Below are 56343 nucleotides of genomic sequence, written 5' to 3'. Positions count from 1 at the left end.
TCCGTCGCCGCCACCCGTCGCCAGCAGCAGCTCACTGCCTTTGCGCTTGTCGAGCCTTGCCGACCCCCAGAACGGGTGCATGCCCCAGTTGGCGGCAGCCGTCGAGGTGATGGTTTTGCTGGCCGTTCGGCCCTTCGCCGTCTTCACGGTGACCTTGTACTTCGAGGAGCCGGTCTTGGCGACCTTCACTCTGTCTTTGCGGCCGTCGCCGTCGACATCCACCTTCGCGGTGACGGTCGTCGGCACGGCGGTAAGCGCTGCAGCGTGCGCGACCGGTGCGGCGGTGGCGGCCGGTGACAGCAGTGCCCCGACCAGAGCGAATGCCGCAGCCGCGGCGGACGCAGCGAGCGTCTTGTTCATGAGATCTCCCCCTCGACGTGCGGGAAGCAAGCTCCCCCGAAAAGCCACCTTACGGTAGGGCTCGTTGCGGGGGCGTCACGAAGTCATGATGCGTTGATGCGAACAACGCTCGACCTTGACCCCGCGGTGCTCAGCGCTGCCAGGGCGAAGGCGAGCGCCGAGGGCATGTCGCTGGGCAAGGCCGTCTCGGAACTCGCTCTCGCCGGTATTCGGAGACCTCGCTCTGACCGGCCGTCGCCCTCGGGCTTCCCGGTGCTGGCGGGCGTTGTCGGGCACCCCGTGACCGACGAGCTGGTGGCCGCGCGGTTCGCCGAACTGGAGAGCTGGAGCACGTGTTCGGCCACCGAGACGGGCCTGCTCCGCCTGCTGATGACCGAGCAGGTCGTCGGTCGCAAGGTGACAGGCAGCGAAGCGCTGGCGCACGTGGACGCGATGCGCCAGGCGCCCGGGTGGGGCTTTCTGCCAGACACGGTCTCGCTCGCCGCGCCCCACATCGACACTCGTGTGCTGATGGGCCGCAGACAGGCGACCTTCGACGCCGCGCTCGTGCCGGACGACCAGCGCTGGGTCAGCGTCTGGAGCGGTTAGCGCAATCGATCAGTCCGCCCACAGCAGCTCGATCGGCACTTCGCGGCCCGACACGTTCTCCGCCGCGCGGTGGCCCGAGCACAGCGCCGCCGTGACGGTGGCGGGGTCGTCGGTCCACGTCGCCTCGCCCGCGAGGTGCAGCACGCCGCCGATGGGCGTGGCCAAGTCGTCGTGGTCGGAGGTCGCCGAGCCCACCGTCATGAACGCGTACGAGCCGCGCGCGAACGGGTCGTCCTGCCACGCGGTGATGTCGACGCGGCTCGGCTGCTCCACCCGGTCGCCGTACAGGCGCCGCAATTGTGCGAGCACCGAGTCGACCACCGCGCTCTCGTCCCACGACCGCGTCTCGACCGCCGCCGGGCCGGCCGCGAACGTCAGCAGCGTGGGCGTGCCGTGCAGCGCGGTGAGGTCGTACCACGAGTGCCACCAGCGGCCCTCGGGGCCCTGCTGGCGGACGGCATAGACGCTGTCGTCCCAGAACTTCGTCCGGAACCGCAGGAACACCTTCTCGAACGCGTTCATCCGCAGCCGGCTCAGCGCGCCGGCGACCGGCTCGGGCAGCGGCGGGTCGATGGCGAACTCGCTCGACTGCAGCACGCCGACCGGCACGGTGACCACGGCCGTGTCCGCCGCATAGTCCCCCCGGTTGGTGGCCACCACGACGCCGTCGCTAGACCACGCAACGCGCGAGACGACGTGCGCGAGACGGATGTCGAGCCCCTCCGCGAGGCGCTCGGGCAGCCTGTCGTACCCGTCGGGGAACACCACTTCGTCGCCGTCGATCGAGTCGTCGTCGAGGCCGTGCGCCGCGAGGTCGTCGATCCACGCGCCGTACTGCTCCTCCGAGCGGTGCTCGAAGTACTCGCGCACGCGCTGCGCGCGCTGGTCGTCCCACCCCTGCCGGCTCAGCGCCGCCTCGGTCACGTCGCGGTACGAGGCATACGGCTCCGAGGAGGCCACCACCTCGACGAGGGTGGCGTCGGCGGTGTGGATGTCGTCGGCGAACTGCTGCGCCGCGGCGCCGGCCAGCCGCTTCCCGTCGGGGCCGTAGTAGGCGATCGGGCGGCTGTCAGGCTGGTAGCCGCCCACGGTGAACTCGACCATCGGCATCCCGAACGCGGCGGCGGCAGCCGCGACCGGGCTGTCGGTGATGCCGTGGATCCACGACGCCCCGAGGTCGGTGGCCTCGCCGCCGGTGCGATCCGTCCACACTCTCCCGCCGACGCGGTCGCGCGCCTCGAGCACGGCCACTCTGCGGCCGACCCGCGCGAGCAGGCGCGCGGCGGTCAGCCCCGCGACCCCGGCGCCGACGACGATCGTGTCGAAGCGGTCGATCGCGGGGGCCTCGGCAGTCATGGCACCACTCTTGCGCATTCGTCGCCGGCGCATCAATGCCGCTCGCACCGGTACGGTGAACAGCATGACGAGCGAAGCCTCCGCGTGGGAGCGGATGACCACGGGCCGCACCTACCAGTCGACCGACCCCGAGCTGGCGGCGGCGCGAGCGGCCACCAAGCGCGTGCTGCACGAGTACAACACGCTGCCCCCCGACGCCGAGGAGCGGCGGCTCGAGCTGCTGCGGGGCCTTCTCGGCTCGGTCGGCGAGCACTTGTGGGTCGAGCCGCCGTTCCGCTGCGACTACGGTCAGCAGATCTCGCTCGGCAACGGCGTCTTCGCCAACTACGACCTCTCGATCCTCGACGTCGCGCCGGTCACGATCGGCAACATGGTGCTGTTCGGCCCGCGCGTCACCCTCTCGACCGCGAGCCATCCCATCGACTTCCAGCAGCGCACCGGCGACGTGTACGAGTACGCCGAGCCGATCACGATCGAGGATGGCGCGTGGCTCGGCGCGCACGTCGTGGTCGGCCCCGGCGTCACGATCGGCGCGCGCTCGGTCATCGGCGCGGGCAGCGTGGTCACCAGCGACATCCCGCCCGACGTCGTCGCCGCCGGCGTGCCGTGCCGTGTGCTGCGCCCGATCACCGATGCCGACCGCCAGGCCTACCTCGACGCGCACGGCACGCTGGACGACTAACCGTCAGTCCTGGCTCGACCGGGTGCGTATCCGCGCGCTCGCGATTCCGACCGACCCCTCGGTCGCGAACACTCCGACGCGGCCGGCCACGTGATCGTAAATCCGGTTGCTCAGAGTGACCGAGCGGTCGAGGTTCGCGATGCAGACGTCTCCGTCGACGACGACGTCGAGCACGTGGTGGCCCGGTGACAGGTCGCAGGGCCGTTCGAGCTCGATGACATAGGGGACATCGCCGGACACCTGCCACTGCGCGTCGCCCGTGCGCGCGCGCGGCCATCGGTCGAAGACCATGCGGCCTCGCTCGGGCTCGAGCCGGATGGCGTACCCGTGGTCGCCGTCCGCGCTCGCGCGGACGAGGAGGCCGAACTCGCGTGAGTCCTCGCCGACCTCGAAGCGCACCGACGCGTGGAAAGCGCCTGTCAGCTCTCGGTCGTCCATCACCACTTCGTGCCGCCCCCCGGCGTCCAGAGCGGCCGGGAACGCCGGCGTGCGCTCGTCCCCCTCGAAGCTCGCGAGCAGTTCGCCGGTGAGCTGGAAGGCGAGCGTGCCGTCGGGCTCTTGCCGCGCCTCCAGCACCGCGAGGGTTCCCGCCCACTCCCACGGCCCGTCGTCGCGGGCGCCCTCCCGCGTGGCGATCCAGCCGAAGAACAGCCGGCGGCCATCGCGCTCGGCAGACTTCGCGGCGTAGAACGCCCGACCGTCGAGAGTGTCTCGCGGCGGGGCGATCCAGGGCCCGTCCACGCTGCGCGACATGCGGTACCTCGTCGCGAAGGCGTCGGAGAACTCCGAGTACACGAGGTACCACCACTCGCCCCACGTGAACACCTCGGGGCACTCGTGCGCGATGTAGCGCCGCGGATCCCAGAACGGCTCGGCCGCCTCCCACCGCTCGAGGTCTGTCGACACGCACTGGGCGATGACGCCGCGCCGCCGCTCGGGCCCCGACGAGTGGCGCGCCGCCACCAGCATCCGCCACACGCGGCGATCGTCGTCCCAAAAGACGAACGGATCGCGCCAGTCCGCGGACTCGTATCCCGCGGTGGCGCCGAACGCGTGCTCGGGATGCCGCTGCCACGACGCCATCGCGTCGTGGCTCGTCGCGTGCATCACGATCTGGAGGGGAAGCCCGTCGTCTCCGAGGCGACGCGGGTTCTGCCCCGTGTAGAACAGGTGGTGCACGCCGTGCGCGTCCTTCACGACGCTGCCGGTGTACGCGTTGAAGTCGGGCGCGTCGTCCGCGCCCGCCGCGAGCGCGACGCCGCCCTCCTCGAAGCGCACAAGGTCGGTCGTTCGCAGCACGTGCCACCCAGTGCCCGGCTTCGGGGTCGACCGCACCTCGTGCAGGTAGAAGAGGTGGAACACTCCGTCTTCTTGCCACGGGATGACATCGCCGACCCATCCGCCGGCCGGTTTCACGGAGGTCTGCTGTCGCATCGGCGTGGACTCCTCACGATCGCGGTTGCTTAAACGATTTACCATATCGTCTGCTCGTGCCCCCGCGGACGAGGCCGCCTTAGAGGAGAGCGCGCACGGACGCGCGGCGGATGACGGGCATCGGCACGAGGTCGTGCGCGAGATCCCTGCCACCCAGCAGCATGCCCACCCCGCGGCGGGCCATCTCCTCGTATGGCAGGCGGGCGGTGGTGAGCCCTGGCCGCAGATAGGTGCCCAGCTCCTCGTCGTCGAACGAGACGACCGAGACGTCGTCGGGCACGCGCAGGCCGAGCTCGGCGAGCGCCTGGTAGATGCCGAACGCCATACTGTCGTTTCCCGCGATGAGGGCGGTGAGCTCGGGGTGGGCCGACATCATGGCCTTGGCCTCCCGATACCCGGTCGACGGGTCCCAGTCGTCCACGACGGCGGTGACCGGCGTGATGCCGGCCTCGCGCAGCGCGTGGTGGATGCCTTCGAAACGGATGCCGATGGAGACGCTCTGGCGGGGGTCGGCCGCGATCGTCGGCAACTCCCCGAGAATGCCGATGCGGCGGTGCCCAGCCTCGATGAGCACGGAGGGCATCGCGTGCCCCGCGGTGCGCTCGTCGGGGAGCACGCTGGGCAGGTCGCTCGGCGTGCGACCGTTGACGATCACGACCGGCACCTTGTGCGGAGCGGCGGGCACGTCCACGAGCCGGGCGGCCATGAGGCCGACGACGATGCCGTCGACGCGCCGGTCGAGCAGGGTCGTCATCGCGTCGCCGAGGGCTCCCTCGCGGCCCGTTGTCTCGGCGATCAGCACCGTGTGGTCGTGTTCGCGGGCGATGCCCAGCACGCCGCGGATCATCGCCGACGCGTGGCGGGTGATCGTGACCTCGTCGGAGATGAAGCCGATCGAGCGCGTCTTGCCCAGGCGCAGGCTCTGGGCGGCCGGGTTGGGCCGATAGTCGAGCTCCGCTGCCGCGGCGCGCACGCGCGCGATCGCGTCTTGCGACAGGCGAGACCCCGGCCGGTCGTTGAGGATGAGGCTCACCGCGGTTTTCGACAGCCCGGCCAGACGCGCCACGTCGGCCAGTGTCGGCCGGCGGGCCGCGGGATCCTGGGCGGACGCATCGCTCATCCGAGTCCCCCTCAAGCTCCGTCGTGCTGAAACATTTTATCCGGGGGTCTTGCCGAGTCGTCCAGTGTGCTGCTAACGTCCTGCTAAATCCATTCAGCATGGTCTGGAGCAACAACGTGGTTGAACTCAGTCGCAGAGCCATGATCGCTCTGCTCGGTCTCGGTGCGATCGGCACCGCCGTCTCGTGGCCCCGCCTCACGGGAGGTGACATCCCCGGCCGAGGCGAGGACGCGCTGACCATCACGGTCTTCGGCACCGCCCAAGACGCGGCGCAACGCCAGAACCTGGTCAACGCGTTCCAGAAGCAGCATCCCGACATCCCGGTGCGCATCGTCGCCATCCAGGGGCAGGACTGGGCGGCCTATTTCGCCAAGATCCTGACGATGGTCGCGGCGGGCAACCCGCCGGACGTCGTGACGACAGCGACCGAGGGCACGCAGTTGTTCGCGTCGCGCATGGCCTACCCCATCGACGAGTTCGTGCAGCGCGACGCCGCCGACATGAAGGAGTTCTTCGACGACGTGCATCCGGCGCTCATCGAAGCGTTCCTGTACAAGGGGAACCTCTTCCAGTTGCCCGACGGATTCAACGCGGCGAACGTGTTCTACAACACGAGCGCGCTGCAACGGGCGGGGCTTGAGCGGCCCTCCGACAACTGGACGCTCGACGACTTCTTCGACGTCGCCCGCAAGATGAAGGCGTCGGCCGAGGGCACCTTCCTCCCGTACTTCTGGAACAACCGGCTGTGGGGGGGCGTTGTGCCGTGGCTGTACATCAACCAGACGAGCTTCCTCACCGAGGAGAAGGCGCCCGGCGGCGAGTGGCTGTGGGAGAAGTTCTACCCGAACGAGACCCCGCGCGGCGGCGGCTACCTGTGGGAGAACGCCGACGCCCTCAACGACCGCACGGTCGAGAGCTTCGAGGTGCTGCAGCGCATGGTCGGCGAGGGCCTTGCCGCCAACCCGGCTCAGGGCGGCGGCAACGAGCTCGTCGCGCTGTTCTCGACCGGGGCGGTCGGGATGACGCCCGCAGGCGGGTTCTGGGTGCAGGGCCTGAGCGAGGCCGGCGTCGCCAACGACGAGTACGACGTCACCTACTTCCCGAAGATGCGCGGACAGCGCCACCAGTTCGGGGTGGGCGGCTACGCGATCATGGAGACGTCGCCGCGCAAAGAGGAGGCGTGGCAGTGGCTCAAGTTCTGCGCCTCGGCCGAGGGTCTGCGCCTCGCCCACACGAAGCCCGACTCCTCGATCCCGCGGAAGACGCTCAACGACGAGCTGTACGGCGCCGGCGTGGGGCCGGCGCACTGGAACGTCTTCTACGACACGCTGGAGAAGTTCCCCGACACGGGCCCGATGCCTGCTCCGCCGCAGCAGGCCGCCGTCGAATCGGCGTTGATCAAGAACGTCGTCACCACCATCACAAACGGACCGAACGGGGTCAGGCGAGGTCTTGAGACCATGCAGCGCGACCTCGAGCTTGCACTGAGGGAGCGCTGATGTCCACGACCACGGCCCCGCCGACCACCCGCACGATCGTGACCGCGGGCAAGAAGGACGACCGGGATGGCAAGAAGGGCAACCGCCTGCTCATCTGGGTGTTCCTCGCCCCGACCGTCATCGGTCTCGGCCTGTTCGCATTCCTGCCGATCCTCGCCTCGCTCGCGCTGGCGTTCTTCCGCTGGGACATCATCACCGCACCCGAGTTCGTCGGCGTCGACAACTTCGTCGAGATGGCGGCGAACCCGACCGTCCGCGTGTCGTTCCTGAACACGATCGGGTTCGTGATCGCCGCGGTGGTCATCCAGCTCGCCGTGGCTCTGGGCCTGGCGATCCTGGTGCAGTCCAAGATGCCCGACTGGCTGCGCACGTTCTTCCGCTCGTCGCTGTTCTTCCCGCTGATCCTGTCGGCCGCGTCGGTCTCGCTGATCATGGCGTACCTGTTCAACCAGGAGTTCGGGCTGGTCAACCAGTTCCTGAACTGGTTCGGGATCGGCGACGTCGGCTGGCTCACCACCGGCTTCGGGGCGAAGGTCGTCGTGCTGCTCGTCTACGTGTGGCAGAACTTCGGCTTCACGTTCCTGCTGTTCATCGGCGGCGTATCGGCCATCCCGAGGGAGGTCTACGAGGCCTCGTCGATCGACGGCGCGACCGGGTGGACGCAGTTCCGCAACATCACGCTGCCGCTGGTCAGCCCGACGATGCTCGTCGCCTCCGTGATGGCGATCATCAGCGCGCTGCAGATCTTCGACCAGCCGTACGTGCTCACTCGCGGTGGGCCGGGGGACGAGACCCGCACGGCGGTGATGGTGATCTACGAGGCCGCGTTCCAGCAGCTCGAGTTCGGGCTCGCGTCGGCGGTCGGCATCGTGCTCACGATCCTGATCATGGTGGTCACCGCCATCCAATTCCAGCTCAGCAAGCGTTACGTGTTCTACGGGTGAGGTCGAGCAGATGACTATCGAAGCAGTGGAAAAGCGCTCGAGCGCGAAGGTCTGGGCCTCTGTCGGCAAGTACGCCGTGCTCGGCCTCGGCGTGTTCCTCACGCTCGGGCCCGTCGTGTGGACCCTCATCACGGCACTGACGCCGACCGATCCCGAGACCAACATCACGTCGTTCGGCCTGGCCGCCTTCGCCGACGTGTTCACGAAGATCCCGGTGTGGCTCTACACGTGGAACAGCGCGCTGGTGACGCTGCTGGCCGCCGCCGGCCAGATGCTGACGGCCGCGATGGCAGGATACGTGTTCGCCCGGTTCGAGTTCCGCGCCAAGAAGATGCTGTTCGTCATGATCCTGGCGACGATGATGGTGCCGATGCAGGTCACGATCGTGCCGGTGTTCATGCTCATCCGCGGCATGGGCCTGGCCGACACGCTGCTGGCGCTGATCCTGCCGGCGATCCCCACCGCGTTCGGCACCTTCCTCATGCGGCAGTACTTCATGGGACTGCCGCCGGAGTTGGCGGAGGCGGCGCAGATCGACGGCGCCGGCCCGTGGCGCGTGTTCTTCGGCGTCTACTTGCCGCTGGCCACGCCGGGTCTCGCGATCGTCGGCATCCTCGCGTTCAACTACCACTGGAACGAGTTCTTCCGCCCGCTGATCATGACGATCAGCGAGCAGAACTTCACGCTGCCACTGGGCCTGGTCACCCTGCAGGGCAACCTCGGCACCGGAAGCGTGTCGACGGTGCTCGCCGGTGTCGTGATCTCGATGATCCCGGCTCTGCTCGTGTTCGTCTTCGGGCAGAAGCCGCTGCGCGAGGGGCTCACCGCCGGCGCGGGCAAGTGACGCCGGGCGACCCGTCGTTCCCGTCGCTGCACCGGCTCGCCGAGCGCGGCTGGATCAACGACCCGAACGGGCTGGCGGTGATCGACGGGCGCTACCACGTGTTCTTCCAGTTCAACCCCCACAGCACCGAGCACGCCGACATCCAGTGGGGCCACGTGAGCTCGACCGACCTCGTGCACTGGGTCGAGGAGCCGATTGCGCTGGCGCCTCGGCCCGGTGGGCCGGACGAGCGAGGGTGCTGGAGCGGATGCCTCGTCGACGACGATGGCGTCCCGACCGCCGTGTACACCGCGGTGGGCGTGGGCGGCGCGCACCGCGCGGGGGCGGTGCTTGCCACGAGCGACCGCGCCGCCGTGCGCTGGGAGCCGTCGGCGACGATCGTGCCGCACTCCGACGAGCCGCACGGCATCGAGGTGCGCGATCCGTTCGTGTTCCGCTTCGACGGGCGGCGGTACGCGGTGCAGGGCGGCGGCGCGCCGTTCGGCATGCCGCGTGTGGTGCTCTACGCGTGCGACGACCTCGGCGACTGGACGCCCCTCGGCAACCTGCTCACGCCCGACGACCCCGTGGCGGCGCGCTACGGCGACGCCGACGTGTGGGAGTGCCCGAACCTGTTCGAGCTCGACGGGAAATGGGTGCTCGTCCTCTCACCGCTCGTCAACCGCGCGCCGCCCCCGCGTCCGGGCGAGGTCGTCGCGCTGGTCGGGCGGCTCGAGCCGAGCGGCGACGGGCTGCGCTTCCACCCCGAGACGGCCGGCGCCGTCGACAGCGGGGCCAGCTTCTACGCCCCGCAGGTGCTCGTGGACGGCGACCGCCGGCTGATGTGGGGATGGACGCGCGACGTCGGCCGCGCCCGAGAGGAGGTCGTCGCGTCGGGGTGGACTGGCGCGCTGACGTTCCCGCGCGAGCTGCGGCTGGTCGACGGGATGCTTCGCGCCGAGCCCGCCCGTGAGCTGCTCGGGCTGCGTCGAGAGCCCGTCGACGAAGCCGAGCTGCCGGGAGCGTTCGAGCTGGCGGGCCTGGCGCGGCTTCGGCTGCTGCTCGACGACGAGGTCGTGGTCGACCTCGACCACCGCGACGCGCGCGAGGCGCGCATCCTGGTCGACGGCAGCGTCATCGAGGTGTTCGTGGACGGGATGGCTCCGCAGACGCTGCGCGCCTACCCCCGAGCCGGGTCGCGGTGGCGCGTCGAGGGGGAGGGCCTGCGAGCCTGGCGCCTCGGGCGTCCGGATGGCGCCGCCCGGCATCCCGACGCCGTCGCGCGAGCGCGGAGACGGTAGTGTTGTCGATCGTGTCGACCTCGGAATCGGCGCGCCCGGTCGCGCACTACACGCCCGCGCGCAACTGGATGAATGACCCGAACGGGCTGGTGTTCCACAATGGGCGGTACCACCTCTTCTACCAGCACAACCCTCTGGGCTCCGACCACCGCAACATGAGCTGGGGGCACGCGTCGAGCCCCGATCTCGTCTCGTGGGACGAGCATCCCGTCGCGATTATGTTCGACGAGCACGAGCAGATCTATTCGGGCTCGATCGTCGCCGACACGGACAACACGAGCGGGTTCGGCGACGGCGTGCGCACTCCGCTGGTCGCCGTGTACACGTCGGAGCACGGCATCCAGACGCAGTGCCTCGCGTACAGCCTCGACGACGGCCTCACGTGGACGAAGCACGCCGGCAACCCCGTGCTCGACCGGGGTTCGGCGCACTTTCGCGACCCCAAGGTGTTCCGCCACGGCGCGGGCTGGGTCATGGTGGCCGTGGAGGCGCAAGAGCGCCGCGTGCTGCTGCACCGTTCCGACGACCTGAAGAACTGGACCTACCTGTCCTCGTACGGGTCCGCGGGGCCTGTCGGCGGCGTGTGGGAGTGCCCCGACCTGTTTCCGCTGGTGCTCGACGGCGCCCCCGACGACATCCGCTGGGTGCTGCTGATCAGTCTGGCCACCGGCGGGGTGGCCGGCGGGTCGGGAACCCACTACGTCACGGGCGCGTTCGACGGCGTGCGGTTCACCCCCGACCGCGACCTGCCCGAAGTCCCGGCCGACGACCCTCGGCTCGCTGATCTCGACTGGGTGGACGGTGGGCGCGACTGTTACGCAGGGGTCACCTTCAACGGCCTGGACGACAGCGACCGCACGTTCATCGCGTGGATGAGCAATTGGGACTACGCGCGCAGCGTGCCCACCGAGCCGTGGCGCGGCGCGATGACCGTGGCCCGCCGCCTCGAGCTCGTCACAGCCGACGGCCGGCCGCAGCTACGCTCGACACCCGTTCTCTCGGCGGGCGCGATCGTCGAGAGCCGCACCGAGACCATCGCGGCGGGGAAGGCCGTGGCATCCGACCTTCCCGTTGCCGCGCGAATCGACCTGCGCGCGCGCCTTGACGCGGACGGCGAGCTGATCGTCTGGATCGCGGCGGGCGACCCCAACGAGCACGTCACGGTGACGTGCTCGGCAGGCGCCGTGTCGGTCGACCGCACCGCCGCGACGGCCGGCGACTTCCACCCCGCCTTCGCGAGCGTGGAGACGGTGCGCACGCCGGGCGACGGCGCGCGCGTGGACGTGTCGATCGTGCTCGACGAAGGGTCGATCGAGGTGTTCGCGGCCGGTGGACTGCGATCCATCACCGATCTCGCCTTCCTCGGCGCGGGGCAGCGGCGCATGACCGTCGAGGCCGTGGGCAGCCGGGTCGTCGTCGACGAGCTCGTCGTGCGCGACCTGGCCGCGCCATCCTGACTCGGTCGGCGAGTTCGGGATTCTCGTCGACGGTGGTGTCAGCGCTTCGAGCCGTGGTACTCGTGCGCGGTGCCGCCGAAGTGGATGGGCAGGGCCATTGCCAGCGAGACGAGCAGCAGGCCGCCGACGAACACGAACGGCTGGAAGGGCGGCACAGTGAAGGAGAAGCCGAAAGCGAAGATCCCGACCACGAAAAGGATCATCGAGACGAAGAACATGCCGTACCTCCCGGGCGCTGTGTTGGTGCCAGCTTAGCGAGTGCGGGCGGCGCCGCGGGGGTGAAAGAGGCGAGGATGGATGCATGACGACGATCCCCTCGGCACAGCTCAACGACGGCACGGCCTTTCCGGTCGTCGGATTCGGCACCTACCAGATCACCGGCGAAGGGGCGGTGGCCGCGATCGTGTCGGCCATCGAGTGCGGCTACCGCCTGCTGGACACCGCCGTGAACTACGGCAACGAGTCGCTGGTCGGCGAGGCGGTGCGCGTCAGCGGCGTCGACCGCGACGAGATCGTCGTGACGACGAAGGTGCCCGGCCGCGACCACGGCTACGAACAGACACTCGCCAGCGCCCGTGGTTCTCTGAAGCGGCTGGGCCTCGACCGCATCGACGTGTACATGATCCACTGGCCGAATCCGCGCGTCGACAAGTACGTCGACACGTTCCGCGCAATGGTGGACTTGCGCGAGCAGGGGCTGGTGCGCACGGTCGCGGTCTCGAACTTCACAGAGAGGATGATCACGCGCCTCATCGACGAGGTGGGCGTGACGCCCGCCGTGAACCAAGTGGAGTTGCATCCCTACGTTCCGCAGCCGGAGCTGCGCGCGTTCCATGCCGCGCACGGCATACGAACGGAGAGCTGGAGTCCGCTGGCGCGCCGTTTCGAGCTGCTCGCCGAGCCGGTGATCATCGACATCGCGGCCGCGCACGGTGTCACGCCGGGCCAGGCGGTGCTGCGTTGGCACGTGCAGTTGGACGCGACCCCGATCCCCAAGTCGGAGCAGCCGGAACGACAGCGCGAGAACGCCGACCTCTTCGGCTTCGAGCTCACCGGTGACGAAGTCGCCGCGATCTCGGGGCTCCAGCGCGAGCGCCGTCCCGACTACCACCCGGACCAGCGCGAGGAGATGTGACGCTGCGGCTGAGCCGCGCCGACGCGCGCCGGCATCCCTTCGCGCGCTAGCAACCCGCAATCGCGCACGCGATTTTCACGCGCGATTGCAGGTTTCTGGCGCGCGTGCTCCAGACTCAGAGCCGCGCGCCGTCGTCGTCGGGGTCGTTGAGCTTTCCGTCGCGGCCGCCGCGCGACGACTCGTACGCGATGATCCAGCCGATCGACACGATGAGGGCGAGAAGCAGCCCGAGCATGACGTTGCCGAGCACCTGGCCGACGATCACGCCCAGCACGATGAGCAGCAGCGAGCCCGCGATCCAGCCCACGCGGCCGCGCGGCCACCCGCTGCGGGGCTTTTCGGGTGGTGGGCCGGGGGTGAAGGTCACGATCCCAGCGTACGCCGCGCCCGTTTCGCTCAGCGGTCGCGGTGGTCTTCGGGATGCAGGCGCGGCCCGCGCCGTGGCTCGCGCGCGCGGCTGGCCCCGATCAGGCGGATGACCCGCTGGCGCTGCCCCGCCCACGGCGCGAGGAGCTCTCGCATCCCGTCGTCGTCGACGCGCGCGCCGGTGAGGGCGAACCCGACCTCGTGGGCGAGGTGGTAGTCGCCGACGCTCACCGCGTCGGGGTCGCCGAACGCGCGGATGCGGGTCTCGGCGGCCGTCCACGTGCCGACCCCGCGCAGGCTCGTCAGCACGGCGTCGGGGTCGTCGGCCTCCGCCGTCGCTCGGGCGACGGCGTCGCCGCGTCGCGCCGCCTCGACGACCGTGCGCGCCTGCGGCGGCTCGAGGCCTGCGCGGTGCCACGTCCAGGACGGGACGCGCCGCCACCCCTCGATCGTCGGCGGCGCGAACATCGGCCGGGGCGTCGGGCCCGGCGCCCGCTCGCCGCACCACACCACGATGCGCCGCCACGCGGCGAACGCCTGCATACCGGTCACCTTCTGCTCGATGATCGCTCCGGCGAGCGCGTCGAAGACGAGGTCGGTGCGGCTGAGCCGCAGGCCGGGGTTGCGGCGGTGGGCCTCGGCGACGAGTGGATGCCGGGCGGCGTCGAAGCCGGCGGTGTCATCGCGCGCGCCGCACAGCGCGGGGAGCTGGTCGAGCGCCCACGCAGCCCCCGGTCCCCACGCCGCTGCGCGCACGACTCCGGCGGCGCTCTCCCGCAGCGCCAGCGTGGCGACGCCGTCGGGCGTGCGGCTGGCGCGCCAGATCACGGGGCCGTCCGCCCGCATCGTCGGGTCGTTCGCGCCGCGGCGCTGGAACAGCACGGTGCGGCGCAGGTCGAGCGGATTCCGCGGGCGGTACTCCGTCTGGATCGGCCGCCCGTGCGCGGGCCGCGGGTCGCGCGTCGCGTGCGGGATGCGCTGCAGCGACGTCGTCATGTGCACACCCTACGCGCGGACCCCCGACATCCCTTCGCGGTCGAAGCTCAGAAGCGGTCGGGCGAGGGCGCGCCGTGGCCGTAGCGGATGACGACATCCGCGTGCCGGTCGAACCGGTAGCCGACGCCGCGCACCGTGCGCACGATGTCTTCGTAGCGGCCGAGCTTGGCCCGCAGCCGCCGCACGTGCACGTCGATCGTGCGCTCGCCGGGCGCGTCGTCGTCGGTCGCGTTCCGCCACAGCGACGACACGAGCTCGGCGCGCTCGATCGTGCGGCCCTCGCGCAGCACGAGGTACTGCAGCAGCTCGAACTCCTTGAAGGTGAACGCGGCGGACTCGCCGTCGATGAGCACGCGCTTGCGCGAGATGTCGACGACCACGCCGCCGCCGGCGACATCCTCCTCGTCCGGCTCGGGCTTGGCGCGCGCGGTCGCGCCCGGCTCGTGCAGGGCGAGGCGGACGACATCCACATCCCGTCCGCCCGAGCCGACGGGCGAGAGCGCGACGGTGGCGTGGGTCTGCGCGGCGGGGGCGAGCTCGGCGAGCGTGCGGCGCAGTGCGTCGACGAGGACGCCGAGGCTGACGCCGGATGCCGCGGCCTTCTGCTCGTCGATGCCCACGTACAGCGCGAAGCCACGGGCCTCGGCGCCGGGCGGCAGCGCCGACGGGGCCGGCGCTGCGATCGGTGTCGGCGCCGCAGGCGCCGGGGCGGCCTCGCGCGGGGGGTTCAGGGGTCGAAGGCTCGGGACGGCGCGGGTGGCGGGCCGCTCGAGGAGGGCGGTGTTCGACATGGGAGGGAGTCCTTGGGAGTGAGGACCTGTGTCAGGTCCGGAGGTGTTGTCGTGGCATGGCCCGAGGATGGGGGCCGGGGTGCGGAGCGGCGACTCGCAGGGGAGTGCGGCTCGAGGCTCGGCGTGCGGCGAAATCGACAGAGCGACCTCAGAGGCAGCGCGCGGAGCCGGACGGGATCACCGGTTCAGCGGCACATTCGACAACACATGACCACGCGGCCGGTCGCCAGGGCACCAGCCGATCCGTTCGCCTCCCGGGCGGACAGAATACGTGCGTCGTCAGTCATGCCGCCGATTATTGCCGAATGCGTCATCACGCGTCAAATCGCACGCTCTCGCGTCGCCTTCCGTGACGCAATGTGACAGATTGCTCCGTCCCGCGGCATTGGCGCGAGGCGTAGCCTGTCGGGATGACGTCGCTTGAGTTTTCGCATGAGCCGGATGCCTCCCGCTGGGCGTTGCGCCGAGGCGACCAGCTCGTCAGCGTGCTGGAGTACCGCGACGACGGCAAGACGGTCGCGATGGTGCGCGCCTACACGGTGCCGACCTTCCGTGGGCACGGCTACGCCGCCGAGGTCGTGGGGCGCGCGGTCGCCGAGCTCGAGGCCCGCGGCGACCGCGACGTGCTGCCGGTGTGCTGGTACGTGGCCGACTGGTTCGACGCGCACCCCGACCGCGCCGGCATCCTCAAGAAGCGATCCTTTGCCTAGATCGCGGCTTGCCCGCCCCGGCAGAAGCCGATGATCGCCCGCGCCGCCGGCTCTGCGCGGTGGATCATGGCCTCGTGTCCTCGCTCCGGGATTTCCGCCAGCACGGAGCCGGGGATGAGGCGGCTGGCCTCGCGCGCCCACTCGCGCGGCACCACCCGGTCGCGCTCGCCACGCATCACGAGCGTCGGCACACGCACGCGTGGATAGCTGAGCTCCGGCCGGTGCGCCAACATCGCGCGCATCTTCCGCCGCAGATGCGGGCCGGCGCGCAGATACTCTCGGGCGCCGCGCAGCAGCACGAGCGGGTTGTCGTCGGCCAGGTCCTGGCCGAGGCGCAAGAGCTGGCGCGCCGCGTCTCGCTCGCGCGGGTTGACCGTCGGCCCGATGAGCACGATCCGGTTCACGAGGCCGGGATGGCGCACCGTCGCCTCCACGGCGACCTGCGTGCCCATCGAGTGGCCCACCAGCACGACGTCGGCGAGCGCGCGGCGGCGAAGGAAGGCGGCGAGGATGTCGCCCATACGCTCCATCGTCGGCGTTCGGGGTGGCTCGGGAGCCTCGCCGAACCCGGGCAGGTCGACCGCCACGACTCGTCCGTGTGGCGACAGGCAGTTGGCGAGCTCGGCGAACACCGACCGGCCCATGCCGATGCCGTGCACCAGCACGAACGACCGCTCGCCGGCGCCGTGCGATTCGGCGACGAGCGTGGCGCCGTCGTGCGTGAGTCGTTCGGTGGTCACACCACGACGCTACGCCGGTGCGCGGTTCTCTGACGAGGGCCGCCACGGAGTGCCGCCGAGGCGATGTCGGAGGGTCCGCCTACGTTGGTGCCATGGACATCGCGTTGCTCATTCTGGTCGTGCTCAATCTGCTGCTGTGCATCGGACTGCTCGCGTTCGCGCTCGTGCGCGGCCGCGCCGACGCTGTGCCCGCAGAGCTGCGCCGCGAGCTGCAGCAGCAGCGCGCGGAGTTGCAGCAGACGGTCGTCGGCGGCCAGCAGCAGACCGACGTGCGGCTGGGCGACCTGCGCGACACTCTGGACCGCCGTTTCGACGTGCTGCGCCACGACAACGAGCAGAAGCTCGAGCAGATGCGCGTCACCGTCGACGAGAAGCTGCAGACGACGCTGAAGACCTCGCTGGAGGCCAACGCCGAGCGCATCCGCGAGCTCACCGATCGCAACGCCGAAAAGCAGCTCGAACTGCGCCAGACGCTCAGCGACGAGCTGGAGAAGCTGCGCAAAGACAACGAGGCCAAGCTCGAGCAGATGCGCGCCACCGTCGACGAGAAACTGCAGGGCACTCTCGAGAAGCGGCTCGGCGAGTCGTTCTCGCTGGTCAGCGAGCGGTTGGAGCAGGTGCAGAAGGGGCTCGGCGAGATGCAGACGCTGGCGTCGGATGTCGGGGGGCTCAAGCGGGTGCTCACGAACGTGAAGTCGCGTGGTGGATGGGGCGAAGTGCAATTGGCGCGCCAGCTCGAAGACGTGATGACGCCCGACCAGTACGCCGAGAACGTCGCGGTGCTGCCCGATTCGAACGACCGCGTGGAGTTCGCGGTGAAGCTGCCGGGCGCCGGCGACGGCGACAAGCCGGTCTGGCTGCCGATCGACTCGAAATTCCCCCAAGAAGACTACGAGCGGCTCCTGGCGGCGCAGGAGAGCGGCGATCTCGCGGCGATCGAGGCGGCCGGCAAAGACATCGAGCGCGCGATCCTGACGCAGGCGAAGCTGATCGCGGCGAAGTACATCGAGCCGCCGCACACCACCGATTTCGGCATCATGTACCTGCCCACCGAAGGCCTGTTCGCCGAGGTGATGCGCCGGCCCGGCTTCGTGGCGAGGCTGCACAACGAGCACCGGGTCGCCGTCGCCGGCCCGACGACCCTGATGTCCCTGCTGAACAGCCTGCAGATGGGCTTTCGCACCCTCGCGATCGAGAAGCGGTCGAGCGAGGTGTGGAAGGTGCTCAGCGCGGCCAAGGCCGAGTTCCAGAAGTACGGCCAGGTGTGGGAGAAGCTCGGAAAGCAGCTGCAGACGGCGCAGAACACCGTGTCCGAGGCGGGCCGCCGCACGCGTGCGGTCGAGCGCAAGCTGCGCGGTGTCGAGTCGCTCGAGTCCGCGCAGCCGGTGGAGGGCGCCCGCGAGCTGCTCGACGGCGCCCTGCCCGACACGTCGCTGTTCGACGACGACGAGCTCAGCGAGATCCGGCAGCGAATCGACGCCGTCTGACCTCGCCGAGCCTGGTCAGCGCAGGCGGTACCCGACTCCGCGCACGGTCTCGATGCGGTCGGCGCCGAGCTTCTGGCGCAGATAGCCGACGTACACGTCGGCGACGTTCGAGCCCGGGTCGAAGTCGTAGCCCCACACGCGGCTGAGCAGCTGCTCGCGGCTGAGCACCTGGCCGGCGTTGCGCACGAGCTCCTCGGCGAGTGCGAACTCCCGCGCCGACAGCTCCACCGACGCTCCGCCGGCCTGTGCCGTCCGCGTGCGCACGTCGAGCGTGAGGTCGCGGTGCTGCAGCACGGGCGCCGCGCCGGCGTCGTCGCGGCGCATGCGCAGCCGGATGCGAGCGAGCAGCTCGTCGAAGCGGAACGGCTTGCCCAGGTAGTCGTCGGCCCCGCCCTCGAGCCCTGCGACCGTGTCGTGCAGCTCGACGCGGGCCGTGAGCATCACGACGGGAAGGCGCGATCCCGATCCGCGCAAGCGCTCCAACACCTCGAACCCGTCCATGCCGGGGAGGTTGATGTCGAGGACGAGCAGGTCGAACTCGTCGGTCAGCGCGAGTTCGAGCGCCTGCGGCCCGGTCGTGGCCACCTGTGTGGCAAAGCCCGCCGCTCTCAGCCCCTTGTCGATGAAGCCCGAGATCCGCGATTCGTCGTCAGCGATGAGGATGGATGCCACTGTCCGGCCCTTCGTTCGTGGAGTGCGCTGTGGGGCTCGCCTCACCGACGACGCGCAACGGGATCGCGATGACGAACTGCGCTCCGCCGCCGTCCGCGTCGCGGACGAAGGCCCGGCCGCCGTGCGCCTCGGCGATCAGGCGCACGATGTCGAGTCCAAGGCCGCTTCCGCGCGTGCCGCGGCCCTCGGCGTCGGTGCCGCGGTGGAAGCGGTCGAAGATCGCCGTGCGCGCGTCGGCGGGAACTCCGGGGCCGTGGTCGCTCACCGACAGCTCCAGCACGGCGCCGACGGCGCGGCATCCGATCTGCACCGACCCGCCGCCGTGGGTCACCGCGTTCTGCGCGAGCTGCAGCATCGCCTGCGTGATCCGGGCGGGGTCGAGCCGGGTCGCGACGTCGGCCACCGACCCCGTCGACACTTCCGCGCCCTCGATCGCGGCCGCCTTGCGCGCGATCTGGTCGACGAGGTCGGCGGTGTCGACAGGGCGCATCGCGACCGGCTGGGGGCCGTACAGGGATGCCGCCCCGGCGAGGTCCTGCACGAGGCCGCCCATGCGGTCGAGCTCGTCGGTGACGAGGCGCTGTGTCTCTCGCACATCGCCGGGGTCGGCGGCATCCATCACCTCGACGTACCCGCGCACGATCGTGATGGGGGTCTTCAGCTCGTGGCCGACGTCGCTGAGCAGGCGTCGCTGCGAGTCGAGCGCGTCGCCCAGGCGGTCGAGCATGTCGTTCATCGTGCCCGCGAGCTCAGACACGTCGTCTCGGCCGTGCACGGGAAGGCGTTCCGACAGCGATTGCGCCGACACGCGCTGCGCCGTCTCGCGCATGTCGCGCAGAGGCCGCAGCAGGCGTGTGGAGACGATCGTGGCGACCACCGCGATGACGGCGACGGCGATCGCGGTCGTGATGAGGAAGACGCGCGCGGCGCCGTCGAGCTCGCGCAGCTCGGCTTCGACGTCGTACGCCATTGCGAACACGACCCGGCTTGGCTCGGCAGACCCCGCGACCTCGAGGGGGACGGCAAGGTAGCGCCACGTGACGTCGCCCGGGGCGAAGGTTCCGATGACGGCGTCATCGCCCTGGGCGGCGGCGACGACGGTCGTGATGAAGTCGGAGCGCTGCAGGTCTATCTCGAGGGGAACGCCGGGCACGAGCGCGGCGCGGTCTTTCACGATTCCCACGGCGCCGGTGTTGTCGTCCGGGCTCATCCGCTGCACGACCGCGCGCAGGGCTGCCGTCGACGACTCCCAGTCGCCGGTGTCGGCGTCGCCCTCCTGCACGAGGAAGCGGGCGGAGGCCAGATTCGCGCGGAGCCGGTCGTCGACGGCCTGCAGGTTGCCCGCCCGCTCGACAAGGTAGACAGAGACGCCGACGGACAGCATGGCGGCCGCCGCGACGAGGGTGATGACGACGACGATGCGCGTGCGCACCGAGAAGGCGGGCATCCTTCGAGTCGTGGGCACGTCCCCAGTATGGTCGCGCCCGGCGCGTGCCGACTCCGGCTGTCGGTTGGATAAGAAATGTCTCATCCCGTCGGTCCGCGCGCCGTGGTGCAATCGAAGGCGGGGGTATTCATGGCGAGCACGGGGGACGGCGACGCGGCCCTGGTCGCGGACGCGCTGGACGTGTCGCCGGCGGCGCTGCGCGTGCTCGGACGCGAGCCGCTCGGCGACGGGTCGGTCGCCGGATTCGAAGTGACTGACGGCGATTCGGCCGGCATGGTCGCGTACGCCGACACGTCTGGACTGCGAGTGCCCGCAGAGACCGGCTTCGCGCGCGATGACGGCGCGCGGGTGTGGATGCATCCCGCCGATCCGCACGTGCCCGCTCTGGCCCCCGTCGCCTACGAGGGCGCCGCCGCCGCGCTGCTGGAGCGGCTCGGGCTGCGGGGGCTGCGTGCCGTGGAGATGGTCGGCTACCGGCCAGGACGGCGCGCGGTGCTGCGGGCGGACCTGGAGGAGGATGGCGCGGCGCGCACGGTGTGGCTGAAGACCGTGCGCCCCGCGCGCGTGGAGCGGATCGTCACGGCGCACCGGGCGATGAGCGCCGCCGCGCTGCCGACCCCCGACGTGCTCGGCTGGTCGCCGGACGGGCTCATCGTGCTGTCGTCGGCCGTCGGCACGCCGGCGACCGACGCGGTCTGGAGCGCCGGCGCGCTGCTGGACGCCGTGGACCGGCTGCGAAAGGCGTTTGACCGGGTGGAGCTGGCCATCGAGGCGCGCACGTCGCTGTCGTCTCGCCTGGACTGGTACACCGAGCGGCTGCGGGCCGCGCTGGCCGGCGCGGGCGACCGGGTGGACGCGGTCGCGGCGGCTGCGACTGCCGTCCTCGGCCGGACGAGCGCCGAGCGGGCGGTGGTCCACGGCGACCTGCACCTCGGCCAGCTGTTCCTCGACACAGCCGGCGACGAGGTGCGCATCACGGGGCTCGTCGACGTCGACACCGCCGGCCTCGGCGACCCGGCCGACGACGCCGCGGCGTTCCTCGGCCACGTCGTGGCCAGCGCCGTGGCGACCGAGCCGGACGCGGCAGCCGCCCGCGTGTGGGGGCTCGCCAACGCGGCCGGGGCGCGCTGGGGCGGCGACCCGCGCGTGCTCGCCCTCACCCGCGTGCACCTGCTCGGGCACGCGTTGACGGCGGCGGAGCTCGGCGACGCGGCATCCGCGAACCGCCTCGTGGCGATCGCCGCCGATCTGCCGGACGGCGCCGTCGGGCCGTGGGACTTGCGTAAGACCGGTCTCATCACGGCTTTCGAAGGGTCTTAGCGGCGACCGTCAGGCTGGATGCGACCAGCCCTCCCGTCGCGGGCTGCACGACTTTGGAGGACGACATGAACAAGAAGACGTGGATCACCTACGGCGTCACCGGCGTCGTGGGCGCCGGAATCATCGCGGGCGGCGCGGTGGCGGCGGCCCAGGCGATGGACCTGCGCACCGCCGACAACCAGACCGTGCCCGGCGGAACGCTGACGGGCAGCGTCGACCCGTCGCCGAGCGCGACGCCCAGCGTCGACCCGTCGCCGAGCGCCGTGCCGACGCTCACCGCCACCACGACGTCGCCGGCGACCACGCCGAGCCCGGTGTCCACGCCGTCGCCCGTCTCGCCGCCGTCGCCGGTCTCGGTGGCATCGCCCCAGTCGAACTGAGGGCGGCTACTGCACGAGGTGCTTTTCGGCCGCGGTGAGGAGGATGTCGAAGAACTCGCCCGCTGTCTCGCTCGACAGGGTGCCCGAGCTCTCGCTCGAGGCCTGTGACGAGAACAGCTCCCGCGCCGTTTCGCGCGCGCTCTCGGGAAGCGCCGCGAACCCGGCGCCCATGCCCACGAGGGTGTCGTCGGTGTACACCTCCTCCATCTGCGCCTCGGTGACACTCGGATCTATCGACTGCATGAGCGCGAGGATGGCGGGGCGCACCTCGGCGAGGTAGGCGGCCTCGTCGTACGTGCCGCCTTCCTCCGCCTCCTCGGTGACCGACGCCTGCGGGGTCGGGTCGAGAGCGTCCCCTTCCTCGGACGCGATCGTCAGTCCCATCCACACGAGTGCGACCAGGATGGCGAACGCCCACACGATGCCGCCGACGACCGAGACGACGAGCGCGCCGATGCCGAGGCCCGTGCCGCCCTGCTTCTTCGAAGCGAGCGCCACGATCGCCAGCACGAGCGCGACCAGCAGCAGGAGGCCGCCGAGGATCGCGGAGCCGAGCGACACCCACGCCAGCGGCAGGAAGCCGACGAGCGAGAGCACGAAGCCGACGGCGCCGAGGATCAGCGCGACCAGCGCGAGGGTCTTCGGGCGCGTGTCCGGCGTGCCTGCGGTGGGCGGAGCGGTCTGGTGCGGCGGTTGCGTGGGGGCAGCGGACACAGCGACTCCTTCTGGTTGCGTGCCACACGAGCCTAGGCCACCGCGCTGCGCGGCCCTCGCCGGGACTATTGCGGCTGCGCGTCTTGCGGCAGCGCCGCATCCAATTCCCGCAGCCACGCCGCCGCGTTGCCGTCGGACGGCGCTCGCCAGTCGCCGCGCGGTGACAGCGAGCCGGCTGCGGCCACTTTGGGGCCGTTCGGGATGGCAGACCGCTTGAACTGGGCGAAGGCGAAGTAGCGCCTCAGGAACACGCGCAGCCACCGCACGATCGTCTCGCGGTCGTACGCGTACCGGTCGGCGTCGGGGAAGCCCGGCGGCCACGCGCCAACGTCAGGATCGGCCCACGCGCGCTCCGCGAGGAACGCGATCTTCGACGGCCGCGAGCCGTAGCGCAGCACGTGGAACAGCGTGAAGTCGTGCAGCGCGTACGGGCCGACGAGGTCTTCTGTGGACTGCACGCGGCCCTCGGCGTCTGGCGGCACCAGCTCGGGGCTGATCTCGGTGTCGAGCACCGACTGCAGCACGCGGGCGGTCGCCGCATCCACCTCGCCGTGCGAGACGACCCACCGGATGATGTGCTGGATCAGCGTCTTGGGAACGCCCGTGTTCACCGCGTAGTGGCTCATGTGGTCGCCCACGCCGTACGTCGCCCACCCGAGGGCGAGCTCTGACAGGTCGGAAGTGCCGACGACGAAGCCGCCGTGCTGGTTGGCGAGGCGGAAGAGGTAGTCGGTGCGAAGACCCGCCTGCACGTTCTCGAACGTCACGTCGTGCACGGGCTCGCCGGCGGCGAACGGGTGGCCGATGCGCTCGAGCATCTCGCGGGCGGCGGGGCGGATGTCGATCGTCGAGATCGTCGCGCCGACCGCCTCGGCGAGGGCGATCGCGTTCGACTTGGTGTGCTCGGTGGTCGCGAACCCCGGCATGGTGTAGGCGAGGATGTCGCTGCGCGGCCGGCCGAGGCGGTCCATGGCGCGCGCGATCACCAACAGCGCGTGCGTCGAGTCGATGCCGCCCGAGACGCCGATCACGGGCTTGGGCATCCCGATCGCGCGCATGCGCTGCTCCAGGCCCGACACTTGGATGTTGAACGCCTCGTAGCAGTCCTGCGCGAGCCGGGCCGGGTCGTCGGGCACGAACGGGAACCGGTCGAGCGGGCGGCGCAGGCCGATGTCGCGCGCGGGCGGGTCGAGGTCGAGGTCGATCGTCAGGAAGTCGTCGCGCGGGCTCTGCCGGCCTTGGCCGAGGGCGACGCGGTTGTCGTCGAACGTGCCTTGGCGGATGCGGTCCTGCCGGAGGCGATCGAGGTCGACATCGGCGACGCTGCGGCGCGGGCCGTCTGGGAAGCGCTCGCTCTCGGCCACGAGGGCGCCGGCCTCGTAGACCATGGTCTGGCCGTCCCACGACACGTCGTTGGTGGACTCGCCCATGCCGGCAGCGGCATACACGTACGCGGCGAGGCAGCGCAGCGATTGCGACTGCACGAGCGCGCGGCGGTCGTCGGCGCGCGCGATCGTGATCGGGCTGCCGCTGAGGTTCACCAGCACCGTCGCGCCGGCCAGTGCGGCCCGAGACGACGGCGGGACGGGCACCCACAAGTCCTCGCAGACCTCGGCGTGCAGCACGAGCCCGGGAACGTCGCGCACGTCGAAGAGCAGATTGTTGCCGATGACGGTCTCTATCTCGCCGATGCGCACACTCTCGCCCGACCACGGCTCGCCCGCGGCGTACCAGCGGCGCTCGTAGAACTCGCGGTAGGTGGGCAGGTGGGTCTTGGGCGCGACACCGAGCACGTCGCCGCGGTGGATCACGACCGCGCAGTTGTAGAGCCGGTTGCGGTGGCGCAGCGGCGCGCCGACCACGAGCACGGGCATGAGGTCGACGGATGCCTCGGCGATCCGCGCGATGGCGGCCACGACGTCGTCGAGCACGGCGTCTTGCATCACGAGGTCTTCCAGCGAGTATCCGGTGAGGCACAGCTCGGGAAAGACGGCGACCGCCACGGCGTCCGCGTCGCACTCGCGTGCCATTTCGATGACCGAGCCGGCGTTCGCGGCCGGGTCGGCGATCGCGATCGGGATCGTGCACGCCGCGACCCGGGCGAACCCGTGTCGGTAGGCGCTCTCGAAGGGGAGGCTCGTGCTCACCCGTCCAGTCTGTCAGGTGTGGGCGCTGAGAGCAGGTGCTGCACCCACAGGTCCGGTGCTACACTTGGCGAATGCCGACCACCCGCCATCGCTACAGCATCACGGAGACCGACGAGCTTGCCCACACGCTCGACGTCGCCGCGCGGATCTGGCCGCAGCATCGAAACGACCGGGGCGCGCTGCTGCGGCTCGTCTTGCGGTGGGGAGCCGAGCGCGTGGACGAGGTCGGCGCGGAACGGCTTGCGAGGCGGCGCGCGGCCATTCGCGAGCTCTCCGGGAGCATGACAGGCATCTACCCCCCGGGCGAGGCCCAGCGGCTCAAGGAAGAGTGGCCGGAGTGATCGTGTTCGACGCGGGCGTGCTGATCGCGTTCTTCGACCCCCATGACGCATTCCACGCGGCAGCGAACGACTTCATCGACGAACACGAGCATGCGGAGTTCGTGGCGAGTGTGCTGACCGTCTCGGAGGCACTGGTGCGTCCGGCGGCGAACGGCCGTGCCGGCACACTGAAAGCTGGGCTGGATCGACTCGGACTTCTTCGAATCGACGTCGGGGAGGAAGACATTGTTCCGTTGGCGGAAGTCCGCGCGGCAACTCGTCTGCGAATGCCTGACGCGCTGGTGTTGCTGGGCGCAGAGCGCCATGGCGCGGAGTTGGTGACGACAGACGAGGTGTTGGCGCGAGCAGCGGCGGAGCGCGGCGTTACGGCGCACGTCTTAGCTGCCGTCTGAGCCGACGTCCGACCCGGCCAGTACTGTCGGACCCGAAGGGGAGGCATGCGGTACATACGTGACGAGGACCGGGTCGTCTGGAGCGCGAGCGATCTGAAAGCGGCCGCAGAGTGCGAGTTCGCGTGGATGCGCGCGATCGACGCGCGGCTCGGTCGCGTGGCCGCGGTCGAGGAGCCGGAGGATGCGACGTTGGAGCGCGCGGGGCGGCTCGGCGACGCCCACGAGCAGCGGATGCTGGAGGCCTACCGCCGCGCGCACGGCGACGCCGTGCGCGAGATAGAACGAGTGTCGTCTGCCAACCCGGAGGCGCTTGCGGCGGCGGTCGCTCGCACGAACGAGGCGCTCGCCGACCCGTCGGCCGTGGTCGTGTACCAGGCGGCGTTCGCCACTTCCGAGTTCGTCGGGTTCGCCGACTTCCTCGTGCGCCCTTCGACAGGCTCAGGGGCCAGCGGGCCGTGGGTCGTGCAAGACACGAAGCTCGCCCGTCGCGCCCGCGTGACGGCGCTCATGCAGTTGGCGGCATATGCCGATCAGCTCGACCGGCTCGGCATCCCTCGCTCCGACACCGTCGAGCTGCTCCTGGGCGACGGGACGACGAGCCCCCACAGCGCCGACACGCTGCTGCCGGCCTTCGCGCTGCGGCGCGAGCGGCTGCGGGCGCTGATCGCCGACCGTCGCGTCGACCTCGGCGCCGAGCATCCACCGATCGCGTGGGGAGACGAGCGCGGCGACCTCGGCGTCGTGGCGTGCGGGCGGTGCGCGACGTGCGACCTCGAGGTGGTGGCATCCCGCGACCTGCTCCTGGTCGCCGGAATGCGCGCCGTGCAGCGTCAGCGGCTGCGCGCGCACGGCATCGAGACCATCGACGACCTCGCGGCCGCGACGACCCCGCCGCCACGCATGAGCGCCGACGTGTTCGCGTCGCTGCGCACGCAGGCCCGCCTGCAGCTGCAGAGCCCCGCTGGCCTTGGGATTCCGGCCCCTGAGCCTGTCGAAGGGCCGCCGCCCATCCCCACGTACGAGGTCGTCGCGCCGAAGGCGATCGGGGCCCTGCCGCGCCCCGATGGCGGCGACATCTTCTTCGACTTCGAGGGCGACCCGCTCTACACAGAGAGCCCTTCGACAAGCTCAGGGGCCGGGGACGTGTGGGGCATCGACTACCTGTTCGGCTGGGTCGACGTTCGTGAGCAGTACTCCAAACTCTGGGCGCACTCTCTCGCCGAGGAGAAGCAGACTCTCGAGCGCTTCGTCGACCTCGTCATGCTGCGGCGGTCGCAGCATCCGGCAATGCACATCTACCACTACGCGCCGTACGAGCCGACCCACCTGCTCGCGATGGCGGCGCGGCACGGCACGCGCGAGGCGGCGGTCGACCGGCTGCTGCGCGACGGTGTGTTCGTCGACCTGTACCCGATCGTGCGCCGTGCTCTGCGCGTGGGCTCGCGGTCGTACTCGATCAAGAAGCTCGAGCCGCTCTACATGGGCGACGAGGTGCGATCGAGCGACGTGCAGCGCGGCGACGACTCGATCGTGCAGTACGTCGAGTCCCGGGCGCTTCGCGAGGAGGGGCGGGATGCCGCGGCACAGGCGATCCTCGACGACCTCGCCGACTACAACCGCGACGACTGCGTCTCGACCCGCCGCCTGCGCGACTGGCTCGTCGAGCGGGCGCGCGAGGCGGGCCTGCGGCCGTCGCCCGAGCCAGGGCCCGACGAGCAGGCGTACGAGCCCTCCCCGCGGGCGCTCTCGTTGGCGGCGCTGGCCGCGAGCCATCCCGCCGACTCCGCCGAGGCGCTCGCGCTGCGCCTCGGCTCGGCCGCGATCGACTACTACCCGCGCGAGGCGAAGACGTTCTGGGCGTCGCACTACTTGCGCCTGCGCGAGCCGGTCTCGCTGTGGCAGGAGGTGCGCGACGTCATCGTGATCGACCCGGCGCGCTGCCGCGTCGTCGAGGACTGGCGCCATCTGGAGAGCGGCCGCGGGGCCCTGCGCCGCCGGGTCGAGCTGCGCGGCGAGGTGGCGCCGGGCACGCGGCACAAGAGGGGGGCGACGCCGTTCGCCCTGTACGAGCTGCCCGCGCCGTACCCGTTCGAGGCGATGCCGCGGTGGATCCACTCCGCTCGCTCGATCGAGGTCGCAGGCGAGCTCGACGACGGCGTCGTGGTGGAGGAGACGGCGGTCGACGGGCTCACGTGGTCGGAGTTTCCGCTCGCGCTGACGCCCGCCGCGCCGCCGCGCGCGATGAACCAGCAAGACGCCATCGACGCGTGGGCGGACGCCGTCATTGCCGCATCCCCGGCGCTTCCGCAGGATCCGGCCACCGACATCCTGCTCCGCCGCCCGCCGCGCATGTCTTCGGGCCTGTCCCTGAGGCCGTCGGCGGGCTCAGCAGACAACGTCACGGCGATCACCGAGTCGGTGCGAGCGCTCGACCACAGCTACCTCGCGGTGCAGGGCCCGCCCGGCACGGGCAAGACCTACGTCGGCTCGCACGTCATCGCGCGGCTCGTGCGCGAGCACGGGTACAAGGTCGGCGTGGTGGCGCAGTCGCACGCGGTCGTCGAGCACATGCTCGCGCGGGTCGTGGATGCCGGAGTGCCCGCCTCGCGGGTCGCGAAGGCGCTGAAGGACACGAGCCCCGACGACGTCGCGTTCACGCCGATCCCGAAGAACGGGGTGGCGGCGTTCGCGGCCGAGCACCCCGACGGCTTCGTCGTCGGGGGCACGGCGTGGGACTTCGCGCACGAGCAGCGCGTTCCGCGCGGCAGCCTCGACCTGCTCGTGATCGACGAGGCGGGGCAGTTCTCGCTCGCCTCGACGATCGCGGTGTCGCTGGCCGCGCAGCGGCTGCTGCTGCTCGGCGACCCGCAGCAGCTGCCGCAGGTCAGCCAGGGCACGCACCCCGAGCCTGTCCACACGTCGGCGCTCGGCTGGATCATGGCCGGCGACGACGTGCTGCCGCCCGAGCTCGGGTACTTCCTCGCGCACACGTGGCGCATGCATCCCGCCGTCGCCGATCCGGTGTCGCGCCTGTCGTACCGCGGGCAGCTCGCCGCCGACGCGTCGACGTCGTTGCGGACGCTGGATGGCGTCGAGCCCGGGCTGCACGCGCTGCCGGTGCGGCACCACGGCAATGCGACGCAGTCGCTCGAGGAGGCGGCGATCGTCGTCGAACGAGTGCGCGACCTCGTGGGGCGGTCGTGGCGCGGCACGCGCACAGACGACGCGGGCTCGGTCGTGCTCGACCCGCGGCCGCTGGATCAGAGCGACCTCATCGTCGTCACGCCGTACAACGCGCAGCAGGTCGCGGTGGAGGAGGCACTCGCCGCCGCGGGCTTCGATCGCGTGCCCGTCGGCACGGTCGACCGGTTCCAGGGGCAGGAGGCCGTGGTCGCGATCGTGTCGCTGGCCGCATCGAGCGGTCGGGACGCGCCGCGCGGCCCGGAGTTCCTCCTGCTGCAGAACCGCCTGAATGTCGCGGTGTCGCGCGCGCAGTACGCGGCGTACCTCGTGTACTCGCCCGGCTTGCTCGACGACCTGCCGCGCACGCCCGAGGGCGTCGTGCGCCTCAGCGCGTTCGCCCGGCTCGTTGGGGCCGTGCCCGGCGGACGTTGAGACCGGCGAGGGTCAATCGAGCGCGAGCACAGCCAACAGCGCCCGGTCGATGTCACCACGCACGGAGCTTCTCCATATGCGCTGCGCTGGGTCCGCGCCGGCCGGGCGTCTAGACTGACCGCACGAAAGGGGACACCGTGTCCAACGACCTGCCCAGCCACTTCGAGTTCGACCTGCCGCCGGACATTGTGCCCGGCAACTACGCCGATTTCGCGAACGTCTGGCACACGCCGACAGTCTTCGTGATGGACTTCGTCACCCTCGCCCAGCCGCCGCACGAAGAGACCGACCCCGACACCGGTGAGCTGCACCTCGTGGTGCCCGCCCGGGTCGTGAGCCGCATCCGCATCCCTCCCGAGCAAGTGTTCGAGCTCGCCAAGGCGCTCACGCAGCAACTCGAGATGTGGGAGCAGGAGACCGGCCGCCGCGCGCCGGCCGGTCCGCTGCTGGACGACGGCCCCGCGGTCTGAAGGGCCGGTCTCACACCGTGCCGTAGAGGCGGTCTCCGGCGTCGCCGAGCCCGGGGACGATAAAGCCCCGCTCGTTCAGGCGCTCGTCCAGCGCGCCGAGCACGAGCGTGACGTCGCGCCCCTCGACGGCCTTCTCGATCGCCGCGACCCCCTCGGGCGCGCCGAGGATGCAGATCGCCGTGACGTCCTTCGCCCCCCGCCGGAAGAGGAACTCCATCGCGGCGCCGAGCGATCCGCCGGTGGCGAGCATCGGGTCGAGCACGAAGCACTGCCGGTCGCTGAGGTCGTCGGGCAGGCGTTCGGCGTACGTGGTCGGCTCGAGCGTCTCCTCATCGCGGGCCATCCCGAGGAACCCGACCTCGGCCGTCGGCAGCAGCTTGACCATGCCCTCGAGCATCCCGAGCCCGGCGCGCAGGATCGGCACGACCATCGGCAGCGGGTCGCTGACGAGCACGCCCGTCGTGGCCGTGACCGGAGTGGTGATCTCGACGGGCGAGACGCGCACGTTGCGCGTCGCCTCGTACGCCAGCAGCGTCACGAGCTCTTCGACGAGTTGGCGGAACATCGGCGACGGAGTGCGCTCGTCGCGCAGCATCGTGAGCTTGTGGGTGATCAGGGGGTGGTCGGCGACGTGCACTCGCATGGGCCAAGGCTAGCCGGTGCGCCTACGCTGTGCTCGTGCCCCTTTCCGCTCCCCTCGCCGACGAGACCGCGATGGCCCGCGCCCTCGCCCTCGCCCGCGCCGCGGCGGCGGAGGGCGACGTGCCCGTCGGAGCGTTGGTGATGGATGCCGCGGGCCGGCCGATCGGCGAGGGTCGCAATCTGCGCGAGGCGCAGCACGACCCGACGGCGCACGCCGAGATCATCGCGATGCGCGCCGCGGCGCGCGAACTCGGCACGTGGAACCTGGCCGGGTGCACTCTTGTCGTCACTCTCGAGCCGTGCCTCATGTGCGCGGGCGCCCTCTTGCAAGCGCACGTCGCGAGACTCGTGTTCGGCGCATGGGACGACAAGGCCGGCGCCGCCGGCTCGGTGCACGACGTCGTGCGCGACCGGCGCCTGCCCCATCGCGCGGAAGTGGTCGCCGGAGTGCGCGAGCACGAGGCATCCACCCTCCTCCGCGCCTTCTTCGACGCCCGCCGCTGACGGCTCAGGTCACCGCAGCAGCGGCAGCACCTCGGCGCCGATGAACTCGACGTGCTCGACGTCGCGCAGGTCGAGCAGTTGGAAGTGCACGCGCTCGGCACCGAGGGCGCGCAGGCGCTCGACCTTCTCGGCGATCTCCTGCGGCGTTCCGACGAGCTTCACGCCGTCGCGCGCGTTCGCGAGCGTCGTTCCGGTGTTCGCCGCCCGGCGTTCCAACTCGCGCTCGTCGGTGCCTGCGAGGGTCGGCAGTGCGACGCTGAGCTTGAGGGTCGCCGGGTCGCGCCCGATGCGCTCGCAGGCGGCGCGCACGCCGGCGAACTTCCCGGCGATCACGTCTTCGGCGACGAACCCGATGTTGAACTCCGTCGCAAACCGCGCCGCCAGCGCGGGCGTCCGCTTCGCGCCGCCGCCGCCGATCACCACCGGCATCCGCTCCTGCACGGGCTTGGGCAAGCCCGGCGCGTCCACGAGCGTGTAGTGCTCGCCGGTGAACGAGAAGGTCTCGCCGACGGGGGTCTGCCACAGGCCCGTGATGATCTCCAGCTGCTCTTCGAACGGCCCGAAGCGCCGACTCGGGAACGGGATGCCGAGGGCGACGTGCTCCTTCTCGAACCATCCCGTCCCGAGGCCGAACTCGACCCGCCCGCCCGACATCACGTCGACCTGGGCGGCCTGGATCGCGAGGATCGCGGGGTGCCGGTGCGTCGCCGACGACACCAGCGTGCCCAGCCGGATCGTCGAGGTCTCGCGGGCGAGGCCGGCAAGCGTGGTCCAGGCGTCCGTCGGCCCCGGCATTGCCGACCCCGGCGCCATGCGCATGTAGTGGTCGGACCGGAAGAACGCGTCAAACCCGGTGCGCTCGGCGGCGAGGGCGAACGCGAGCTGGTCGTCGTACGAGAACCCCTCCTGGGGCTCGGTGAAGATCGTGAACTCCATGGCCCCAGTCTTCCAGCAGAATGGAGGTGCTCAGTCCGCTGACTTCAAGACGACCGTGTCGGTTGCCGGGCCCTCGCCGGAGACGGGGCGGTAGATGTCGGGCTCGAAGTAGATGACGCGCGCGATCGGCACCGCCGCGCGCACCCGGGCCTCGACGGCGTCGATGTCGCCCGCCACCGTCGCCAGTGGCTTGTCGGCGGCGAAGCCGAGCTTGGCCGCCACGAGCAGCTCATCGGGGCCGAGGTAGAGGGTCTTCAGGTGAATGAGCTTCGCGACCTCGGGGCCGTCCTCGACGGCGCGGATGATCGCGTCGAGGTCCCGGTCCGTCGCGCCCTCGCCGACCAGCAGGCTCTTGGTCTCGACGCCGAGCGTGATCGCCACGACGATCAGGAGCGCCCCGATCAGCAAGGTGCCGATGGCGTCGAACACGGGATTGTGGGTGATTGCCGACATCCCGACTCCGAACAGGGCGAACACGAGGCCGGTCAGCGCCGCGATGTCCTCCAGCAGCACGATGGGCAGCTCGGGCGCTTTCGCGTGCCGCACGAACGACACCCACGACTGGCCTTTCGCGCGCACATGGTTGGACTCCTGGATGGCGGTGCGCAGCGAGAACGACTCGAGCATGATCGCGACCACGAGCACGCCGATCGGGATCCACACGTTCTCCAGCCCGTGCGGGTGCGTGATCTTCTCGATGCCCTCGTAGATCGAGAACAGGCCGCCGACCGAGAACAGGATGATGGCCACCACGAACGCGTACACGTACCGCTCGCGGCCGTAGCCGAACGGGTGCGAACGGTCGGCCTCGCGCCGGGCCTTGCGTCCGCCCAGCAGGAGCAGCAGTTGGTTTCCGGAGTCGGCGACGGAGTGGATCGCCTCGGCGAGCATCGAGGCGGACCCCGACAGCATCCACGCCACGAGCTTCGCGATCGCGATCCCCATGTTCGCGAGGAATGCGGCGATGATCGCCTTGCTGCCGCCGGATGTGCTCATGAAGACGAGTCTAGGGACGACCGGCGCCGCCCTTCGACAAGCTCAGGGGTCGGAGGGGTCAGTCTTCCGACAGGAGGATGATCGCCTCCGTCGGCGGGGCGGACTCCGACGGCCGGCCGGTGTAGCCGATCGCCTCCAGCAGGGAGCGGCGGAACTGCGCGGGCGCCTCCAGGTGCGGCGAGTGCCCGACGCCCTCCAGGCTCACCTCGACGACCTGCCCGCCCGCCGCGCGATACGCGTCGAGCACGTCGCGGGTCTGCGACACCATCTCCTGCGCGGGGGCGGCCTCCGCGCCCGGCCAGCCGGGGATCACCCCGAGCTGGCCGAGGTAGTTGAGGTCGTAGAACGACGTGTCCGACACGATGGCGTCGGCGTCGCCGTGGATCCACAGAATCGGCGGCTTCGGGTCGAGCTCGACGATCCCCGACACGTCGAAGTGCTTCGGCGCCATCGTGTTCAGCACGCCGGCCGAGCCGGCCGCGAAGCCTGGCCAGTTCTCGCTCGCGACGGAGTCGCCCGGGTAGTTCCCCTCGGCCGTGGAGGTGGAGAGCATCGATTCGACCCAGATGTCCTCGCGCTCGGACGTGTAGCCCGCGGCGACGTAGCCGGAGCGGAAGACGCTGCGCGGCGAGGTCTGCGCCTCGTCTCCCGTGTCGCCGGCTCTCAGCCGCTCGACGAAATCGAGGTTCGCCCCACCCGCGCCGACGCCCGCGTCGTCGTCGGTGAGCCGGGACCCGTCGCGGCGGGTGCCGCCGAAGCCGTACGGAGAAACCGGGGACTGCAGCGTGAGGCTCAGCACGGGATGATCGAGCGCGTACTGCAGCACCACGCCGCCTCCCATCGACCAGCCGACGAGGTGGGCAGTGGGGATGCCGAGGGACTCCAGCGTGGCGAACACGTCATCGCTGTAGTCGCGCACGCCGCGCGTCGCGTCGACGGGCGCGTGCTCGCTGGCGCCGAAGCCGCGCAGGTCGATGGCGATGGCGCGCAGGTCGGTGGGCAGGCTCAGCATCGGCTCCTGCCAGAACAGCGACGACGACACGTTGCCGTGCACGAACACGACCGTGTTCTCCGGCGTCGCGTCCGCGTTGTCGCCGTCGCGCTCGAGGATTCCGACGCGGAGCCGAGGGGTCTGGATGGTCCGTGCCGAGATGCCGTCGAGGAGGGTCATAGAGCGTCCTTCGCTGTCGCCGTGCGGGCGCCGACGCCCCCACATTCCGACTATATGCCGATGCGCGCGCCGGTGCCCCACGGCCCGCGAGAATAGGATGGCGGCATGCCCAGCGACGTCCTTCCCCCCATCGCGATCCTCGGCGCCGGCTCGATGGGCGGAGCCATCCTGCACGGCCTCGTCGGCTCCGGACTCGCCGCCGGCGGCGTGACGGTGACCAATCGCAGCGCGGCCAAAGCCGCAGCGCTCGCCAGCCTCGACGGCGTCACGAGCATCGCGCTCGAGCACCAGCCGTCTGGGAACGCGGACGCCGCGGCGCGAGCCGACATCGTGCTGGTCGGGGTGAAGCCGGCCCTGACGCCCGACCTTCTCCGCGAGATCGCGCCGGTGCTGCGGCCGGGCACGATTGTGGTCAGCCTCGCCGCGGGCGTCACGATCGACACGTTCGAGAGCATCCTGGGCCCGCAGGTCGCCGTCCTGCGGTCGATGCCCAACACGCCCGCCGTCGTCGGCAAGGGCGTCACGGGGCTCGCGCCGGGAACCACCGCGACCGCCGCCGACGTCGCCGTCGTGCGCCGGCTGTTCGAGACGTGCGGGGTGGTGGTCGAGCTTCCCGAGTCTCAGATCGACGCGCTGTCCACGATCTCGGGTTCGGGCCCGGCTTATGTCTTCCTGTTCGTGGAGGAGCTCGCTCGCGCCGCCGTGGCCAAGGGCTTCAGTGAGGCCGACGCGCGGCTCATGGCCGAGCACACCTTCATTGGCGCGAGCGCGCTGCTGGACGAGACTCGGGAGGATCCCGCAGAGCTGCGGCGGCGCGTCACAAGCCCGAAGGGCACGACCGAGCGCGCGATCGCGGTCTTCCAGGATCGACTGCGGGGGGCGTTCGACGAGGCGACGGATGCCGCGCTCGCGCGGGCCCGCGAGCTCGCCGCTGGCGGATGAGGGCGTTCAGCGGTCGAGGGCGGCGAACCGCTCGATGTCGGAGTTCGTGCCGGACACGATGATGAGGTCGTGGTTTGTCACGATCGTGTCGGCCTCGGCGTAGCGGAACGGCTTGCCGGGGCTCTTGACCCCGACGACGGTCACGTTGTACTTCGTGCGCACGCCCGACTCGTTCAGGCCGACGCCGCGGATGAACCTCGGCGGGTACAGCTTGGCGAGGGCGAAGTCGTCGTCGAAGCGGATGAAGTCCAGCATCCGCCCGCTCACCAGGTGCGCGACGCGCTCGCCGGCCTCGCGCTCGGGGTAGATGACGTGGTTCGCGCCGACGCGGGCGAGGATCTTCCCGTGCGCCTGCGACACCGCCTTCGCCCAGATTTGCGGCACCTTGAGGTCGACGAGGTTGGCGGTGATGAGCACGGACGCCTCGATCGACGACCCGGTCGCGACGACGGCGACCTGGAAGTCCTGCGCCCCGATCTGCTTCAGCGCGTCGATGTTGCGCGCGTCGGCCTGCACGGTGTGCGTGACGCGCTCCGACCACTTCTGCACGAGATCGAGGCTCGCATCGATCGCGAGCACTTCGCGGCCGAGCCGGTCGAGCTCGCCCGCGCATGCGGCGCCGAAGCGGCCCAGGCCGAGGACGAGAACGGGAGCGTCGCCGCGGATCTGCTCAACCAACGATCGGCCTTTCCACGGGCAGCGAGTACAGCTGCGAACGGGATGTCGCGGCCACCGCCGCGGCGAGAGTCACTGTACCAACGCGGCCCATGAACATGGTGAGGGCTAGCACGTAGATTCCCGCATCGGGCAGCTCCTGGGTGAGCCCCGTCGACAGCCCCACCGTCGCGAAGCCCGAGATGACGTCGAACAGCACGTTCTCGACGGGAGCGCCGGTGAGCTGGGTGATGGCGATTGTGGAGAGGGCGACGATCGTCGCGCCCCACGCGACGATGGAGAGCGCGACACGCTGGACGTCGCTCGGGATGCGGCGGCCGAACGCCTCCACGCTCTGGCGGCCCTTGGCCTCCGACCACACCGCGAGCGCCAAGACGGCAAGGGTCGTCACCTTGATGCCGCCGGCAGTCGAGGCGGAACCGCCTCCGACGAACATCAGCATCGAGCTGACGACGAGCGACGATCCGTTCAGCTCGCTGATGTCGATCGTCGCAAACCCCCCCGAGCGTGTGTTGGCAGACAGGAAGAACGACTGGAACATGGTGTCCCAGGCGTTCATCGCGCCGAACGTCCGCGGGTTGTCGTACTCCAGCAGGATGAGCACGAGCGCACCGACGACGAACAGCAGCACGGTGGTGATGATGGTGAGCTTCGCGTGCAGCGACCACCGGCGGAAGCGCCACTGGTGCCGCCAGAGAGTGAAGATCACGGGGAAGCCGATCGACCCCAGGAAGACGCCGGTCATCAGGATCCCGAGCAGGAAATAGTCGTCGCCGAACGGGACGATGCCCTCGGGGTTGGGGGCGAATCCGGTGTTCGTGAACGCCATCCCGGCGTAGTACGGCGCCTCCCACAGCGCGGCGAGCGGATCGACGCCCGCCCAGATCAACGCCGGGTACAGCAGCACGGTCAGGCCGGCCTCGATCACGAGCGTCGAGAGCGCGACGGTCGCCAGCAGCTGGCCCACCTCGCCCAGGCGCACTGTCTGGCCCTCGTTGACCGGACCGCCGTGCGCGCGCATGGGGTTCGAGTCGCCGGCGGCGATGAGCTTCGCGCGCAGGCCAAGGCGTTTGGAGATGATCATGCCCAGGATCGACGCCAGCGTGAGCACGCCGAGCGCGCCCACGTTGACGCCGATGTAGGTGAGCACGTGCCCGAACGCCGACCAGTGGGTCGGCATGTCGACGGTGGCAAGTCCCGTGACACAGATCGTGGAGACGGCAGTGAACAAGGCATCGGCGAATCGCGTTCGGGTGCCGTCCGCCGATGCTGCCGGCAGCGAGTACAGGCTCGTGAACAGCAGGATCAGCACGAGGAACACGAGCACGGCAAAGCGCGCGGGGGAGGCCGTCGTCAGCGTGCGGATGCCGCCCCACAGGCGGCTGATGTGCCCCCGCGCGCGCTCGAGCAACGGGTCCGCCGCCATGTGGCCCCCCTTCGCTTCGAGACCTCCGTCATGGTACTCCGCGCGGCGCGCGACTAATCTGAGCACATGGCCGACATCTTCGACGTGATCGCCGACGGCACGCGGCGCGACATCCTGCAGCTGCTTCGGGAGCGCCTGGGCGGCGGCGAACGCGGCACCAGCGTGTCGCAGATCGTCCAAGAGCTCGGCGTCAGCCAGCCCACCGTCTCCAAGCACCTCAAGGTGCTGCGCGAAGCGCAGCTCGTGTCGGTGCGCGAGGAGGGCCAGCACCGGTTCTACAGCATCGCCACGGGGCCCCTCGAGGAGGTCGATGACTGGCTGGTGCCGTTCCTGCTGGACGAGTCGGATGCCGCCGCCGTCGCCGCGGCTGTCACAGCGACGCTGCCCGAGCCCGCCGTGCGCGCGGCGGAGGGCATCGGCCGTGCCGCGGCGTCCGCGAAGCACGCGGTCACCGGCGCGCTGCGCAAGCTCGGCTCATAGGATCGGGCGGCGCGCTGGCGCGGAGTCACAGCGGGCGCATAGGTCGGGCCACAGCGGGCACATAGACCACACATGTTTACACGCGTCGCATTCACCCAATAGAGTGTGGGAGCAATCACACTGGGGATAAGGGAGAACGATGGTGGAACTGCCTGACGTGCGATTCCTTACCGTCGCCGAGGTCGCCGAGATCATGCGCGTGTCGAAGATGACCGTGTACCGGCTCGTGCACGCGGGCGAGCTGCCCGCCGTGCGCTTCGGGCGCTCGTACCGCGTGCCCGAGTCCGCTGTGACCGACGCCCTGCAACGCCCCATCGCCGACGTCGGCTAGACTGTTCCGAGGTTTTCCGTCCTTTCCGGGCGCAGTGGGCTGCGCCTCGGTCTCCGACTCAGTGAGGTTTTCGTGGGTTCTGTCATCAAGAAGCGCCGCAAGCGGATGGCGAAGAAGAAGCACCGCAAGCTGCTTCGCAAGACTCGCCACCAGCGCCGCAACAAGAAGTAACGGCGCCGCCGAGAACGCCTCTGACATGAGGTCGATCACCGTGCAGCAATTGCGCGAGCGCGAGGGCGTGCCCCTCATCGACGTGCGCGAGACTGACGAGTTCGCCGCGGGCCACGTGCCCGGCGCGGTCAACCTGCCGATGTCGTCGCTTGGCGAGCGGCTGCACGAGCTGCCGGACGGGGCGTTCGACGTGATCTGCGCCCTCGGCGGGCGCTCTGGCCGCGTCGTCGAGGCGCTCGAGGCGCGCGGCCACGACGCCACGAACGTCGACGGCGGAACACAGGCGTGGATCGCCGCGGGGTACCCGGTCGAGGGCGCGCAGCGGTGACGACGCTCACTCTCATCGGCAAACCCGACTGCCACCTGTGCGACGTCGCCCACGAGGTCGTCGAGCGGGTGCTCGCCGACCTGCCGGCCGACGTCGCCGAGCGCATCGAGGTCGTGGAGACCTCGATCCTCGACGACCCGGTGCTGCACGAGCTGTGGTGGGAGAAGATTCCCGTCCTGCTCGTCGACGGCGAGCTCCACGCGCACTGGCGCGTCTCGCCAGACCGCCTGCGCGCGGCGCTGCGGGCAGCCGTCGAGGTGCGTCGATGACCCTGCGGCACGTCGTCGCGTGGAAGCTGGCGTCCGACGACGCGGCGACGCGCGAAGCGCAGGCGCTGAAGATCTCGCACGACCTGATGGCGCTGCGCGGCGTCGTTCCCACGATCGGCGACATCCGGGTCGGCCCCGACGTCGTGGGCGGGGGAAACTGGGATGTCGCGCTTGTCGCCGACTTCGCCGACCGGGCCGCGCTCGATGCCTACCTCGTGCATCCCGACCACCAGGCGGTTGTGGCGTACGTGCGCTCGGTCGTCTCAGACCGCGTCGCGGTCGACTTCGAGGTCTGAGCCGGCGCCGCTCGCGAGTTCAGGGCGCGAGGCGCGTCGGGCCGCGGAAGAGGAACGTCACCTCGCGAATCGACGACTCGCCCAGCATCAGCATCAGCACGCGGGCAAGGCCCATGCCGAACCCGCCGTGCGGCGGCGCGCCGTAGCGGAAGAAGTCGAGGTAGAAGCCGAGGTGCTCGGGGTCGAGGCCCTTCTCGCGCGCTTGCGCCTCGAGGATGTCGACCCGGTGCTCGCGCTGCGCGCCGGTCGTGATCTCGACGCCCTTGTAGAGCAGGTCGTACGACTTCGTGAGCCCCGTCTCGTCGTCGCGCATGTGGTAGAACGCCCGAATCTCGGGGTGGTAGTCGGTGATGAACACGAACTCGTGGCCGAACGCCTCCTGCACGTGCGCCGAGATCTGGCGCTCTCCCTCCGGGTCGAGGTCGCCGTCGGCGCGCGGGATCTCGTAGCCGCGCGCGGCCACGATCTCGCGGGCCTCGGCGAGCGGGATGCGCGGGAACGGGATGGCGGGCACCACGACCTCGAGGCCGAACAGCTCCTCGATCTCGGCGCCGTGCTTGTCTTTCACGGCCTGGAACGCGTGCTGCAGCAGCTCTTCCTGCATCGTCGCGACGTCCTCGTGCGAATCGATCCAGCTGATCTCCGCGTCGATCGAGGTGTACTCCGTGGCGTGCCGCGACGTGAAGCTCGGGTCGGCGCGGTAGACGTCGCCGATCTCGAAGATCTTGCCGAAGCCCGCCGACTGCGCCATCTGCTTGAAGAACTGCGGGCTCTGGGCGAGGTAGGCCGTCTTGTCTTCGAAGTAGTCGAGCGAGAACAGCTCCGCGTTCGACTCCGACGCCGAGGCCATGAGCTTGGGGGAGTGGATCTCGATGTAGTCGCGGTCGATCCAGTACTGCCGCATCGCGTGCTCGAGGGTCGTCTGCACGCGGAAGACAAGGTTGTTGCGGCGCTGGCGCAGGTCGAGGAAGCGCCAGTCCATGCGCTTGTCGAGGCCGGAGTCGGCGGCGATCGGGGTCTCTGGCAGCGCCGCCGCCGCGATCTCCAGCGAGCCGACCTTGATCTCGACGCCGCCGAGCTTCACTCGCTCGTCGTGCTTGAGGGCGCCGTGCACCGTGAGGAACGTGCCGGTGGCGAGGTTCGAGATCGTGTCGGTCAGCGCGAGCGCGGCTTGCGCCGCGGCATCCGCGTTCGCGTTCGCGTCCCCGTCCCCTGAGCCTGTCGAAGGGCGCGTCGCCGGGTTCACCAGCTGCACGGCTCCGGTCTCGTCGCGGAGGATGACGAACTGCACCTTCTTCTGGTCGCGGACGGTCTCCACCCATCCCGACACCGAGACGGGCCCGTCTTGGCGGGTCTGCAACTGCTGGACGAGGACGCGTTCACTCACGAGGGTCAAGCCTATCCTCGCAGCGACGCGTCGACGGCGGCGGTGAGCGCCAGGAACCGGGGGTTGCGGGCGAGGTCGTCGAGCAGGACGGCGCGCCCCTCCGCGTCGGCGAGCGGCACCTGCCAGTTCGGGTACTCCCGGTGCGTGCCCGGCTGGTTCTGTGCGCGGCGCTCGCCGACGGCATCCACCAACGCCACCCCGAGCAGGCGCGCCGGCGACTGCGCCAGCCACGCGTGCAAGCCGGCCACGATCTCCTCCTCGTCGGGCTCGGCGCCGGGCGAGACCAGCCCGCGCTCGCGCAGCAGGCCGACCATCGTGTCCCGCTCGCGCCGCGCGCTCTCGCGGGCCTCGACGAGCGGCTCTTCGAGCACGCCGAGGCGGGCGCGCAGCTCGACGTGCTCGCCCGCGAGGTAGCCCGCCGTCGGCGGCAGATCGTGCGTGTTGACGGTCGCCAGCACGCTCTGCCGGTAGCGCTCGGGGGCCAGCGGCGCGCCATCAGCGTGCTCGAACCACAGCACGGACGTGCCGAGGATGCCGCGGGCGGCGAGGTAGTCGCGCACCCACGGCTCGACGTTGCCGAGGTCCTCGCCGATCACGACAGCCCCCGCTCGGTGCGCCTCCAGCGCGAGCACGCCGATCATCGCCTCGTGGTCGTAGCGCACGTAGGTCCCGGCGCTCGCGCCGAGCCCGTCAGGGATCCACCACAGCCGGAACAGGCCCATGATGTGGTCGATCCGCAGCGCGCCGGCGTGCCGCAGCAGCCCGCGCAACAGGTCGCGCAGCGGCGCGTACGCCGAGCGGGCGAGGGCGTCGGGCAGCCACGGCGGCTGGCTCCAGTTCTGCCCCTGCTGGTTGTACATGTCCGGTGGCGCGCCCACCGACGCCCCGGCCGCGAACGTGTCCGGCCGCGACCACGTGTCGGAGCCGAGCGGGTGCACGCCGACGGCGAGGTCGTGCATGATCCCGATGCGCATACCGGCGCCCGTGGCGGACGCCTGCGCCGCGGCGAGCTGCTCGTCGGCGACCCACTGCAGCCACGAGTAGAACTCGACGCGCTCTGCCGAGGGCTCGGGCGCGGACTCCGCCGCGTCGAGCTCTTGCAGCGCGCACCACAGCGCGAAGTCGGCGAGCGCCTGGCCCTCGCGCGCGGCGAACTCCGCGAACGCGCGCTGGCGGTCGGCGTCGCGCGGCACGAGGAACACCGCCTCCAGGGCTTCCCGCTTGGCCGTCCACGACGCGTCCCGGTCGATGTGCGAGGCGTCGGCGTTGCTCGCGGCGACGCGCGCGTGCGCACGCTCGACGCGAGCGCGGGCGTCGGCGTCGAGGCGCGCGGCCTCGGGGATGTCTTCCGGCCGGAGGTACAGTGCCGCCACGAACCGGCGGGTGGCCGGCAGGTACGGCGACGGCTCGATCGGCGACGTGACTTCGGCCGCGTGGATCGGGTTCACGAGCAAGAAGTCGGCGCCCCGCTGGCCGGACACGGCGGCGAGCTCGCCCAGGTCGGCGAAGTCGCCGATGCCCCACGAGCCGCGCGAGCGCACCGAGTAGAGCTGGGCCATGACGCCCCACGCGCGGCCGCCGTTGCCGGGGCGCGACGGCGGGTCGGGTAGGCGGTTGGGCGTGACGACGAGCACGCAGTCATCCCGTCGGCTCTCCGCTCCGTCGTGCCCGCGCTCGACGGCGTGCAGCCGGTGCCAGCCGAGAGGGAGGTCGGCGGGCAGCGGAACGCGCACCCGCCACACGGTCGCGTCGTCGAGCGTGCGGGAGGCGGCATCCTGGTCGGGGATGCCGAGCGCCCGCCGCGTGCCGTCCTCGAGTTCGACCTCCACCGAGACGTCGTGGCCGTCGGCGACCGACACGAACACGTCGCCCGACCCCTCGCGCACGACGAGCGACGGGGGCAGCAGCGCGCGCCACGGCCCGTCGTGTGCCGCGCGCAGCGCGGTGTCGATCTCGGCGTCTGTCGAGGCGGCGACGCCCATCGCGCCGAGCACCGCGCGCAGGGTCGACGCGGGCACCCGCACGTGCTCGCCGTAGAACGACCAGTAGGCGGTCGAGACGCCGTGGGCCTCGGCGAGCTCGGCGAGGGCGGCGCTCGCCTCGTCGGCGGTGGACTCGTGCATGGTTCCTCCTGAGACGTCCATCCTGCCGGAACGGATGGCCCGTCGCGGACGGTTCGAGTTCTTCGGATCGATCGAGTGCGTCACGAAGCAGTAGGCGACTCGCGGTCGACGAGGCCATTCGAGTACGCCGCGATCACGAGCTGCGCCCGATCCCGGGCGCCGAGCTTGCTCAGCAGGCTGCCGACATGCGATTTCACCGTGTGGATCGTCACCGAGAGCGTGTCGGCGATCTCGGTGTTCGACAGCCCCGTTCCGACCAGTGTGAGAACCCCGGTCTCCCGCTCGGTGAGTCCATCCACGTGCGCTCGCCCCCCGCTCGCAACGCCCCGTAGACGTACTCGTCGTGCTCGAACACCGTCAAGACGATGACGCGTACGGAGCCCAGCGACGGATCGGCCGCGATGCGTCGAGTGGCCTCGATCCCGTCCTGCCCGGGCATCCGAATATCCATGAGCACAACATCCGGCCTGACCCGGCGAACCTCCTCAACCGCGGAGTCGCCGTTCCGCGTCGTCTGCGAGGGTCGCCGTCGCAGCCCGCACCGTGATCAGTCCGAGACCGTGGGATGCGAGGTCGTGCAGATCCCGAGCGATCCGCAGTCGTTCCGCTTGCGTCGCCTGTTCGCGCGCCCATGCCTCGATGCGCTGCTCGACGGCGCGACGCTGTCGTCGCGCGCGTCTCGCGCGACGCTCGATCCATGCTCACGTTCGACCGCGTTTCCAGGCGTCGCGGATCCCGCGACATCCTCTCCGACATCACCTTCGCAGCTCTCCCCGGACGGGTGACCGGCCTCATGCTCGACGGTTCGGGAGCGCATCGCGCCCGCACGGGTCGGGCGCACCTGCGTTGGATCGCGCGTTCCGCCGGCATCGGGAATGTTCGCGTCGAGGAAGCGCTCGACCTGGTCGGCCTCACTGCAGCGGCGAACAAGCGGGTCAAGACGTACTCGCTCGGCATGGGGCGGCGCTTGGGGCGGGCAGCGGCGCTGCTCGCCGACCCCGAAGCGCTCGTGCTCGACGAGCCGGTGAACGGCCTCGACCCCGAGGACATTCGCTGGGTCCGGACTCTTCTGCGCGAGCGTGCCGACAACGGACGCACGGTGCTGCTGTCATCGCACCTCTTGGGAGAGCTTGCCACGATCGTCGACGATGCCGTCGTGATCCACGGCGGACGGATCGTCGCAAACGGCACGTTGCCCGCGGTGGTGGGAGGCCATCGTGATCTCGAAGACGCGTTCTTCGCCCTCACCGGTGAGCGGGGCGCTCGATGAGGGCACTGCGTGCGGAGGTGTCGAAGCTCGTCTCCCTGCCGGTCGTCTGGTTCTCGTGTGCGGTCGGACTCGTCGCGCCGACGGGGCTTGCCGCGCTCGTCTGCCTCACGACCGCCCTCACCCCCGACGCGGGCTTCAACGAACTCGCCATCGCCTACTGGGTGCTGATGGCGCTGCTGGGCTTCGGGCTCACCGTGCTGACACGCAATGGGATCGTCCCGATGGCCGTTCTCGTCATGATCTTCTCCGCGGTGTCGGTGACGTACCTGCTCTCGCAGCGCTTTCCGGCGGCCAACTACTTGCCCGACCTTGCCGGCATGCGCATGTTCACCGCCTTTCGCGGCGACGTGGTGATCGCCCCGGCGGTGGGCGGACTATGTCTTCGGTGTTGTTGCCGCCTGCTCCGAGCACGTGGGCGGGCAGATCAGAACAACGCTGATTGCGGTTCCGCACCGCGGCCTTCAACGTTTCGCCGCGACCGTCGCTCTCGTCGTCGTCGCGCTTCCCTTCTCCGCAGCAACGGTGCTCGCGCCGATCGGGATCACGTTTCTCGTCCTCGGAGAGAGTGCGGCATCGACTCTGACGACGGTCGTCGTCAGAGGCATCCTCAGTGCCACCGTGTGCCTCGTGCTCATGGTGGTCTTCTCAGCCGCGCTCGGCAGCATCACGCGACGCGCGCTTCCCATGGCGGGAGCGATCGTGCTCTATCTCATGGCGGCCAGCCCGCTGCTGCTCGACCAGCTGCTCGCGGCCTATGTCCCGGCGTTCGTCATCGCCTGCCAGCGGGATGCCTGAGCGGTCGGGCGCTTTTGCGGGGGGCTGTGTTCCTCCACAGGGCGCTCTCGGAGCGCTCTATCCACAGGCGCTTTTTCAGCCCGTGACCTGGGACGTGAATGTCGTACCCCCTCTCCAGAATGGGAGTATGGAAAGCATCGCCGACACGCTCAGCGACCTCCACGCGCGGGTGGCAGAGGTCATCGGCGAGACGCTTCGCTCACACGCTGTCCACTACTCGAGCGATGACGAGCTCGCCAGCGCGGTGGCTCGGGCGGGCGACCTGGTGCGCGAGGTCGAGGCGCTCTTGGTCGAGAGCGTCGCCGAACTCGCCGAGCGGTCGCGGGCGCTGTCCCGTGACGCGCGGCTCACCACGCGTGTGGGCTGCCACAACGTCAACGAGCTCGTTCAACGCCTCACGCGCTGTTCTCCGCAAACGGCCGGCCGGCTCGAGCGCGCCGCCAAGGCCGTGGCTCCGGAGTGGGACCCGATCACGGCAGAGGAGCGGCCTGCGAAACTGCCCGCGATGCGAGACGCGATGCTCGACGGCGAGGTCGGGGTGGACGGAGTGCTCGCCGTCGCGGGGCCGCTGTTGGCCATGCGCGACCGCGTCGCCCGCGACAAAGTGCTGCTGGCTGACGAGGTGCTCGCGGCGGCCGCGCGCGGCGAGGGGCCGGATGCCGCGCCTCCGGCGTGCGCCGACCTCCTCAAGCTCCAGGCGCAGGTGTGGACGGCAGCACTCGACCCCGACGGCTCCGAACCGCGCGACAAAGACTCCGCCTTTCGGCGCGGAGTGCGGCTCGGGCGCGTCAAAGATGGCGTCGTTCCGCTGTACGGAAGCCTTCTGCCCGAGGTGGCCGCGCAGATGCAGCGCATCTTCGACGCGGTCTGCTCGCCCTACGTCGACGACTCGCGCGGGGTGCGGTTCACCGACCTCGGCACGCGTGCCGCGGGCGACGATCTGGCGGCGCTCGACGAGCGCACGCACCCGCAGAAGCAGCACGACGCGTTGGCCACCGCGCTCTTCGCGGCTGCCGCGTGCGGCGAACTGCCCACGCTGGGCGGTGCCGCTCCCACGCTTGTCGTCACGGCGCGCGCCGAAGATCTCGCGCGTGGCGAGGGCTGGGCGTTCCTCGAGGGATGCGATGAGCCGGTGTCGCTTCACGTCGCCACTCACATCGCGTGCGGCGGCGTGCTGCAACGGCTCGTCCAGGGCGACAACGGCAAGATCGTGCGACTCGGCACCGAGGAGCGCACGTTCAATCGGCATCAACGGCGGGCGATCGCCGCCCGCGATGGCGGATGCATCATCCCCGGCTGCGGCGTGCCCGCGGCCTGGTGCGAAGTGCATCACGTGGTGGACCACGCCAAGGGCGGCCCCACCCACACGGACAACGGAGTCTTGCTGTGCTGGGCGCACCACCGATTCATCGACACAGGCCCGTGGGATATCCGCATGAACCGCGGCGTCCCAGAGGTCCGAGCACCTGTGTGGTTCGACCGCTCCGGCCGCTGGAGGCGCACCACGAAGTCGCGCACGCGGATGCTGAGCCTCATGGTCCGGCGGACGTGACGTGCGGGCCGTCAAGAAGCCGACGCTACAGCGCAAGCGTCATCCAGATGCTGTCCCCGCGCGTGGGGTCGGGGTCGCGCAGCCCGCGTAGACTGGCCCGGTGTCCGCCGACCGCCTCCATCTCGTGCGCCACGGGGAGGTTTTCAACCCGCAGCGCGTGCTGTACGGACGGCTGCCGGGCTACCGGCTGAGTGAGGACGGGCGACGGATGGCGCGTGCCGCCGCCGAGCACGTGCGCGACACGGGGCGGCCGGTGACGCGCCTCGTCGCCTCGCCGCTGCAGCGCACGCGCGAGTCGGCCGAGCCGTTCACCGAGTTGTTCGGCCTCGAGCCGGTCATCGACGAGCGTGTCATCGAGCCAGCCAACCAGTTCGAGGGAACGCGCATGAAGCGCGCCCTGCTCAATCCCCTCAACTGGTGGCGGCTGCGCCGGCCGAGCGTGCCGAGCTGGGGCGAGCCGTACGCGTCGATCGCGGCGCGCATGCGCGAGGCGATGGATGCCGCGTGGGACGCCGTCGACGGCGGAGACGCCGTGGTCGTGTCGCACCAGGCGCCGATCTGGATCACCCACCTCGCCGTGGCCCGCGAGCCGCTGCGGCACGACCCGCGCCGCCGCCGCTGCGCGCTGTCGAGCGTCACGAGCTTCGAGCGCCTCGAGAACCGCGAGTGGGTCGAGGTCGGCTACGCGGCGCCCGCCGCCACCGCGAGCGCCGTCGACGTGGGGGCGGTGTGATGCGCGCGCGGGGGCTCAAGGCCGCATCCCTCGTCCTCGTCGCGGGCCTCGTGACGGGGCTCGCCGCGTGCGCTCAAGACCCGCTCGCCGCCGAGTACCGCGAGGGCAGCAACAAGGGGTTCGTGGCGGGCGAGTTCCGGGTCGTCGACGTTCCCGAGGCCGAGCGCGGCGAGCCGATCGTGTTCGAAGGAACGACCGAGGCGGGCAAGCGCGTCTCGCAGGCCGACTACGCCGGCGACGTGCTCGTCGTGAACTTTTGGTACGCCGCATGCGGACCGTGCCGCGCGGAGGCGGATCAGCTCGAGGCCGTGCACCAGGAGTACGCCGACCAGGGTGTGAGCTTCCTCGGCGTCAACATCTACGACCAGCCCGAGACTGCCGCGGCGTTCGCGAAGACGTACTCGGTCACCTATCCGAGCCTCATCGCGATCGACGACCCGCAGCTGACGCTCGCCTTCGCCGACTCCGCGCCGCTCACGGCCGTGCCGGTGACGCTCGTGCTCGACCGGAAGGGCCGGGTCGCCGCACGCATCATCTCCGAGGTCGAGGAGGCGTCGATCCTGTCCACGCTCGTGCGCGAGACTCTCGCGGAGTCGTCGTGAGCATCGAGTCGGCCGTCGCCGGCGGGGCGCTGTGGATCGCGATCCCGATCGCGATCGCCGCGGGGCTGCTGTCGTTCCTCTCGCCGTGCGTGCTGCCCCTTGTGCCCGGCTACCTCGGGTTCATCGGCGGCGCCGTCGCGACGCGGCCTGCTGTGCGTCCCACGCGGGGCCGGCTGCTCGTGGGCGTTGTGCTCTTCGTCGCCGGTTTCACCGTGGTGTTCATGGCGCTCAACATCTTCGGCGGCACGCTCGGGCGCTTCCTTCTCGAGTACCGCGACGTGCTCACGCGCGCCATGGGCGTCGTCATCATCGGCCTCGGCCTCGTGTTCGTCGGGTTCTTCGGCGTCGCGCAGCGCATCGCGCGGCCGCGCGTGCGCAGCGGCCTGGGGCTTGCCGGCGCGCCCCTGCTCGGCCTCGCGCTCGGCCTCGGCTGGGCGCCGTGCATCGGCCCCACTCTCGCGGTGATCCTCGGCATGTCTCTCGACTCCGGATCGGCCGCGCGCGGCGCGGTGCTGGGCCTGGCGTACTCGCTCGGGCTCGGCATCCCGTTCGTCCTCATCACGCTCGGGTTCGGCTGGGCGGCCCGCTCGGTCGACTTCCTCCGCCGGCACATCCGCGCCGTGAACCTCGTCGGCGGCGCACTGCTTATCGCGCTGGGCCTGCTCATGGTCACGGGCGTGTGGGGCATGCTCATGTCGCAGCTGCAGGGGGTGGTCGGCAGTGTCCCGCTCCCGCTCTGACGTGACCGCTGACGTGACAGACCCGTTGCGCCCCGACGACCACGCCGACTCCGAGCCGGCGATCGCGCAACCCGCCCTGGGCCTTGTCGGATGGCTCCGCTGGGCGTGGCGGCAGCTCACGAGCATGCGCACGGCGCTCGTGCTGCTGCTGCTGCTCGCGATCGCCGCCGTGCCCGGATCGATCTTCCCGCAGCGCAGCGCTGACCCGAACGGCGTGACGCAGTGGCAGGCAGACAATCCCGACCTGTTCCCGGTGCTCGACAGGCTGGGTCTTTTCGACGTCTACCTGTCACCGTGGTTTTCGGCGATCTACCTGCTGCTGTTCGTGTCGCTGATCGGCTGCGTCATTCCGCGCACCAAGCACCACCTCGCCGCCCTCCGCGCCCGCCCGCCGCGCACTCCCGCGCGCCTGGGCCGGCTCGCCGACCACCGCGAGGCGCTCGTCGAGCCGGCGCCCGGTCGCGACCTCGACGCCCTCGCGCGCCGCTCGGTCGAGCTCGCCGAGCGCGAGCTGAAGCGGTCCGGCTACCGGGTCGAGCGCTACGACGGCCCGGGCGACTACTCGGTGTCGGCCGAGCGCGGCTACCTGCGCGAGACGGGCAACCTGCTCTTCCACGTCGCGCTCATCGGCGTGCTCGTCGCGGTCGGGCTCGGCGGCGGCTTCACGTACACGGGCCAGCGCGTCGTCGTGGAGGGCACGACCTTCGTCAACGCGCTCACCTACTACTCGTCGTTCAACCCCGGCCGCTTCGTCGACACGGAAAGCCTTGAACCGTACGCGCTCACACTCGACCGCTTCGACGTCACGTACCAGCCGCCGGGGACGGATGGCGCCGGCCAGGCCGGCGACTTCGTGGCGAACCTCACGACGCAGACGGTCGGCGGCACGCCGCGAGAGGATGTCGTGAAGGTCAACGAGCCGCTCGCGATCGGCGCCGACCGGGTCTACCTGATGGGCAACGGCTACGCGCCGACCGTCACGATCCGCGACGCCGACGGTGAGATCGTGTTCCACGACGCTGTGCCCTTCCTGCCGCAGGACACGCGGCTCACCTCGATTGGCGTCGTCAAGGTGCCCGACGGCCTGCCCGAGCAGCTCGGCCTCGTCGGGTTCTTCTACCCGACGGCGCAGCGGCTCGACTCGGGCGCGCTGACGTCGGTGTTCCCCGACCTCGTCTACCCCGTGCTCACGTTCAACGTGTTCTCCGGCGACCTCGGCATCGACGACGGCACGCCGCGGTCGGTGTACGCCCTGGAGACGACGGGGATGACGCAACTGGCCGGCGGCGACACCGGCGTCGACGCGATCGAGCTCAAGCCGGGCGAGACCGCCGACCTGCCGAAGGGCCTCGGCACGATCACGTTCGACAACACCGCGCCGGCCGGCTCTGACGGCTACGAGCAGTCGGTGAAGCGGTTCGCGTCGCTGTCGATCCACCACGACGCGGCGGGACCGTGGGTGCTGCCGTTTGCGCTCCTCGCGCTCGGCGGCCTGCTGCTCGCGTTGTTCGTGCCGCGCCGACGCTTGTGGGTGCGGGCGGATGCCGCAGGCTCGGCGCTGCGGATCGAGTACGCCGGGCTCGCCCGCGGCGATGACCCGACCCTCGGCGCCGCCGTGGACCAGCTCGCCGCCCGGCACGCGAGCGCTCTCGACGGGGAACTGCGCTGAGGAGCGCCGAGCGTAGACTGTGGCCGTGCCCGCCTCGCTGACGCTCGACGACGTCTCGATCCTGTTCGTGTGGACAGCGATCGCGATCTACGCGCTCGCGTTCGTCGCGTACACGCTCGACCTGTCGAAGCGCTCGGTGCTCGCGGTCGCCGCGCGCGACGTCGAGGAGCGCGAGTTGGTGGGGGTGGGCGCGGGCGGGCGCAATGTAGTCGTGCTCTCGGCCTCTGAGCCTGTCGAAGGGCCGCCCCCGCGCTACGTGTGGGCGCGCATCGGCACGTCGCTGACGGTGCTGGCCCTCCTCTTCCACGTCGGCGCCGACGTGCTGCGCGGCATCGCGGCCGGGCGTGTGCCGTGGTCGAACATGTACGAGTTCTCACTCACCGGCACGATGCTCATCGTCGCGGTGTTCCTCGGGGTGCTGTTCCGCTACGACCTGCGCTTCCTCGGGGTCTTCGTGACGGGGCTCGTGCTGCTGCTGCTCGGCGGCGCCACTCTCGCGTTCTACGTCGACGTCGTGCCGCTCATGGACCCGCTGAAGTCGGTGTGGCTGGTGGTGCACGTGTTCGTGGCGTCCCTCGGCACGGCGTTCTTCGCGCTCGCGTTCGCGCTCTCGGTGCTCCAGCTCATGCAGTCCCGGCGCGAGCACCGCGTCGCGGCGGCCGTCGCGAACCCCGGCCCGCGGTTCCTGCGCACGCTGCCGACCGCCGACGCCCTCGAGTCGCTCGCGTACCGCTTCGCGATCATCGGCTTCATCTTCTGGACGTTCACGCTCATCGCGGGCTCCATCTGGGCCAACGACGCGTGGGGCCGGTACTGGGGCTTTGACACGAAGGAAGTCTGGACGTTCGTCATCTGGGTGCTCTACGCCGGCTACATCCACGCGCGCGCCACGCGCGGCTGGCGCGGCACGCGCTCGGCGTGGCTCGCGATTATCGGCTTCTCGGCCGTCATGTTCAACTTCACGATCGTGAACATGTTCTTCAAGGGCCTGCACGCCTACTCCGGCCTGAGCTGACCCGGCGCGCGCCGCGCGGGTCACGCCACGAGCGGCGTCGGCTCCAGCAGCGCGCGCGGAGACACCGTGCGGCGTCGGGCGACGGCGACCGTGGTCACGGCGAACGCGAGCGCTCCCCAGATCGCGAGGCCGGCGATGCCCGCGCCCACGCCGCCCGCCGGGGTCAGCGCGCCGACCATCGCGGAGTAGGCCGGAGCGGTCGGCAGCAGGCTCGCGAGCGAGGTGAGCGCGCCCGGCGAGGTCGACACGATCTCGGTCGCCACCGCGAGCACGCCCACGACCGCGGCGACCCAGCGGCCCGCGCCGCCGAGCACGGCCACCAGCGCTTGGTTCACAGCCGCGAACGCGACGCCGGCGAGCACGCACAGCAGGGCGAACTGCGCCCACTCCGCGACGTCGTACGAGGCGGCGGCCTGCACGACGCCTGACACGAGCGCCCCCTGCGCCGCGCCGATGGCCGCAGCGGGCCACAGCGTGCGCAACGCCAGTGCCGCCGACGGGCGACGCGAGGTCAGCGCGTCGCCCGGCACGGCGCGCAGCACGACGAACGACGCGATGCCACCGACCCACAGCGCGAGCATCGCCAGCAGCGGGATCGCCGACGCGCCGAACAGGTTCGTGCCCAGTCCTGTGGTCTTCACGGGCGAGGAGAGCACGGTGGCCAGGTTGCTCGCCGACGAGTCGTCGTGCACCGGCACCGCGTCGGCCGCCTTCGCGAGGCCGTCGGCGAGCTCGTCCGTGCCGTCGGCCAGCTCGGCCACACCGTCGGCGAGCTGGTCGGCGCCGCTGGCGAGCTCGGTCGCCCCGTCGCCGAGCTGCGCGGCGCCGGAGGACAGCTGTCGTGCGCCCCCGGCCGACTGGCCAACGCCGTCGGCGAGCAGGCCCAGTCCCGACTCCATGCTGTCGACGCTCTTGGCGGCCTTTTTCAGCCCGGCGCTGGTCTGCGACATGAGCTCGGAGATGCCGCTCGCCGTCGGCGCGGCGTAGCCGGACGCCGTGCCGGCGCTCGTCGCGGCGGCCGTCGCGTCGGCGAGCAGCTCGTTCAGCCCGGCGCACAGCGCGGGGTCGGCAGGGGCGGAGGTCGCGCAGTGCTGCTGCAGCAGGCCCCCGATGCCCTCGGCGACGCCCTTCGTGTCGCTCGCGGCCTGGGCGGCGTTTCGGGCGGTGGCTTTCGCGGCATCCTTCAGGTCTTTGTTGACGACGCCCGTGGCGGCCTCGCGCAGGCCGTCGGCGAGCTTGCCCGCGCCTGAGCCTGCCTCGCGCGTCTTGCGCGCGATCGTCTTCAGCCCGCCGGCGAGCTCGCTCGCGCCGTCGCTGAGCTCGCTCGCGCCGCTCGCGAGCTGGGTCGCCCCGTCCGGCAGCTGCGCCGCGCCGTCGGCGGCGGACTGGGCTCCGTCGGCGAGCTGCTCGGCGCCGTCTGCGGCGTCGCCGAGCCGGTCGCCGAGCGTCGAGAACCCGACGAACACGTTCTCCAGGTACGTCTCGGAGAGCGTCTGGCCGAAGACGGATGCCGCGGTCTGGGTGATCGTGGCGGTGATCGCGTCGTCGACCACGAGCGCGTCTGGCGCGGTCTCGACCTCGATGGTCGCCTGCGTCGCGGTCGTGCCGTCCTGCACGGAGGTCGCCGCCGCCGAGAAGTCGCGCGGAATCGTCACGACCGCCGCGTACCGGCCGTCGGCGAGGCCGGCTGCGGCGTCGTCGGCGTTCGAGATCGTCCAGTCGAGGTTGCTCGGCACGTCGTCCGACCCCTCGACGAGCCCGGCGGTGAGCTGCCGGCCCAGCGGCACGAGCTGGTCGTCGATCGTGACGGGCTCGTCGTCGTTGACGATGGCAGCCGACATCGCGTCAAGCCGGTCGACGGGGTTGTAGAGCGCGGCGACGAGCAGTCCGCCGATGACGACCGGCAGCAGCACGACGCCGACGATCGTCACCCACGTCACGCGGCGGGCGCCCTCGATCGCTGCGGTGATGCGGTTCATACGGTCACCTCGGTGGTGTGCTCGGTGCGCAACTCGGGCGCGGAAGGTCGGAGGATGTCGTCAATGTCGGAGAATTCGGCCGGAATGCTCCGACTTCGGCGCGATTCTCCGACATTCGGGATGCGACTGGAAAGTGTGAGCGCGTCGGCATCGTTGCGATGCGCGTCGGCGAGGAGCGCTCGAGCCGGCCCGTGTGTGGATGCCACGACGGTGAGCGGGTCGCGGGCGGACGCGGCGTCTCTCAGCGCCTCGGCAACCCGGTCTCGGTCGAGGCCGTCGAGGCCGTCGAGGCCGTCGATGGCAACGATGCGGGTGCCGCGCGCCAGCGCGCGCCGCACCTCGGCGGCCGGATCGGACACGCCGTCCAGCAGCGCGACGCCGACATGGGCGCGCACCCAGTGGCCGCGGCCGGGCAGCAGGTGTCCGCCGACGCGCAGCCTCCCCGCGCTCGGCGCGAGGCGGCCCGAGACGGCGAGCAGGAAAGCCCGCGTGGCGCGCGCGTCGCCTTGCACCAGCAGGGTGCCGCCGCGGCGCACGCGGAACGCGGCATCCTCGAAGAGCACGATGGCGCCCGTGCGGCCGCCGTCGGCGCGCACGGCGACGCCGTCTCCGGCCAGCGCGTACGCCGCGGCATCCGCCGGCCAGTCGCGCAGCGTCAGCTCGCGCTCGACGGCTTCGCCTTCGATGTCGACCTTCGGCAGCATCCGTCCGAGCACGCGGGGCAGGAACCACGCTTTCTCGCCCAGCAGCGCCATCACCGCGGGCACGAGCGTCATGCGCACGAGGAACGCGTCGATGGCGATGCCGGCCGCGAGGCCGAGCGCGATGGGCTTGAGCGACGCGTCGCCTTCGGGGACGAAAGCGGCGAACACCGCGAACATGATGATCGCGGCGGCGGTGACGACGCGAGCGGATGCCGTGTAGCCCGACCGCACGGCGGCGACCGCGGTCGCCCGGCCGCGGTCGCGCGCGTGGACGTAGTCCTCGCGCATGCGCGAGACCAGGAACACCTGGTAGTCCATCGCGAGGCCGAACAGCACGCCCATCAGGATGATCGGCATGAAGCTGATGATCGGGCCGATCTTCGTGACGTGCAGGAGGTCGGCGGCAAAGCCGTGGATGAACACCGCCGAGACGATGCCGAACGCCGCTCCGACCGACAGCAGGTAGCCGGCCGCGGCGAGAACCGGCACCCAGATCGAGCGGAACACGACCGCCAGCAGGATCAGCGAGAGCCCGACCACGAACAGCGCGAACGGCAGCAGCGCCCCGCCGAGCCGATCGGAGATGTCGATCTGCACGGCGGTGAACCCGGTGACCACGAGATCGACGCCGTACTCGTCGAGGAGGCGGTCGTGCTGGGCGCGCAGCTCGCGCACGAGCTCGGCGGTGCGCGGGTCGTCGGGGCCGGTGGTCGGGATCAGCTGCACGATGCCGGTGTCGGCGGTCTCGTTCGGGGTGGCCAGCGCCACGGTCTTCACCCCGGGCAGCTGCTCGATCTCGGCGCCGATGTCCTCCATGAGGGCGACCGGGTCGGTCGAAGTGACGATTGTGCCGGTCATGATGATGGGGCCGTTGAAGCCCGCGCCGAACCGCTCGGAGACGAGGTCGTACGCGATGCGCGCCTCGCTGGAGCGCGGCTGCATGCCGGCGTTGGGCAGCGACAGCGACAGGCTCGTCGCGGGCACGGCGGCAAGCCCCAGCCCCGCCACGACGGCCACCGTGGCGACCACGGGATGCCGAGTGACCAGGCCGACCCAGCGGCTGGCGAAGCCGGTGCGTTTCGTCTGGGGCTCGGACGAAACGCCGCGCCGCCTCCACCCGACGACCCGCCCCTTCGCGAAGCCGAGGAGGGCGGGGGTGAGAGTCAGCGCGACGAGCACCGCGAGCGCCACGGCGACGGCGGCGGCGATTCCCATCGTGGTGAGGAACGGGATGTTGGCAAACGCCAGTCCGATAAGGGCGATGAGCACCGTGACCCCGGCGAACACGACCGCCGACCCCGCGGTGCCGGTCGCCCGCGCGACGGACTCCTCCGCGTCGACGCCGGCGCGCACCTGGTCTTGATGTCGCGCCACGATGAACAGCGCGTAGTCGATGCCGACGGCGAGCCCGAGCATGATTGCCAGCAGCGGCGTGGTCGAGGACACCGTGGCGAACGCCGTCGCGACGAAGATGAGCGCGATCGCGAGCGCCACGCCGATCAGCGCGCTGGCGAGGGGGAACCACGCGATCGCGAGCGAGCGGAACGTGACGATGAGCACGAACAGCGCGATGAGCACGCCGACGGCCTCGGTCAGCGACACCGACGGCACCGACATCGCGAACAGCTCGCCGCCGATGGCGACCTGAGAGCCGGACGGCAGGGCGTCCTGCAGCTCGGTCGAGATCGTCTGCAGGTCGGTCTTGGTCTGGGCCGGGATGGTGGAGGACTGCCCCTCGAACTGCAGCCGCACGATCGCGGCCCGCTCGTCGTCGGAGACCAGCCCCGAGACGAGCTCGCTGTACGGGTCGGTGACGGCGAGCACGCCGTCGAGGTCGTCGAGCCGGTCGATGGTGGCCTCGATCTCGTCGCGGAACGCCGCCTCCATCACCGTCTGCGCGTCGGGGGCGACGATGACGAACTGCGCGCTCGTGCCGCTTGCCTGCGGAAAACTGCGGCCGAGCTGGTCGAGCCCCGCCTCCGACTCGGTGCCGGGGATCGAGAACGTGTTGTCGGTTCCCTGCGCGAAGACGGCGACGCCGCCGCCGGCGATGCCGAGCAGCAGGATCCACGCCACGAGCACGCGCCAGGGATGGCGGTACGACCAGCGGCCGAGCGAGAAAAGGAGAGTGGACACGATGCCTCCGCGAGAAAAATCTCAATACACTGATGTATCCAATACAGCAATGTATCCTAGTCGGGTGACAAATGCACCACCGGTCCGCGGACGAGAGCGCACGCGCGCGCTCCTCCTCGACGCCGCGCAGGAGGTGTTCGGCGAGGTCGGGATGGATGCCGCCTCCGTCGAGCTGATCTGCGAGCGCGCCGGGTTCACCCGAGGGGCCTTCTACTCGAACTTCGAGTCGAAAGAGGAGCTGTTCTTCGCGCTCATCTCACAGCTCGCGCAGAACAAGATGGATGCCGTGGCCGGCCGCGCGCGCGAGCTCGCCGCGTCGAGCCTCGACGACCTCTCGGCGGCTGTGCGCTTCGTCGCGGGCTCGTCGCTGGACGGCGACCTCGAGCCGCGGCTGATCAGCGAGATGCGCACGCAGGCGCTGCGCGACCCGCGGCTGGGCGAGGCGTTCCTGGCCTGGCAGGACGCGATGCGCGAGCGGATCATCGAGATCATCGAGCACGTGGCCGACGCCTACGGGCTGCGTGTGCGCATGCCGATCGACTCGGCCGCGCAACTGTTGATCGATGTCTCGGAAGACACGTGCATGCGCGCGACCCTCGAGGGGTGCTCGGCGGCCGAGGTCAACGAGCGCCTCAACGCGCGGCTGGCCGAGCTCGCCGCCGTGCTGGTGGAGCCCGCTACGACCCCGTGAGCAACGCGTGGCAGCGCGCCAGCCGTGCGAGCCACCAGTCGCGCCGCTGGTCGGAGGCCGCGTGCTCGTCGACCCGGGCCGGGTCAGGCTCCACTCGGCCGGCCGCGACTTCGCCGGCGACCGGCTGCAGCGGCCGGTCGCACACGTCGGCGGCGAACAGCGACGCCGTGCCCAGCCCGCAGTCGTAGTCGAGCTCGGGCAGCGCCGCGGCCAGCGCGACCCCCATCGACAGCCCGACCGAGGTGTCCAGCGCGCTGGAGACGACCGCCGGCAGCCTCGCCTCCGCGGCGAGGGCGAGCGCGCGGCGCACGCCTCCCAGCGGCTGCGCCTTGAGCACGAGCAGGTCGGCCGCGCCCGCGCGGGCGACCGCGAGCGGGTCGGCCGCCTTGCGCACGCTCTCGTCCGCCGCGATCGGGATGCCCATGTGCGCGACGCGGCGGCGCAGCTCGGCGAGCTCGCCGAGCTGCGCGCACGGCTGCTCGACGTACTCCAG

At 70.9% G+C, this 56343-nt stretch carries 60 protein-coding genes (1 of these 60 only partly in view); 33 read left to right on the top strand and 27 right to left on the bottom strand.

Annotated elements, in window-relative coordinates:
• Positions 1-360 carry the 5' portion of a hypothetical protein gene (locus tag QM611_RS01960; RefSeq protein ID WP_415078221.1) on the bottom strand. 342 nt of this gene lie to the left of the window's left edge, so 360 of the gene's 702 nt are visible here — the first part of the coding sequence; its start codon is at positions 358-360; its stop codon lies off the left edge, out of view.
• Between the two features lie 96 nt (positions 361-456).
• Here QM611_RS01960 and QM611_RS01955 point away from each other — a divergent pair, with 96 nt between their 5' ends.
• Entirely contained in the window at positions 457-948 is a 492-nt protein-coding gene (locus tag QM611_RS01955; protein ID WP_415078220.1) for a hypothetical protein, read from the top strand.
• Between the two features lie 9 nt (positions 949-957).
• On the opposite strand, the gene QM611_RS01950 is transcribed toward QM611_RS01955, so the two are convergent.
• A complete protein-coding gene (locus QM611_RS01950; RefSeq protein ID WP_415078219.1) occupies positions 958-2304 on the bottom strand; it encodes a flavin monoamine oxidase family protein in 1347 nt (448 codons plus the stop codon).
• 64 nt (positions 2305-2368) lie between these two features.
• Between QM611_RS01950 and QM611_RS01945 the strand changes: the two genes are divergently transcribed.
• Complete coding sequence (locus QM611_RS01945) at positions 2369-2986, top strand: sugar O-acetyltransferase (protein ID WP_415078218.1); 618 nt, start codon at positions 2369-2371, stop codon at positions 2984-2986.
• A gap of 3 nt (positions 2987-2989) precedes the next feature.
• Here the strand turns inward: QM611_RS01945 and QM611_RS01940 are convergent, their stop codons facing one another.
• Positions 2990-4420: a family 43 glycosylhydrolase gene (locus QM611_RS01940; protein WP_415078217.1), complete on the bottom strand. Its 1431-nt coding sequence runs from the start codon at positions 4418-4420 to the stop codon at positions 2990-2992.
• Between the two features lie 79 nt (positions 4421-4499).
• A complete protein-coding gene (locus QM611_RS01935; RefSeq protein WP_415078216.1) occupies positions 4500-5540 on the bottom strand; it encodes a LacI family DNA-binding transcriptional regulator in 1041 nt (346 codons plus the stop codon).
• Positions 5541-5680: 140 nt separating this feature from the next.
• Between QM611_RS01935 and QM611_RS01930 the strand changes: the two genes are divergently transcribed.
• The 5 genes from QM611_RS01930 to QM611_RS01910 are packed head-to-tail and all read left to right on the top strand — an operon-like array spanning position 5681 to position 11564.
• The gene (locus tag QM611_RS01930; RefSeq protein WP_415078215.1) at positions 5681-7039 is read left to right on the top strand and encodes an ABC transporter substrate-binding protein; all 1359 of its coding nucleotides are present in this window, start codon (positions 5681-5683) and stop codon (positions 7037-7039) included.
• Positions 7039-7983 carry a carbohydrate ABC transporter permease gene (locus tag QM611_RS01925; RefSeq protein ID WP_415078214.1) on the top strand — a complete coding sequence of 315 codons (945 nt, stop codon included), beginning with the start codon at positions 7039-7041 and terminating at the stop codon, positions 7981-7983. Before QM611_RS01930 ends, QM611_RS01925 begins: the two co-directional genes overlap by 1 nt.
• Positions 7984-7993: 10 nt before the next feature.
• The gene (locus QM611_RS01920; RefSeq protein ID WP_415078213.1) at positions 7994-8827 is read left to right on the top strand and encodes a carbohydrate ABC transporter permease; all 834 of its coding nucleotides are present in this window, start codon (positions 7994-7996) and stop codon (positions 8825-8827) included.
• Entirely contained in the window at positions 8824-10107 is a 1284-nt protein-coding gene (locus tag QM611_RS01915; protein WP_415078212.1) for a glycoside hydrolase family 32 protein, read from the top strand. The genes QM611_RS01920 and QM611_RS01915 overlap by 4 nt, the downstream gene beginning before the upstream one ends.
• 11 nt (positions 10108-10118) lie before the next feature.
• A complete protein-coding gene (locus QM611_RS01910; protein WP_415078211.1) occupies positions 10119-11564 on the top strand; it encodes a glycoside hydrolase family 32 protein in 1446 nt (481 codons plus the stop codon).
• 38 nt (positions 11565-11602) lie between these two features.
• Here the strand turns inward: QM611_RS01910 and QM611_RS01905 are convergent, their stop codons facing one another.
• The gene (locus tag QM611_RS01905) at positions 11603-11782 is read right to left on the bottom strand and encodes a hypothetical protein (RefSeq protein WP_415078210.1); all 180 of its coding nucleotides are present in this window, start codon (positions 11780-11782) and stop codon (positions 11603-11605) included.
• A gap of 83 nt (positions 11783-11865) precedes the next feature.
• Here QM611_RS01905 and QM611_RS01900 point away from each other — a divergent pair, with 83 nt between their 5' ends.
• Positions 11866-12699 carry an aldo/keto reductase gene (locus QM611_RS01900; RefSeq protein ID WP_415078209.1) on the top strand — a complete coding sequence of 278 codons (834 nt, stop codon included), beginning with the start codon at positions 11866-11868 and terminating at the stop codon, positions 12697-12699.
• Positions 12700-12814: 115 nt separating this feature from the next.
• Here QM611_RS01900 and QM611_RS01895 read toward each other — a convergent pair whose 3' ends face one another.
• From QM611_RS01895 to QM611_RS01885, 3 genes are read right to left on the bottom strand one after another with little or no spacing between them, the layout of a single operon-like run.
• Positions 12815-13066 (bottom strand): hypothetical protein, encoded by a 252-nt coding sequence (locus tag QM611_RS01895; protein WP_415078208.1) that lies wholly within the window; start codon positions 13064-13066, stop codon positions 12815-12817.
• Between the two features lie 29 nt (positions 13067-13095).
• The gene (locus QM611_RS01890; RefSeq protein WP_415078207.1) at positions 13096-14061 is read right to left on the bottom strand and encodes a DNA-3-methyladenine glycosylase family protein; all 966 of its coding nucleotides are present in this window, start codon (positions 14059-14061) and stop codon (positions 13096-13098) included.
• Between the two features lie 47 nt (positions 14062-14108).
• On the bottom strand, positions 14109-14852 hold the full coding sequence (locus QM611_RS01885; protein ID WP_415078206.1) for a winged helix-turn-helix domain-containing protein: 744 nt from the start codon (positions 14850-14852) through the stop codon (positions 14109-14111).
• 410 nt (positions 14853-15262) lie between these two features.
• Here QM611_RS01885 and QM611_RS01880 point away from each other — a divergent pair, with 410 nt between their 5' ends.
• Positions 15263-15562 carry a GNAT family N-acetyltransferase gene (locus QM611_RS01880; protein ID WP_415078205.1) on the top strand — a complete coding sequence of 100 codons (300 nt, stop codon included), beginning with the start codon at positions 15263-15265 and terminating at the stop codon, positions 15560-15562.
• Here the strand turns inward: QM611_RS01880 and QM611_RS01875 are convergent.
• Complete coding sequence (locus tag QM611_RS01875; protein WP_415078204.1) at positions 15559-16302, bottom strand: alpha/beta fold hydrolase; 744 nt, start codon at positions 16300-16302, stop codon at positions 15559-15561. The genes QM611_RS01880 and QM611_RS01875 overlap by 4 nt on opposite strands.
• A gap of 92 nt (positions 16303-16394) precedes the next feature.
• Between QM611_RS01875 and rmuC the strand changes: the two genes are divergently transcribed.
• Complete coding sequence (rmuC, locus tag QM611_RS01870; protein WP_415078203.1) at positions 16395-17789, top strand: DNA recombination protein RmuC; 1395 nt, start codon at positions 16395-16397, stop codon at positions 17787-17789.
• Between the two features lie 15 nt (positions 17790-17804).
• Here the strand turns inward: rmuC and QM611_RS01865 are convergent, their stop codons facing one another.
• Entirely contained in the window at positions 17805-18461 is a 657-nt protein-coding gene (locus QM611_RS01865; RefSeq protein ID WP_415078202.1) for a response regulator transcription factor, read from the bottom strand.
• Positions 18439-19926: a sensor histidine kinase gene (locus QM611_RS01860; protein ID WP_415078201.1), complete on the bottom strand. Its 1488-nt coding sequence runs from the start codon at positions 19924-19926 to the stop codon at positions 18439-18441. Before QM611_RS01860 ends, QM611_RS01865 begins: the two co-directional genes overlap by 23 nt.
• Before the next feature lie 111 nt (positions 19927-20037).
• On the opposite strand from QM611_RS01860, the gene QM611_RS01855 reads away from it, so the two are divergent.
• Together QM611_RS01855 and QM611_RS01850 are read left to right on the top strand one after the other, a co-directional pair.
• Positions 20038-21228 (top strand): phosphotransferase, encoded by a 1191-nt coding sequence (locus QM611_RS01855; RefSeq protein WP_415078200.1) that lies wholly within the window; start codon positions 20038-20040, stop codon positions 21226-21228.
• A gap of 65 nt (positions 21229-21293) precedes the next feature.
• Positions 21294-21608: a hypothetical protein gene (locus tag QM611_RS01850; protein ID WP_415078199.1), complete on the top strand. Its 315-nt coding sequence runs from the start codon at positions 21294-21296 to the stop codon at positions 21606-21608.
• Between the two features lie 6 nt (positions 21609-21614).
• Here QM611_RS01850 and QM611_RS01845 read toward each other — a convergent pair whose 3' ends face one another.
• Both QM611_RS01845 and QM611_RS01840 read right to left on the bottom strand, forming a co-directional pair.
• Entirely contained in the window at positions 21615-22322 is a 708-nt protein-coding gene (locus QM611_RS01845) for a hypothetical protein (RefSeq protein WP_415078198.1), read from the bottom strand.
• Between the two features lie 65 nt (positions 22323-22387).
• Positions 22388-24469, bottom strand: a complete 2082-nt coding sequence (locus QM611_RS01840; protein ID WP_415078197.1) for an NAD(+) synthase — start codon at positions 24467-24469, stop codon at positions 22388-22390.
• 71 nt (positions 24470-24540) lie between these two features.
• Between QM611_RS01840 and QM611_RS01835 the strand changes: the two genes are divergently transcribed.
• From QM611_RS01835 to QM611_RS01820, 4 genes are all read left to right on the top strand, one after another.
• Entirely contained in the window at positions 24541-24810 is a 270-nt protein-coding gene (locus QM611_RS01835) for a hypothetical protein (RefSeq protein WP_415078196.1), read from the top strand.
• The gene (locus tag QM611_RS01830) at positions 24807-25202 is read left to right on the top strand and encodes a type II toxin-antitoxin system VapC family toxin (protein ID WP_415078195.1); all 396 of its coding nucleotides are present in this window, start codon (positions 24807-24809) and stop codon (positions 25200-25202) included. Before QM611_RS01835 ends, QM611_RS01830 begins: the two co-directional genes overlap by 4 nt.
• A gap of 45 nt (positions 25203-25247) precedes the next feature.
• Positions 25248-28817 carry a TM0106 family RecB-like putative nuclease gene (locus QM611_RS01825; protein WP_415078194.1) on the top strand — a complete coding sequence of 1190 codons (3570 nt, stop codon included), beginning with the start codon at positions 25248-25250 and terminating at the stop codon, positions 28815-28817.
• 137 nt (positions 28818-28954) lie between these two features.
• Positions 28955-29287: a DUF3467 domain-containing protein gene (locus QM611_RS01820; protein WP_415078193.1), complete on the top strand. Its 333-nt coding sequence runs from the start codon at positions 28955-28957 to the stop codon at positions 29285-29287.
• A 10-nt stretch (positions 29288-29297) separates the two neighbouring features.
• On the opposite strand, the gene upp is transcribed toward QM611_RS01820, so the two are convergent.
• Positions 29298-29930, bottom strand: a complete 633-nt coding sequence (upp, locus tag QM611_RS01815; protein ID WP_415078192.1) for a uracil phosphoribosyltransferase — start codon at positions 29928-29930, stop codon at positions 29298-29300.
• 71 nt (positions 29931-30001) lie between these two features.
• Here upp and QM611_RS01810 point away from each other — a divergent pair, with 71 nt between their 5' ends.
• On the top strand, positions 30002-30433 hold the full coding sequence (locus tag QM611_RS01810; protein ID WP_415078235.1) for a nucleoside deaminase: 432 nt from the start codon (positions 30002-30004) through the stop codon (positions 30431-30433).
• Between the two features lie 9 nt (positions 30434-30442).
• Here the strand turns inward: QM611_RS01810 and QM611_RS01805 are convergent, their stop codons facing one another.
• The 3 genes from QM611_RS01805 to QM611_RS01795 are packed head-to-tail and all read right to left on the bottom strand — an operon-like array spanning position 30443 to position 33536.
• The gene (locus tag QM611_RS01805; RefSeq protein ID WP_415078191.1) at positions 30443-31369 is read right to left on the bottom strand and encodes an LLM class F420-dependent oxidoreductase; all 927 of its coding nucleotides are present in this window, start codon (positions 31367-31369) and stop codon (positions 30443-30445) included.
• 30 nt (positions 31370-31399) lie between these two features.
• The gene (locus QM611_RS01800; RefSeq protein WP_415078190.1) at positions 31400-32365 is read right to left on the bottom strand and encodes a cation diffusion facilitator family transporter; all 966 of its coding nucleotides are present in this window, start codon (positions 32363-32365) and stop codon (positions 31400-31402) included.
• A 58-nt stretch (positions 32366-32423) separates the two neighbouring features.
• On the bottom strand, positions 32424-33536 hold the full coding sequence (locus tag QM611_RS01795; RefSeq protein WP_415078189.1) for an alpha/beta fold hydrolase: 1113 nt from the start codon (positions 33534-33536) through the stop codon (positions 32424-32426).
• Positions 33537-33641: 105 nt separating this feature from the next.
• On the opposite strand from QM611_RS01795, the gene proC reads away from it, so the two are divergent.
• Positions 33642-34478 (top strand): pyrroline-5-carboxylate reductase, encoded by an 837-nt coding sequence (gene proC, locus QM611_RS01790; RefSeq protein WP_415078188.1) that lies wholly within the window; start codon positions 33642-33644, stop codon positions 34476-34478.
• Between the two features lie 6 nt (positions 34479-34484).
• Here proC and QM611_RS01785 read toward each other — a convergent pair whose 3' ends face one another.
• Both QM611_RS01785 and QM611_RS01780 read right to left on the bottom strand, forming a co-directional pair.
• Positions 34485-35156, bottom strand: a complete 672-nt coding sequence (locus tag QM611_RS01785) for a potassium channel family protein (RefSeq protein WP_415078187.1) — start codon at positions 35154-35156, stop codon at positions 34485-34487.
• Positions 35149-36579 carry a TrkH family potassium uptake protein gene (locus QM611_RS01780; RefSeq protein ID WP_415078186.1) on the bottom strand — a complete coding sequence of 477 codons (1431 nt, stop codon included), beginning with the start codon at positions 36577-36579 and terminating at the stop codon, positions 35149-35151. Before QM611_RS01780 ends, QM611_RS01785 begins: the two co-directional genes overlap by 8 nt.
• Before the next feature lie 66 nt (positions 36580-36645).
• Between QM611_RS01780 and QM611_RS01775 the strand changes: the two genes are divergently transcribed.
• From QM611_RS01775 to QM611_RS01750, 6 genes are all read left to right on the top strand, one after another.
• On the top strand, positions 36646-37059 hold the full coding sequence (locus QM611_RS01775) for an ArsR/SmtB family transcription factor (RefSeq protein WP_415078185.1): 414 nt from the start codon (positions 36646-36648) through the stop codon (positions 37057-37059).
• Between the two features lie 139 nt (positions 37060-37198).
• Entirely contained in the window at positions 37199-37390 is a 192-nt protein-coding gene (locus QM611_RS01770) for a helix-turn-helix domain-containing protein (protein WP_415078184.1), read from the top strand.
• 72 nt (positions 37391-37462) lie between these two features.
• Positions 37463-37561 carry a 30S ribosomal protein bS22 gene (locus QM611_RS01765; protein WP_003792170.1) on the top strand — a complete coding sequence of 33 codons (99 nt, stop codon included), beginning with the start codon at positions 37463-37465 and terminating at the stop codon, positions 37559-37561.
• Between the two features lie 25 nt (positions 37562-37586).
• Complete coding sequence (locus tag QM611_RS01760) at positions 37587-37889, top strand: rhodanese-like domain-containing protein (protein ID WP_415078183.1); 303 nt, start codon at positions 37587-37589, stop codon at positions 37887-37889.
• Positions 37886-38158 carry a glutaredoxin family protein gene (locus tag QM611_RS01755; protein WP_415078182.1) on the top strand — a complete coding sequence of 91 codons (273 nt, stop codon included), beginning with the start codon at positions 37886-37888 and terminating at the stop codon, positions 38156-38158. Before QM611_RS01760 ends, QM611_RS01755 begins: the two co-directional genes overlap by 4 nt.
• Positions 38155-38454, top strand: coding sequence for a Dabb family protein (locus tag QM611_RS01750; protein ID WP_415078181.1), 300 nt, complete (start codon positions 38155-38157; stop codon positions 38452-38454). Before QM611_RS01755 ends, QM611_RS01750 begins: the two co-directional genes overlap by 4 nt.
• A 19-nt stretch (positions 38455-38473) precedes the next feature.
• Here the strand turns inward: QM611_RS01750 and aspS are convergent, their stop codons facing one another.
• The 5 genes from aspS to QM611_RS01725 form a co-directional block, all read right to left on the bottom strand.
• A complete protein-coding gene (aspS, locus tag QM611_RS01745) occupies positions 38474-39841 on the bottom strand; it encodes an aspartate--tRNA(Asn) ligase (protein WP_415078180.1) in 1368 nt (455 codons plus the stop codon).
• An 11-nt stretch (positions 39842-39852) separates the two neighbouring features.
• Positions 39853-41964 carry a 4-alpha-glucanotransferase gene (gene malQ, locus QM611_RS01740; protein WP_415078179.1) on the bottom strand — a complete coding sequence of 704 codons (2112 nt, stop codon included), beginning with the start codon at positions 41962-41964 and terminating at the stop codon, positions 39853-39855.
• A gap of 80 nt (positions 41965-42044) precedes the next feature.
• Complete coding sequence (locus QM611_RS01735) at positions 42045-42263, bottom strand: response regulator transcription factor (protein WP_415078178.1); 219 nt, start codon at positions 42261-42263, stop codon at positions 42045-42047.
• Positions 42173-42421 (bottom strand): response regulator transcription factor, encoded by a 249-nt coding sequence (locus QM611_RS01730; protein ID WP_415078177.1) that lies wholly within the window; start codon positions 42419-42421, stop codon positions 42173-42175. Before QM611_RS01730 ends, QM611_RS01735 begins: the two co-directional genes overlap by 91 nt.
• A gap of 28 nt (positions 42422-42449) precedes the next feature.
• Positions 42450-42545, bottom strand: coding sequence for a hypothetical protein (locus tag QM611_RS01725; protein ID WP_415078234.1), 96 nt, complete (start codon positions 42543-42545; stop codon positions 42450-42452).
• A gap of 116 nt (positions 42546-42661) precedes the next feature.
• Between QM611_RS01725 and QM611_RS01720 the strand changes: the two genes are divergently transcribed.
• The 8 genes from QM611_RS01720 to ccsB all read left to right on the top strand — a co-directional run bounded on the left by QM611_RS01720 (position 42662) and on the right by ccsB (position 50340).
• On the top strand, positions 42662-43234 hold the full coding sequence (locus QM611_RS01720; RefSeq protein ID WP_415078176.1) for an AAA family ATPase: 573 nt from the start codon (positions 42662-42664) through the stop codon (positions 43232-43234).
• Positions 43235-43645: 411 nt separating this feature from the next.
• Positions 43646-44029, top strand: a complete 384-nt coding sequence (locus tag QM611_RS01715; RefSeq protein WP_415078175.1) for a hypothetical protein — start codon at positions 43646-43648, stop codon at positions 44027-44029.
• 127 nt (positions 44030-44156) lie between these two features.
• Complete coding sequence (locus QM611_RS01710; protein ID WP_415078174.1) at positions 44157-45581, top strand: DUF222 domain-containing protein; 1425 nt, start codon at positions 44157-44159, stop codon at positions 45579-45581.
• Between the two features lie 100 nt (positions 45582-45681).
• Positions 45682-46314 carry a histidine phosphatase family protein gene (locus tag QM611_RS01705; RefSeq protein WP_415078173.1) on the top strand — a complete coding sequence of 211 codons (633 nt, stop codon included), beginning with the start codon at positions 45682-45684 and terminating at the stop codon, positions 46312-46314.
• Positions 46314-46916, top strand: a complete 603-nt coding sequence (locus QM611_RS01700; protein WP_415078172.1) for a TlpA family protein disulfide reductase — start codon at positions 46314-46316, stop codon at positions 46914-46916. Before QM611_RS01705 ends, QM611_RS01700 begins: the two co-directional genes overlap by 1 nt.
• The gene (locus tag QM611_RS01695) at positions 46913-47656 is read left to right on the top strand and encodes a cytochrome c biogenesis CcdA family protein (RefSeq protein WP_415078171.1); all 744 of its coding nucleotides are present in this window, start codon (positions 46913-46915) and stop codon (positions 47654-47656) included. The genes QM611_RS01700 and QM611_RS01695 overlap by 4 nt, the downstream gene beginning before the upstream one ends.
• The gene (locus QM611_RS01690; RefSeq protein ID WP_415078170.1) at positions 47637-49325 is read left to right on the top strand and encodes a cytochrome c biogenesis protein ResB; all 1689 of its coding nucleotides are present in this window, start codon (positions 47637-47639) and stop codon (positions 49323-49325) included. The genes QM611_RS01695 and QM611_RS01690 overlap by 20 nt, the downstream gene beginning before the upstream one ends.
• 19 nt (positions 49326-49344) lie before the next feature.
• A complete protein-coding gene (ccsB, locus tag QM611_RS01685; protein ID WP_415078169.1) occupies positions 49345-50340 on the top strand; it encodes a c-type cytochrome biogenesis protein CcsB in 996 nt (331 codons plus the stop codon).
• A 20-nt stretch (positions 50341-50360) separates the two neighbouring features.
• Here the strand turns inward: ccsB and QM611_RS01680 are convergent, their stop codons facing one another.
• Positions 50361-52319: a YhgE/Pip family protein gene (locus QM611_RS01680; protein ID WP_415078168.1), complete on the bottom strand. Its 1959-nt coding sequence runs from the start codon at positions 52317-52319 to the stop codon at positions 50361-50363.
• On the bottom strand, positions 52316-55159 hold the full coding sequence (locus tag QM611_RS01675; RefSeq protein ID WP_415078167.1) for an MMPL family transporter: 2844 nt from the start codon (positions 55157-55159) through the stop codon (positions 52316-52318). Before QM611_RS01675 ends, QM611_RS01680 begins: the two co-directional genes overlap by 4 nt.
• A 64-nt stretch (positions 55160-55223) precedes the next feature.
• Here QM611_RS01675 and QM611_RS01670 point away from each other — a divergent pair, with 64 nt between their 5' ends.
• Positions 55224-55850 carry a TetR/AcrR family transcriptional regulator gene (locus tag QM611_RS01670; protein ID WP_415078166.1) on the top strand — a complete coding sequence of 209 codons (627 nt, stop codon included), beginning with the start codon at positions 55224-55226 and terminating at the stop codon, positions 55848-55850.
• Here the strand turns inward: QM611_RS01670 and QM611_RS01665 are convergent.
• The coding region (locus tag QM611_RS01665) for an enolase C-terminal domain-like protein (protein WP_415078165.1) at positions 55837-56343 on the bottom strand (507 nt) is incomplete at its 5' end. The two genes, QM611_RS01670 and QM611_RS01665, sit on opposite strands and share 14 nt — an antisense overlap.

It is taken from the genome of Microbacterium sp. (assembly GCF_047606685.1).
Taxonomy (GTDB): Bacteria; Actinomycetota; Actinomycetes; order Actinomycetales; family Microbacteriaceae; genus Microbacterium.
This window is presented reverse-complemented; position numbering and strand designations above follow the sequence as displayed.

Coding starts and splice junctions, on each gene's coding strand:
- QM611_RS01955 (WP_415078220.1), top strand. CDS start 457: ATGCGAACAACGCTCGACCTTGACCCCGCGGTGCTCAGCGCTGCCAGG.
- QM611_RS01950 (WP_415078219.1), bottom strand. CDS start 2,304: ATGACTGCCGAGGCCCCCGCGATCGACCGCTTCGACACGATCGTCGTC.
- QM611_RS01945 (WP_415078218.1), top strand. CDS start 2,369: ATGACGAGCGAAGCCTCCGCGTGGGAGCGGATGACCACGGGCCGCACC.
- QM611_RS01940 (WP_415078217.1), bottom strand. CDS start 4,420: ATGCGACAGCAGACCTCCGTGAAACCGGCCGGCGGATGGGTCGGCGAT.
- QM611_RS01935 (WP_415078216.1), bottom strand. CDS start 5,540: ATGAGCGATGCGTCCGCCCAGGATCCCGCGGCCCGCCGGCCGACACTG.
- QM611_RS01930 (WP_415078215.1), top strand. CDS start 5,681: ATGATCGCTCTGCTCGGTCTCGGTGCGATCGGCACCGCCGTCTCGTGG.
- QM611_RS01925 (WP_415078214.1), top strand. CDS start 7,039: ATGTCCACGACCACGGCCCCGCCGACCACCCGCACGATCGTGACCGCG.
- QM611_RS01920 (WP_415078213.1), top strand. CDS start 7,994: ATGACTATCGAAGCAGTGGAAAAGCGCTCGAGCGCGAAGGTCTGGGCC.
- QM611_RS01905 (WP_415078210.1), bottom strand. CDS start 11,782: ATGTTCTTCGTCTCGATGATCCTTTTCGTGGTCGGGATCTTCGCTTTC.
- QM611_RS01900 (WP_415078209.1), top strand. CDS start 11,866: ATGACGACGATCCCCTCGGCACAGCTCAACGACGGCACGGCCTTTCCG.
- QM611_RS01890 (WP_415078207.1), bottom strand. CDS start 14,061: ATGACGACGTCGCTGCAGCGCATCCCGCACGCGACGCGCGACCCGCGG.
- QM611_RS01885 (WP_415078206.1), bottom strand. CDS start 14,852: ATGTCGAACACCGCCCTCCTCGAGCGGCCCGCCACCCGCGCCGTCCCG.
- QM611_RS01880 (WP_415078205.1), top strand. CDS start 15,263: ATGACGTCGCTTGAGTTTTCGCATGAGCCGGATGCCTCCCGCTGGGCG.
- rmuC (WP_415078203.1), top strand. CDS start 16,395: ATGGACATCGCGTTGCTCATTCTGGTCGTGCTCAATCTGCTGCTGTGC.
- QM611_RS01855 (WP_415078200.1), top strand. CDS start 20,038: ATGGCGAGCACGGGGGACGGCGACGCGGCCCTGGTCGCGGACGCGCTG.
- QM611_RS01850 (WP_415078199.1), top strand. CDS start 21,294: ATGAACAAGAAGACGTGGATCACCTACGGCGTCACCGGCGTCGTGGGC.
- QM611_RS01835 (WP_415078196.1), top strand. CDS start 24,541: ATGCCGACCACCCGCCATCGCTACAGCATCACGGAGACCGACGAGCTT.
- QM611_RS01825 (WP_415078194.1), top strand. CDS start 25,248: ATGCGGTACATACGTGACGAGGACCGGGTCGTCTGGAGCGCGAGCGAT.
- upp (WP_415078192.1), bottom strand. CDS start 29,930: ATGCGAGTGCACGTCGCCGACCACCCCCTGATCACCCACAAGCTCACG.
- QM611_RS01810 (WP_415078235.1), top strand. CDS start 30,002: ATGGCCCGCGCCCTCGCCCTCGCCCGCGCCGCGGCGGCGGAGGGCGAC.
- QM611_RS01805 (WP_415078191.1), bottom strand. CDS start 31,369: ATGGAGTTCACGATCTTCACCGAGCCCCAGGAGGGGTTCTCGTACGAC.
- QM611_RS01800 (WP_415078190.1), bottom strand. CDS start 32,365: ATGAGCACATCCGGCGGCAGCAAGGCGATCATCGCCGCATTCCTCGCG.
- QM611_RS01795 (WP_415078189.1), bottom strand. CDS start 33,536: ATGACCCTCCTCGACGGCATCTCGGCACGGACCATCCAGACCCCTCGG.
- proC (WP_415078188.1), top strand. CDS start 33,642: ATGCCCAGCGACGTCCTTCCCCCCATCGCGATCCTCGGCGCCGGCTCG.
- QM611_RS01780 (WP_415078186.1), bottom strand. CDS start 36,579: ATGGCGGCGGACCCGTTGCTCGAGCGCGCGCGGGGGCACATCAGCCGC.
- QM611_RS01775 (WP_415078185.1), top strand. CDS start 36,646: ATGGCCGACATCTTCGACGTGATCGCCGACGGCACGCGGCGCGACATC.
- QM611_RS01770 (WP_415078184.1), top strand. CDS start 37,199: ATGGTGGAACTGCCTGACGTGCGATTCCTTACCGTCGCCGAGGTCGCC.
- QM611_RS01760 (WP_415078183.1), top strand. CDS start 37,587: ATGAGGTCGATCACCGTGCAGCAATTGCGCGAGCGCGAGGGCGTGCCC.
- QM611_RS01750 (WP_415078181.1), top strand. CDS start 38,155: ATGACCCTGCGGCACGTCGTCGCGTGGAAGCTGGCGTCCGACGACGCG.
- malQ (WP_415078179.1), bottom strand. CDS start 41,964: ATGCACGAGTCCACCGCCGACGAGGCGAGCGCCGCCCTCGCCGAGCTC.
- QM611_RS01720 (WP_415078176.1), top strand. CDS start 42,662: ATGCTCACGTTCGACCGCGTTTCCAGGCGTCGCGGATCCCGCGACATC.
- QM611_RS01710 (WP_415078174.1), top strand. CDS start 44,157: ATGGAAAGCATCGCCGACACGCTCAGCGACCTCCACGCGCGGGTGGCA.
- QM611_RS01700 (WP_415078172.1), top strand. CDS start 46,314: ATGCGCGCGCGGGGGCTCAAGGCCGCATCCCTCGTCCTCGTCGCGGGC.
- QM611_RS01680 (WP_415078168.1), bottom strand. CDS start 52,319: ATGAACCGCATCACCGCAGCGATCGAGGGCGCCCGCCGCGTGACGTGG.